Genomic DNA, 57,671 nt, shown 5'->3' on the forward strand with positions numbered 1-57,671 from the left:
GAATGTAGGCACAGCGACGAGCATCAGCTTCAGCAATGGAGTAGCGACAGCTAGCTTGAACTTGTACCAAGTAGAATCAGCGGTATTGGCTGCCACGGATGGTAGCATATCAGCCGCAGGTTCAGATCGATTGACTGTAGCAGTTTCTGCAGGAAGCTTCTCAACTTTTGTAGTTACTATTAGTAGTCCGCAACAAAGTGGAACAGGATTTACTTTCGGTGGTACCAATACCTTGACTGCGAAAGATGCCTATGGAAATACAGTAACGACTTTTGATGCATCGGCGAACAATATCACAGTTACTAGTAGCCTTGTAGGTACTATTACTGGCTTATCAGGTACAAATAAATTGACAGGAGCTGGTGACTTTGTAAATGGTATAGCCAACATCAGTAATTTAACCTATACAGGAGCTGCTGGAGTTGGAACATTTACCTTTACTCCAGCGACAGGTACAGCGGCAACAAGTGCTAATGTAACAATCAGTGCTGGAGCTGTTACCAAGTTCATTGTAACTGGAACAGGTACACAGACAGCCGGTTCAAGCCAGAACATCACGATTATAGCGAAAGATGCAAGTGGCAATACGGCTACTGGATATACCGGAGCTAAGTCGATTACCTTCAGCGGAGCAAATGCATCCTCTAGTCCAGCTACTAACCCAACGGTAGCCGGAACCAACTTTGGTACAGCCACTAGCGTAACCTTCAGTAATGGAGTAGCGACTGTGAGCATGAGCTTATACAAAGTTGAGTCTGCCTCAGTGGTAGCAACCGATGGTTCAGTAACCACGAGTGGATCAGATCGTTTGAGTGTAACTGTGAGCCCAGCAACCTTCAGCAAATTAGCATTAAGCTTGGCAGGACCACAGACCAATGGAATTGCGTTCAGTGGCACGAATAGCTTAACAGCCTTGGATGCTTATGGCAACGTGGTAACAGGCTTTGATGCATCTGGTAATAATGTGACAGTAACGACAAGTTTAACAGGAAGTATTACAGGCTTATCGGGCACGAATAAATTAACTAGTGCAAGTGACTTTGTGAATGGAGTGGCGAACTTGACAAGCTTAGGCTTGAAGTTCACAGGAACAGTAGGTTCAGGAACTTTCACGTTCACTCCAGCAACAGGAACCGCAGTAACTAGTGGAAGTATTACCATAAACCCTGGTTCAGCTAATAGACTTGTAATTACTGGTACAGGCACTCAGACAGCAGGAGCAACACAAACGATTACGATCACAGCGAAAGATGCTAATGGAAATACGATAACATCATATGCTGGTGATAAAGCACTTACCTTCTCAGGTGCACTTAGTTCATTGAGTCCGGTAACTGCACCTAAGGTGACAGATAAAAATTCGAATCAAATTAGCTTAGGCTCAGCGGCAACCATCACATTTACGAATGGTGTGGCAACGACTAATCTGTCCTTGTATTTGGCAGAAACTGTGAATATTGCAGTTAGTGATGGAACCTTAACTGCATCAGGCGCTGATCGTTTGGCAGTTACAGTGGGAGTAGGTGCATTCAGTAAACTAGGATTAACCATGGCTGCGTCCCAATCTAGTGGAACAGCCTTTACGGGAACCAATACCTTAACTGCTTTAGATGCATATGGCAATACGGTTACAGGCTTTGATGCATCTAGCAATAATGTGACAGTAACGACAAGCTTAACAGGTAGCATTAGCGGCTTGTCGGGTACGAATAAATTATCGGCTGCTGGAGATTTTGTTAATGGTGTAGCTAACTTAAGTAGTTTAGGATTAACATTTACTGGAACTGCAGGAACAGGAACCTTTACCTTTAGCCCAGCTTCAGGTTTAGCTGTAACTAGTTCCAACGTAAGTATCAGTTCTGGTGCAGCTACACGTTTAGTAATTACTGGTGCATCATCAACTCAAACAGCGGGTGCAGCACAGTCCATTACCATCACGGCAAAAGATGCAAATGGAAATACGGTAACTTCCTTCACGGGCGATAAAACACTTGTATTCTCAGGAGCAAGCCTTTCACCTAATGGAAACTTTACTGCCAGTGCAAGCAATAAAACAGCAGTGGCTACCAATTTTGGTACAAATACTATTCTTACATTTAGTAATGGTGTCGCAAGCTCTAGTCTAATCGTTTATGCAGCCGAAACGGCTAATATTGCTGCAAGCACTGCTGGAATTACAGCTTCCGCGGGTTCAGATAGATTAACGGTAACAGTAAATGCTGGAGCGTTTAATCAATTAACCTTAAGTTTAGCTGCTTCGCAATCAAATGGTGTTGCTTGGACGGGTACGAATACTTTGACAGCAAAAGATACTTACGGAAATACGGTGACTAACTTTAATGCTAGTTCCAATGTAATCACAGTAAGTTCAAGCTTAACAGGTAGTATCACGGGATTGTCAGGTATCAATAAATTGAATGCTGCAAGTGATTTTGTGAATGGTGTAGCCAATTTAACTAGTCTAGGTATTGTTTACTCCGGTTTGGCTGGATCTGTGAACTTCACATTTACCCCAACTACAGGAACAGCAAGTACAGGCGGACCAGTGACCATTAATCCTGGTGCTTTAAATAAATTGATTATCACGGGAGCAAGTACCCAAGTGGCTGGTACGGCTCAAACCATTACTTTGACTGCCAAAGATTCTGGTGGAAATACCATTACAAGCTATACAGGTACGAAGAGCATAACCTTCTCAGGAGCTTCAGCTTCCACACTTCCAGTAACTAGTCCAACAGTTGCCGGTACCGCCTTTGGAACAGCTACTAGTGTCGTATTTACCAATGGTATCGCTACGGCAAGCATGAATTTGTTTAAAGCAGAAAATGCGATTGTTTCAGCAACCGACGGAAGTATTACTTCTACGGGTACGGATCGTTTGACCGTGAATGTAAGTACTGCTGTCTTTAACAAGTTGCAAGTGGCTTTAGCTAGTACACAAGCTAACGATGTCGCCTTTACAGGTACCAATACCTTGACGGCCATAGATGCCTACGGTAATACGGTAACTAGTTTTGATGCTTCTGCCAATAACATTACAGTGACCTCAAGTTTAACGGGAACGATCACCGGATTATCCGGCACGAATAAACTTGTCAATACGGGAGACTTCATTAATGGAGTGGCTAACTTGACGAATTTAGGATTGAAGTTTACAGGTACTGCCGGCACAGGAACATTCACATTCACTCCTGCAACGGGAACCGCTGTGACCAGTACAAACGTAAGCTTCACCAGCGGAAGTGCTACGAAATTCATAATCACAGGAGCAGCCAATCAAGTAGCAGGTGTGGCTCAAACCATCACCATCACAGCGAAAGATGCTAGTGGAAACACAGTAAGCTCTTACACTGGGGCTAAATTATTGACCTTCTCAGGAGCTAATCCTTCGACCAGTCCTGTGACTCCTGCTACTGTAGCTACTACAGATTTTGAAACAGAAACGTCCATCAACTTTAGTAGTGGTGTGGCAACAGCAAGTATGATTTTATATCAAGCTGAATCCGCTGTCGTGACGGTATCTGATGGAACTATTTCTGCAGAAGGAACAGATCGCTTAAGTGTGACAGTTGTCCCAGGAAGCTTTAGTAAGTTAGTTGTCAGCTTAGCAAGTCCTCAAAACAATGCAGAAACTTTCAAAGGCACGAATACATTAACGGCTAAAGATACTTATGGAAATACCGTAACAGGATTTAATGCTGCTACGAATAACATTACTGTTAGTGCTAGCTTGACTGGAACTATCAGTGGTTTATCGGGTACCAATAAATTAAATGCTGCCGCTGACTTTGTGAATGGTGTGGCTAACTTAACTAGCCTGGGTATGATTTACACAGGAAACCCAGGTACTGGTACATTTACCTTTACTCCAGCCTCGGGAACTGCTGTAACCAGTGGGAATATTCTAATCAATGGTGGTGAAGCGACTAAATTGGTCATTACTTCAGCTGCAACAACTGTAGCAGCGGGAGTAGCTCAAAGTATCACCATTACGGCTAAAGATAGTAATGGCAATACTTCGACGATTTATACAGGAACTAAGTCATTGATATTCTCGGGTGCTAATTCATCAGCTAGTCCGGTTACTTCACCTGTAGCCACCAACATTGCCTTCGGAACAGCCACTCCAGTCACATTTGTGAATGGTGTAGCTACCTTGAATGTTACCTTGTATAAAGCAGAGACAGCTTTACTTGCAGCTACTGATGGAACCATCACTAGTGCAGGTTCAGATCGTTTAAGTTTACCTGTGACAGCTGCTACATTCTCTAAATTGGCGGTGAGCTTAGCTTCCCCTCAAAATAGTGCAATCGCTTTCTCAGGAATTAATACCTTAACAGCATTAGATGCTTATGGAAACACTGTCACAGGGTTTAATGCATCTACCAATAATATTACCGTAACAAGCAGCTTAGCTGGTACCATCACAGGTTTATCTGGTACTAATAAATTAACAAGTGCGGCGGATTTTGTGGCTGGTGTTTCTACCTTAACAGGATTAACTTATTCAGGTGTAACAGGTACAGGAACATTTACCTTTACTCCAGCTACAGGAACAGCCATAAGCAGCAGTTCGATTGTCATTAATGCCAATGTAGCTAGTGCAGCTACGTCTACATTAACTCCAATAAGTGCTAGTTTAGTAGCTGGAGCTACTCCACAGACATTAACTGTAACGGCTAAAGATGCTTTAGGTAACGCCATTACTACAGGTGGAGCCACCGTTATTATCTCCAAATTGTCAGGTGTAGGAACAGTTTCTGCTGTAACAGATAATGCCAATGGAACTTACACAGCTACTGTAAGCTCATTAGTAGCTGGTACAGGAGTATTCGTAGCCACAATCAATGCAAATCCAGTATTGAGCGGTGCGGCTACTCAAACTCAAGCAAGCATTAGTTTTACAGTGGGTGCAGCCAATGCGACGGCTTCTACCTTAACTCCTAGTACGGCTAGTTTATTAGCAGATGGTAGTACACAAACATTGACTGTAACGGCCAAAGACTTAAATGGAAATACCATTACTACTGGTGGTGCTACTGTATTAATTACTAAATCTTCTGGAGTAGGAACAGTTTCTGCAGTAACAGATAATGGTAATGGTACTTATACCGCAACAGTGAGCTCTACCACACCTGGTACAGGCGTATTTGTGGCCAGCTTAAATGGTAACCCTGTATTAAGTGGAACAAGCAGTCAAACCACAGCAACGATCACGTTCAATGCAGGAGCAGCTACGAAATTGGTCATTACAGGTTCTGGAACACAAACTGCTGGTGGACAACAAATCATTACAATTACAGCTAGAGATGCTAGCGGAAATACGGCATTAGGATATACAGGATCTAAATTAGTAACATTCAGTGGTGCAACTAGCTCAGCTAGTCCAGTTACGGCTCCAACCATTGATGGTACCAATTTGGGTACAGCTACCAACTTAAACTTCACGTCTGGTGTAGCTACCGCAGTGATGAGATTGTACAAAGCTGAAACTGCAACAATCGCTGCATCTGAAGGAACCATCACAGCGAGTGGTTCTGACCGATTAACTGTGGCTGTAAGTGCAGCAAGTATGTCTAAGTTTGAGTTGAATTTGACTAGTCCTCAAATTGCCGGAGTGGCCTTTGTAGGAGTCAATACCCTTACAGCACAAGATGCCTTTGGTAATATCATTAGCAACTTCAATGCAAGCTCAAATAATGTGACAGTAACGACCAACTTGGTGGGCACTATCACAGGATTGTCAGGTACCAATAAATTGAACGCTGCGACTGATTTCGTAAATGGAGTAGCTAATTTAACTAGCCTAGGTTTAACCTACACAGGTGAAATCGGTGCAGGTACATTCACATTTACAGCATCTACGGGTGCGACAGTAACCAGTCCTAGTATCACCTTAAGTTCTGGTGAAGCAGCTAAAATTAAGTTAAGTACCATCGCGAATCATTCTGCAGGATTAACTCAAACAGTGACAGCTACCTTGGTAGATGTAACGAACAATCCTGTAAAAGCGACAGCAAATGGTGTGATTACTTTAACGGTTAAAACTGGTACAGGAACAATCTCAGGAACTGTTTCAGCTACCTTGTTGGCCGGTTCAAGCTCTGTGGATATCAGTGGATGGTCATATACGAAGAGTGAAACGGGGGTTGTATTATTAGCAACAGGTAGTGGATTGACTTCAAGCAATGTAACTGGTAAAACAGGTGAAAGCAATGCCTTTAATGTAACGGCTGGTGCTCCTGCGAAATTTATTATCACATCCAGTCAAACGACTGTTGAAGCAGGTTCTACTATTACGGTAACTGTGAAGGCCGTGGATTTATTTGACAACGTTGTGACGGATTTCACAGGGGATCAATTGATGCAGTTCTTGGGAGCTTCGCAGTCACCAAATAATTTATTCAATCCTCAAGTAGGAGCTACCCAGATCTCCACTTCGTCTATTCCAAGTGATGGCAAGACTCAAGCAAGAGTAGAGACTAGTAAGAAAACGACAAGCTCTACCGTGAATATTTTAAGTAACGCAACTGGTGGTGCAAGTTTAGGTTCTGTTAATACTGGAAACGCAAATGCTAGTGCTAACCAAACATTGAATGGTATGACTCCATTCGGTGCAAGTTTCACTGTGAAATTTGTCAACGGGGTGGCTACTTTACAATTGGTGTTATTCACAGCTGAAGTGGCCAACTTAGAAGCAAAAACTCCGACAGGATCGATTGTTACTAAGCCAGAAGATAAATTACCAGTAACGGTATTGCCTTCTACCTTCTCAACTTTGGAAGTGGAATTAGATCCACAACAAGAAGCAGGTAAGCCAATTACAGGTTCGATGACTGCCATTGATGATTACGGTAATACGGTAACTTCATTTAATGCGGCAACTAATCCGGTGAAAATTGTAGTGACCAATGTGTCTGGAACGACGAGTACAACACAAAGTACTTACGTGTTGTCAAAACCTACCGACTTTGTGAATGGGGTGGCAGACTTCTCTGTACTTGGAATTACGTACAAACAAGGAACTTCGGGATCAAGTAAATTTACCATTACACCAACAGAAGGAACTACTGTTCAAACTCCTGAAATCGTAGTAGTATCTGCTGATTCTGATGGCGATAGCGTATCGGATGAGCAAGAAATAACGGATAAGACAGACATGAATGATGGTTGTTCTTATTTGATGAGCTCATTCGTGATGTCGAAAACATCGTCAGCTTGGAAAGCGATGGATTGCGATGGTGACGGTTCTCCAAATGGAACGGATATTGAACCATCCAACGCTTGTTCAGGTGGTGTAGCAGGTTATATTCCTCCAAAAGGAAGTATTGGTTATGCCAAGTATTTTGCGGGAGATTGTGATAGCGACGGTATTTCTAATGAAATGGAATGTAACGGAGGATACCTAGGAACAGGTACATGCCAAGACTTTGATTCAGACGGAATTCCTAACTTCCTTGATCCAGATTCGGATAATGATGGAATTCTAGATATGATCGAGAAGAACGTGGATAGCGATGGGGATGGAGATGCCAACTACTTGGATTTAGATTCAGATAACGATGGTATTTTAGATACTCAAGAAAGATCAGTTGATACCGATGGAGATGGAATCATGAACTTCCTAGATGTGGATTCTGATAATGACGGAATTTTGGATGCTTGGGAAGGAACAGATAACAAACGTGGTACTATTGATGATAACTACGATGGACGTGTGGATAAAAATGGTGCTGCTCCAGATGTTAATGGAAACGGTTTGGCTGACTTCTTAGAAGGTAACCCTGCTCCAGTTCCAGATACAGATAAAGACGGATTGCCAGATTATATCGACTTAGATTCGGATGGTGATGGTATTGCGGATAAAATCGAATTAACCAATGACCCTGATAAAGACGGAAGACCAAACTACCGAGATAAAGATTCAGACGGAGATTGGTTAGGAGATAGCGATGAGCGCGATACCGATAACGATGGAGATCGTATACCAAATTACTTGGATGATGATTCCGACGGTGATGGTATTCCGGATGCTTGGGAAGGAAAAGATAAGTGTAGAGATTGCGATAATTCCAACGATGGAAATGACAATGGATGGGATGATCGTGGAGAATACAAAGCTGTGATGGATTCTGACAAAGACGGATCTCCAGACTTCTTAGACCTAGATTCAGATAATGACTGCATCCGTGATGGTGTTGAGGGTGGAGCTGATTGGGATCTAGACAAATTAGCCAACTTCCGTGATACAGATTCAGACGGAGATGGTATTTTGGATATCGTAGAAGTAGGAGATTGTGCTAAACCTTGGGATACAGACGGCGATGGTTTGAAAAACTTCGAGGATACAGATTCTGATGGTGATGGTATTCCTGATGCCGTTGAAGCAGGTAAAGATTTATCTAAACCAGTGGATACAGATGGTGATGGTATTCCTGATATGTTGGAATTGGATGCTGACAATGATACCATTCCAGATAAAGTGGAAGTAGGTGGCGACGTTTGGAAACCATTGGATTCTGATAAGGATGGTAAATATGACTTCCAAGATACAGATTCAGATAATGATACGGTATTGGATAAAATGGAGGTTGGTCCTAACCCTAACATGCCAAGAGATACAGACAAGGATGGTTTAGCTGACTTCCGTGATGTTGACTCTGATAATGACACCATGCCAGACGGAGTGGAAGTAGGTATCATCAACGATATACCTGTGGATACAGATAAAGATGGTTTAGCGGATATGTTGGATACGGATTCTGATAATGATACAATTCCAGATAGCGTAGAAGCAGGAAATATTCCATTAGTACCATTGGATTCTGATGGCGACTTATTCCCAGATTACCGTGACATTGATTCGGATAATGATGGTATGCTAGACAGTATTGAAGTTGGTGCTGATGTCAATAATCCATGGAATACAGATAGTGACCTTTTAGTGGATGGTACTCCGAAATATGATTACCGCGATACAGATTCCGACAATGACGGTATCCCAGATTTCATTGAGGCAGGTGCTAATCCATCGAAACCTCAGGATTCTGATGGAGATAATGTACCAGATTACCGTGAATTAGATGCGGATAATGATGGTATACCTGATAGTGTTGAGGCAGGTAAAGATCCAATGATTCCAGTAGATTCTGATAAAGATGGAAAAGCCAACTACACCGATGTGGATTCAGATAATGATACCATCTCAGATAAAATTGAAGCCGGTGATAGTCCAAAAGTGCCAGTAGATACAGATAAGGATGGCTTACCAGATTACTTGGATCTAGATACAGATTCGGATACCATTCCAGATATCGTGGAAGTAGGTTCAGATCCTAGTAGACCAGTAGATACCGACAAAGACGGATTGTATGATTTCCGTGATTTAGATTCAGATGCCGACGGTATTCCGGATAAGATGGAAGCAGGTTCTGATCCGAACAAACCTTCGGATACTGATTTAGATGGATTAGCAGATTACCGCGATACGGATTCCGATAATAACGGCATCTCGGATAAAGAGGAGGTTGGTCCAGATCCATTGCGTCCAATTGATACGGATGGTGACGGCGTACCAGATTACAAAGATCCAGATGATGATGGTGATAGCATCCCAGATAAGTTAGAGGATGACTTGAACTATGGCGCATTACCAGATTGCGATAAGGATGGTATTCCAAATAGTAAGGATAAGGATATTTGCGAACCATTTGTGACGCAAGGATTCTCGCCAAATGGAGATGGTATCAACGATAAGTTTGTGATTCCAGGAATCATGAGCATGCCAAGCCACCATTTAAGCATCTTTAACCGTTGGGGTAATATTGTTTACGAAACCGACAATTATAAAAATGATTGGGGTGGCGAGATACCAAAAGGCATAGGTGTCGTTCAAGGAGAAGGTACAATTACAGATGGTGTATATTTCTACGTCATCGACTTCAAAGGAGCGAAACCAAATATTCAATCATTCATTTATGTGAATAGATTGGATAAATAAAGAGATTGATTTGATGCCCTATACATCATTTCAATGAGAGGGAAACCTCTAAAACATTAGAACACGGATTGCAGAAAGTCGGGACTTTTTAAGTTTCGACTTTTTTATTGGTGAAATTTGAACCTTCAAAATGCTAGTAAAAAGAGAACAAATTTCTTGCCATTTCATAAGTATTTTTCCCATCAATATTTTGATATTTGCAGGGCAATGAATAATTGCTCATTTTAACCACTAATAGCCAAATCAAACACCCCAAGGTGCTAGGTTGGCGTATATAAAACATGTGTTCTAAAAAATTATCCGAGAGGGAAAGCGTTCGCTTTTTCTTTTCTAGTCGACAGACGTATCGTCTACTTATTTATTTTTTTCTTATGAGTTGTATGTTTTGGCCCTCAAAGGTCCAAGGCAAATCAATTTCATTTTCAACTTTTTCCTTGGCTAAAGAATGGAGGGAAAAGGATTATGCTTATTCTGAATCGAATCAAAAAAAACAATCAAGACTGGTGGGTGGTGCTACCCGACTGAAAATCACGGGGAATCTTACACAAGTAGCAGGAGAAACACAAACCATCACCATTTCTGCTTTAGATAATCAAGGGCATTTGGATGAAACATTTAATCAAACGTTACCACTAAAATTTTATGGAGCCAATCCTGTTGATTTTATTGATTCAACCAACTTACAATCACCTGGAGGTTCCGTTTTTAGGTATTCCATTGTTCCTAAAATAAATAATAAATCAATAGGACTAGATACTAGTGCCATTACCTTTAATCATGGTATTGCCCAAGTAGATATGCAATTGTTTAAAAATGAAGTGGCAACAATTAGGTTAGAAGATCTTGATAATACCTTAACCTGTCAAGGTTCTGACCAATTGACGGTAGATGTTAGATATGGAACTAAGCGTCAAATTAATATTCAAGGTAGATATAGGCAATATAATCGGATACCATTAGAAGGAAAGTATAAGCTGACCATTGTTGACCAGTATTATAATGTCATCAAGGATTTCGATCCCGTTAGTAATCCGGTAGGATTAAGATTAAGCAATTTGCCTGGAACATTTTATATTCCATCCGAACAAAGAAGCATTTTAAATAGAGCAAGCGATTTTCAGCAAGGGGTGGCTGATTTACAAGCATTAGGTTTTATTTATTCGGGAAAAGTTTCGTCAGGAGGGAACCTTCATGCTTTTTTTGAAAATAATCAATTAGATTCATATTCTATTCCGATTGTATTTTATGGGGGTAAGGGACAGACCTTGCAACTTAAAGTTGGAAGTAGTAATTCGATTACTAGAAATGCAGGATCAATAATAGCTATCTCTCTTAATTTTTTTGATGTAGATGGAAATCTTGCAGCTTATTCCTTGAATGGAACAGCTGAAAATGTGACGAGGGAAGCGGTTTTTCAAGCTAGTCCGCAAGCAGCTTTGACAGGTCAAATCCCAAAAATTGGTAATAAAAGCATAGGAGAAAAAATCGATGTATTATTTTCCCCTGGTGGAAATCAAAGTAGTAACCTAAATGCTCAATTTTATTTCCCAGAAACCCTTATTGTATCGGCCACTATGTGGTTGGCAGATGGTTCTCAAATATCGACTAATACGCCTACTGAAAAACTCCAAATTACCATTAATCCTGGAGTAGTAAATAAATTTCGACTCAACTTAACTAGCCCCCAAATCAGCGGTATTTCCTTTGTCAGTACCAATGAACTCACCGCTTTAGATGCATTTGATAATGTTGTGACCAGCTACAATGCAGCGATTACTAGCAATGCTGTATCCATCACTAGTTCGGGTTTGAATGGAGCCTCATCCTTGACTTTGGGTGGGAATGTATTGAATCGTTCCACGGATTTTGTCAACGGAGTGGCTAATTTAAGCAATTTGGGACTCAAGTTTGTAGGAGATGAAGGAGCAGGAATCTATACTTTCAGAAAACAATCTGGAAATATTTCAGTGAGTGCCCCTATGACTATTTTACCAGGGGATCGAGATAATGATAATTTAAACGATACCTATGAGCGGGGCGGAAACCTTCTAGCTTTGCAAGACATTGACAGCGATGGAGATGGTATACCTGATTATTTGGATGCTGATTCAGATTTGGATGGAATTTCGGATAGAATGGAATTAGGCAATGATACTGACAGCGATGGTATTCCCAATTATTTAGATAGCGATTCAGACAATGATGGCATACCAGATCAAGTAGAAAGTAATCAAGATAATGATGGAGATGGAATAGCCAATTACCAAGACTTAGATTCCGATAATGATGGAATTTTGGATGGGAAAGAAGGACATGGTGATAAGGACCAAGATGGAAAACTCAATTTTTTGGATGCAGATTCGGATAATGATGGTATTCTAGATGTGTGGGAGGCTGTGGATATCAATCGAGGAACCATAGATCAGAATTATGACGGGAAAGTCGATATTGGAGGAGTATTCCAAGATAGCAATGGAAATGGAATCGGGGATATGTTGGAAATAGGTATTGGAGGTAAACCTGCTAATCTACCAGATACTGACAAGGATGGTATTCCTGATTATTGGGATGAGGATTCAGATGGAGATTCATTGTTAGATCGGATTGAGCTTACTTCCGATCCCGATGGTGATGGCATTCCCAATTACCGAGATTTGGATTCAGATGGGGATTGGTTAGGTGATAGCGATGAGCGAGATGGCGATAATGACTTAGATGGGAAGTTCAATTTCTTAGACGATGATTCGGATAATGATGGCATTCCAGATGCATGGGAAGGGAAAACCAAATGTGCAACATGTCAGTCCTTACAAGATGAAAATGGAGATGGCTGGGATGATCGAGGACAATACATGCCGGTTATTGATACAGATAAAGATGGACAAGCCGATTATTTGGATGCAGATTCGGATAACGATACAATTCCCGATCGAGTGGAATTAGGGGCTGATTTTGATGGAGATGAATTGGCCAATTTTAGAGATTTGGATTCAGATAATGATGGTATTTTAGACCAAATGGAAGTTGGAAGTGATGTATATCATCCTCGAGATTCAGATCGGGATGGTTTAGCAGATTTTGAAGATGCTGATTCAGACAATGATGGTTTATTGGATATTATTGAAGTTGGAAAAGATTCAAACCATCCTGTAGACTTTGACCTGGATGGAGTTCCTGATTACATCGATGTGGATGCGGATGGTGATGGTATTTTGGATGTAAATGAAGTGGGAAACAATCCCGTATCTCCTGTGGATTCCGATCAAGATGGAAGCCCAGATTATTTGGATATGGACTCAGATAATGATGGTATTGTAGATGCTGTAGAAAAAGGTGCAAATTCTGGAAAGCCAATGGATAGTGATTTAGATACGATTCCAGACTTTAGAGATTTGGATTCTGACCAGGATGGTATTCCTGATAAATTGGAAGCAGGGAAAAATCCGAGTAATCCTGTTGATACCGATGCCGATGGAATAGCCAATTATTTGGATGTAGATTCTGATAATGATGGACGCTGGGATAATCTAGAAGCGGGCAAGGTTACTACTAATCCATTAGATACCGATGCAGACGGATTCTTTGATTATGAAGAAATAGACGCAGATAATGATTTTATTAAGGACAGTATTGAATATGCAGGCGACCCTATTAATCCAGTTGATACTGATGCCGATGGATCATTTGATTACTTGGATTTGGATTCAGACAATGACGGTATTCCAGATAAAATAGAAGTAGGATCTAAGCCAAGTGAACCTATAGATTCAGATTCTGATGGTAAAATGGATTTCCGAGATGAAGATTCCGATGGAGACCAAATTTCGGATGCCATCGAAGCTGGCTTAGATCCTAGTCGCCCAATTGATACCGATGGAGATGGAATTCTCAATTATTTGGATTTAGATTCTGATAATGATGGATATGTAGATTCACTCGAACGTGGACCACAAGGTATACCCATTGATTTTGACCAAGATGGCTTAGCTGACTACATAGACTTAGATTCAGATAATGATAAAATTTCAGATAAAATCGAGGTTCAACCTTTTAGTTTAGGAAAGGCTACAGATACAGATAAAGACGTTAAACCTGATTACCAGGATCTAGATTCAGACAATGATACCATACTAGATTTTATGGAATTAGGACCTAATTTCAATCTGCCAATGGATTCAGATCAAGATGGAATTCCAGATTTTAGAGATGTAGATTCTGATGGAGATGGAATACCTGATAAAATGGAAGTTGGAAAAAATCCCCTTAAACCATTGGACTCCGATAAAGATGGGATTCCTGATTTTCAAGATATGGATTCAGATAATAATGGAGTCAATGACAGGGAAGAAGTAGGACCTGATCCAAGTAATCCTCTGGACACCGATAAGGATGGAATATTTAATTATTTGGATTCAGATGATGATGGAGATGGCTTATTGGACTATTTAGAAAATGATATCAATTTTGGAGGAATAACTGATTGTGATCATGATGGAATACCTAATCAATTGGATAGTGATATTTGCGATACTTACCTAACAAATGGTTTTTCACCCAATGGTGATGGTACGAATGATACATTTGTTATACCAGGTATCATGAATTTACCCAACCACCACATAAGCATTTTTAATCGCTGGGGGAATTTGGTATATGAAACGGATAATTATAAAAATGATTGGGATGGCGTGTCCAATAATGCAGACGCCCTATTAACGATGGATGGTAAAATAGTGGATGGTATTTATTATTATATCATTGATTTTGGAAATGTTCGGCCCATGATTCAATCCTATTTGTACATAAATCGATTGAAGAATAATTAGTATACAAGTGGTTTTATTAGTTAGGTTATAAAAAAGCGAGCGATGTTTATTGCTCGTTTTTTTTTGTAGTTTAAATTTTACTTTTAAAACGAGAACATATTTTGCTTTTAATTGAATATATTTTCATATTTTTTTTGTAATTAGATATTCAAATTTTATAAATAATTCCCTGTGTTAGAATGGTTCTAGTATTTCTAGTCTGTTCATTTAAATTTATAAACTGATTCCTTGTATTATGTGTTCTAAAACTGTTGATTTTCGGCAGGAGAGATTCTCTGCTGGAATTTTCCACTTTGATCAATTTCAATCATTTTTTGTGATAGTTTTGATTTGCTTTGGGTTACTTATGCTCCCAAATGAAAGTCAAGCCTCAGCTGAAATTGGTGTCGCCGTTAAATTTAAAATTACTGGATCGGCAACTCAAACCGCAGGTGTATCCCAAACCATCACCATTACTGCTGTGGATGGCTTAGGGATTACTGATAACTCCTATGTTGGATTTCATGATTTAATATTTTCGGGAGCCAATAGTTCTATTTTAGGGAATACACCAAAGGTTAATTCTGTTGCGTTTGGAACCAGTTCTAGTATTACATTTACTAATGGAGTTGCCACGGCAACTTTGGATTTGTTTCGTGCCGAAACAGCTCTTATTCAAGTTTCAGACGGAACCTTGTCTTCCTCTGGGGCAGATGGATTAAGCATTGTAGTTGGCTTTGGAGCCTTAGGTAGATTTGATCAGGTTTTATCAAGCCCAGAGCAAATTGTTGATAGAAATTTTACTGGGACCTATACCGTAACGGCTCAAGATAGTTATGCCAATGTCATTACTAATTTTAATTCAGCCATTACACCTTTAACGGTCATAGGGAATAGTAGTTATGCTGCAGGTACATTTACCTTAGGTTATGGAGGGAATGTGTTAAATCGTGCAAGTGATTTTGTCAATGGAGTGGCCAATTTGCAAGCCATTGGAATTAAGTATTCAGGAACTACCAACGCTTCAGGTAACATTTTGATTCGAAATGCTGATTTAACAATTATCTCTCCTATTTCTGCAAACATTCGAGGAGGAAATGCCGTTCGATTAGCAATAACAGGTGGAACCACGAGAGTAGCTGGAACTAGTTCTGCCGTTACCATAACAGCATTAGATACCTATGGTAATACTTCTTATGAATATACAGGTATCAAATCTTTGCTCTTTTCAGGAGCAAATACGTCGACAAGTGGAAATATTCCACGTATATCTACTACCAACTTTGGAACAAATACCAATTTAACGTTCTCTGCTGGTTTTGTAACTAGCACTATGACCTTGTTTAAAGTAGAAAATCCTACTATTTCAGTAAGTGATGGAACACTTTCTTCTTCTGGATCAAGTAATTTGACAGTAACGGTTAATCCAGCCGTTTTAAATAAATTCGAGGTAGTCATTCAAAATCCTCAACAAAGCGAACGAAATTTGGCGGGTGTAAATACCGTAACAGCACAGGATCTGTATAACAATACGGTTACCTCATTTAATGCAGCTACTAATAATGTAACTGTTTCAACGACCTTATCGGGTAGTATTACGGGACTTTCAGGTGGAAATAAACTAAACTCTGCATCCGATTTTGTAAATGGAATAGCTAATTTGACAACCCTAGGGATGATTTACTTAGGTGCAGAAGGTTCGGGTACATTTACTTTTAGAGCCAATACAGGACCTACGGGTACTAGTCAGATTATAGAAACTGCATTTGCAGATGATGATAGTGATGGGATACCAAATTCCATGGAATGTTTCGGAACATCTTCGTTATTAGGCACTTGTGCAGATTTTGATGGGGATGGACGGATGAATTCTCGTGATACTGATTCAGATAATGATGGAATCAATGATTCCTTAGAAAGAAATATGGATTCGGATGGGGATCGACAAGCCAACTATTTAGATTTGGATTCAGATAATGATGGAATACCGGATGCCACAGAAGGGATTCAGGATACGGATGGAGATGGAACCCCCAATTACATTGACCTTGATTCCGATGGCGATGGCTTGATGGATGCTTGGGAGGCTAGTGATAATGCTCGAGGAACTGTAGATCAGAATTATGATGGGAAAATTGATATGAATGGAGTTTTTGCTGATGTTAATGCCAATGGATTAGCTGATGTATTGGAAACCATTTTGAGCGGGAAAGTATTGCCATTACCTGATACAGACCGAGATGGGACAAAGGATTATGTTGATACAGATTCAGATAATGATGGGATTTCAGATAAGCTTGAGGGCAGTTCAGACCCCGACAAAGATGCATTTCCCAATTACCGCGATTTAGATTCGGATGGGGATTGGTTGGGAGATCAAGATGAAAGAAATGTGGATAATGATGGAGATGGAGTTAGTAATTATCTAGATGCAGATTCAGACGGAGATGGAATTCCAGATGCCTGGGAAGGAAAAAATAAATGTGCCACCTGTACAACTTTGAAAGATGATTGGAATGATGGTTGGGACGATCGAGGTCAATATGTGCTTGTCATAGATACAGATAAAGACGGTAGTTCCGATTTTTTGGATTTAGATTCTGATAATGATTGCCTTCCCGATGCTGTGGAATTGGGAGATGATTTGGATGGTGATGAACTTGCCAATTTTCGGGATTTGGATTCAGATAACGATGGAATAGGGGATAGCATAGAAGCTGTTTTTTGTACTAAGCCTGTTGATTCAGACAAAGACGGTAAAGCTGATTTTGAGGATGCTGATTCAGATAATGATTTGATCCCTGATAAAATTGAGGTGGGGTCTAATCCTGCAAAACCCCTGGATTCAGATGGGGATGGATTAGTAGATTATCAAGATGTTGATAGTGATGGAGATGGATTATTGGATTCTGCGGAGGCAGGAAAAGAGGTGAATAATCCTTTGGATTCAGATTCGGATGGTATTTTGGATTTTAGAGATACTGACTCCGACAATGATACCATATTAGATAAAATAGAAGTGGGGGCCAATACGCTAAAACCATTGGATTCTGATAATGATGGAATTTTTGATCATTTAGATATTGATTCAGATAATGACAGTATTGCTGATAAATTGGAAGCAGGTACAGACCCTAGCATTCCTGTTGATACGGATGCAGATGGTCAACGAGATTACGTGGATACTGATTCGGATGCAGATGCTATTCCAGATCAAATTGAAATGGGAGCTGATCTAACAAAACCACAGGATACAGATGGAGATGGCAAATGGGATTTTCGTGATACGGATTCTGACAATGACGGAATTTTAGATTTAATAGAAGCGGGTCAAAATCCCAATAAACCGATTGATTCTGATGGAGATATTATAGCTGACTTCATGGATATAGATTCAGATAATGATAGTATTTTAGATAAAATAGAGGCAGGTTCAGATTCGGCAAAACCAAGGGATACCGACCTTGATGCTAAGCCAGATTATATTGATTCTGACTCCGATAATGATGGATTATTGGATTCATTAGAAGTGGGAACCAATAGTAGCATTCCATTAGATACCGATCAAGATGGCGTGGCTAATTATCGCGATTTGGATTCAGATAATGACGGTTTATTGGACAAATTAGAAGCCGGGAATGACCTTTCCAAGCCCTTGGATACGGATAAGGATGGATTTGCTGATTATATAGACATCGATTCAGATAATGATTCTATGGCGGACCGATTGGAAGCGGGTGCTGATTTTAATCGACCTGTAAATACCGACAGAGATGCATTACCCGATTATCGGGATACGGATTCCGATAATGATTTGATTCCGGATAAGGTAGAAGTAGGTTCTGATCCGACTAAACCTATGGATTCTGACCGAGATGGCATATTTGATTATCAAGATGTGGATTCCGACAATAATGGGATATTAGATGCCACAGAATTAGGACTAGATGGTAATAATCCCATAGATACCGACAAAAATGGAATTCCAGATTACCGTGATTTGGACAATGATGGAGATGGAATCAGTGATCTACTAGAATTGGATGTGAATTATGGAGGTTTGGCAGATTGCGACAATGACGGCATCAGTAATATGCAGGATAAGGATGTTTGTGAGCCCTTTGCCCCTCAGGGGATTTCTCCTAATGGAGATGGTAAAAACGATAAATTGATTATTCCTGGATTATTAAGTTTTCCCAAACATCACATTTCAGTCTTTAATCGAGCTGGTTCGATCATTTTTGAATCGGACAACTATAAAAATGATTGGGGAGGAGAATTGAATTTTGTGAGTGGTCAATCGAACTCATCTCAGCTTGTTCCTGATGGGGTTTATTATTATGTCGTGGACTTTGCAGGAGTGAAGCCCTCCATTCAATCCTTTTTATATGTCAATCGATTAAACCTGAAATAAGGTAAATCAAAAGGGAGCTTCAGCTCCCTTTTGATTTCAAATGGATTATCAATTTCTTGGACAATTTATATAAAATCTCATTCGTTAAACGGCTGATTAAACCTGCTTCCGCAACGCTGGCAAGGTTTTGAACCTTGACAGCGTTAGGAGTTTCACCAATTTCGCGCGGGAATACACGGTTTAATCCTGGCGTTTAGAAAGATAATTCTTCCATTTTTACTTCAGGATTCATCATATAAGTGATTAAAGTGCCATCATTCAATATTTCTCCTACACGGTAACCTTTATAGGGAGTACCCCAATTACCTCCAATGTGGGAATCAAATAAAAATGGCGTATTGTTCATCATTTTTACTCCGTCTTGATCATGCTCATGTCCATGAAAGGCAGCTTTTACATTGGGATAGTTTTTCAACAAATCAAAAAATTCAGGATGATCTATGCCATGTTTGGTCCATTTGGCTTGCGGGATATGCAAAAACAACAAGACTTGCTTGTACTTTTTATGGGCGTCTAATTGCTCTTTCAGCCAAGTTAAATCGGGGCAGAGGTATTTGCCTTGCTCATTGGATGTGTCTCCTAATAATATTCCGACCTTTTTATGTGCCACCTGATGATTCAATGGTGTTCCCCAAATGTCTTTCCAGTATTCAGGACTTACTAAATCATGGTTACCTCGTGTAACATAATAGGGCATTTTTAAACCATCAATTTTGACCTTTGCCTTTGGCATCCAAGTCTTATCATCATGGACGATATCCCCATTCATAACACAAAAATCCAACGGATTTTCTGAGTGAAACTGGTTAATCTGCGCAATGGCCTTGTCCAACATTTCTTCAAATGGCGTATTGGGCTGTCCATAATGAATGTCTGAAGCTACAATAAATCGCAATTTTACTTTCTTGCGAAAGGTCTCAACTTCGCTAGGACTTAAAGCTTTGACTTGTCCAGAAAGTAGAAATATAGAGGCAAAAGAAACTTGCTGAATGAAATTTCTTCTGCTAAGGGATAGCTGTTCTTTTTTTGACATTGAGGTTTAGATTAAGAAACTAATTTATCTTTTTTTGGCTAAAATATAGTCCTTGCTTATGAATATTAATCCTTTCTTAATAAGTAAGCAATTGTATTTTCTTTATCGAATTTCCCTTATTCTTAGTGCTAAATAAGGCTTTTCTGGTAATCTGATTTTTTGATGATCTTTATCAAAAAAACGGTAATCACTTTCTTTACCTGTTTCAAAGATCTCGGGCAATGTTTGAATTGTCATTCCATAAGTATCAATGATATCTACTCGAAAACGAGTTCCAGCAGTCAATTTGCCAAAGACTCCATTATTGATGGGTAAATTAAACATCCAATATTCTTGAATTTGTTTACCAAAATAGATCAAATAATTACCCTTTCCTCCGGAGGAGGTCTGGTTATCGCGAGATACATCCGATAAGCTTAATGGCCCTGGTCCTTCCTCCAGGATTTGTCTCAAAAAGCGGACTCTCTTCCAGCTTTCTCCTCTAAATATTCCTCCTTTAGCCCAAAATATGGTATCTCGGTGGTCTTTGAACATAAAGGATTCTCCATGTGTAACATATGTACCACCCATGACTCCATTCCAAATCAAATGCGTCATGGTTTCTGAACTGTAGCGACCCCAGCGTGATTTGAGATTGCCTTCATAGCCGACTTCATCTAAGACGACAGGTTTATGGTAAACATTGCGCAGCATCGCTGCTGAATTGGGACTTTGTACAGGCGATTCATCCTGTACACTGATGTGGGTAAATTCCGGTTTCCAATACTCATAATACGTAGCTGTAGCACCATGGATGGAACATAAATGACGGTAAGGGTCAGATTTGACCACTGTTTTAGTTAATTCATCCCAATCCGCAATCGTTTTTGATTTTACATAATCCCACTCATTTGCCATCGACCACCACACATTTCTAAAAGAAGAGATTCGGGCCAAGAGATACTGAATATAACGAATGTTGACTTCTCTAGGCATGGCATCAAATCCCCATCTTCCTTTGTCGTATGGATGAAAAAGTATCAAATCAGCTTCTATGCCCAAGCTTTGTAAAGCATCGATTTGTTTTTCCAATTGCTGGAAAAAGGCTGGATTAAATTGATTGTAATCCCATATTTTTACTTCATTTCCTTGAGCATTTATTTTGGATTCTTTTAGGACAAAAGGATAAAGTCGAGGTTCTTCTTTAACCAAATCATAATTTTTGGGAAACACACACATTCTGATTTTATTAAAACCTGATTTTTTAAGGGAATTCAAGGTCAATTGTTGCAATTCAGCACCCATGTGATTCCAGGCATAGGCTGTTGTTCCAAATGGATAATAGGTTTTACCATCTGCATAAGTAAAATGAACCGAACCATTTGTACGCACCATACCATGATTTTCAGAAGAAGGGGCAATGCATTCCACAGTGCCAGTTTTTTTGGCTAGTCCAGCTATATTACTCTGAGTTGTATATTTCCATATTCCCAATCGAGTAGGCATGAATCTAAGCTTGAAGGTTTGATTTCCATCATAAAAACCTGAAATAGTGATTGTGGTATCGGCATGAACAAATATGGCTTTAAATTCTACATCTTGATATCCGTTTCCATTAAATGCAGATTGATAGGATAATTCCACGCGGTTCCAACGTTCCACTGACTCTTGTGCCATAAGGCCAAATGAAAGAAATAAAAGAAAGCTTATTCCTAAAAGAAATGATTTTTTCATCCAGAGATTTTTTTATTGTGTTGGGTTTTTGGAGTAGTAAAGTACGAATTATTGTTTCAAGATAAATAGGTTTCCAATCAAATATTATCAAGATTTTTGTTCTAAATTGATTAATTTGCAAGCCTATTTGGCGCCATAGTTCAACGGATAGAATAGACGTTTCCTAAACGTTAGATGTGGGTTCGATTCCCGCTGGGGCCACAATGAAATGATAAATTATAGGTTATAATTTATCAATGGGGTTTGAGTCCAATTCCTCATTTTAATCAATTTTCTTTCCTAAACGTTAGATGTGCCGGGGTCGCGTTCGACTCGATTCCCGCTGGGGCCACAATGAAATGATAAATTATAGGTTATAATTTATCAATGGGGTTTGAGTCCAATTCCTCATTTTAATCAATTCTCTTTCCTAAACGTTTGATGTGCCGGGGTCGCGTTCGACTCGATTCCCGCTGGGGCCACACAGAAATGATAAATTATAGGTTATAATTTATAAATGGGGTATTAGTACCATACTTCCATCTAATCAGGTTTATTTTCTAAACGTTTGATGTGCCGGGGTCGCGTTCGACTCGATTCCCGCTGGGGCCACACAGAAATGATAAATTATAGGTTATAATTTATAAATGGGGTATTAGTACCATACTTCCATCTAATCAGGTTTATTTTCTAAACGTTTGATGTGCCGGGGTCGCGTTCGACTCGATTCCCGCTGGGGCCACAATGAAATGATAAATTATAGGTTATAATTTATAAATGGGGGTAATTCAATACTACATTCTACATTTTCCATTCTACAATTAACGGTTAATCCTACGAAAGATGGGAACGTAGCATGAGCGAAGCGGAAGGCGGATATTTGACCCAGTGCGTGGGCCTGAGTGTAAACGTCAAAGATTAAAGCCGTATGCGGAGTGAACATCGGTTCCGCAAAGCGGAATTCGTATTGGATTAACCGAAACCATCCTGTTTTTTTGTTTCTTTTTTTTTTAAAAGAAATACCAAAGTAATGATCTTAAAGTAGTGAGTGATTAAAGCTGTAGAAGATTAACTTGATTAAGCATAGATTATTGCGGATTATCTTTTTTTGAAAAAAAAGAAACAAAAAAACTTGTTTTTTGTCGTTCCGCCAAGGCGAATTCTGCTACGCAGAATCGTGATTCTCTCCGCTATCGCCTATACTTTTGACGCGGACGCGCATCGCTTATGCGCAAGGTCAAAACCTCGTCTACCGCTGCGTTCATCACATTTCGCAGGGCTGAACGACGGGATTAAATATGCAAAATTCTACATACTATCTACATTTTACATTGAAAGGTTAATCCTACGAAAGATGGGAACGGAGCTTTTTTTGATTTATCATTTTACCGCAAAATTCTTGCTTATATTTGAATGCTTAGTACCTGAATTTTGTTTTAGTATTTTATGATTATTTCTACATTCTTCATTCTACATTCTTCATTTAAATGAAACATACCTACCCCATATCCGGAATGAGTTGCCAAGGTTGCCGGAGCCACGTTGAAAAAGCACTGAATTCAGTTGAAGGTGCCATCGCTACTGTCGATCTAGAAAAAGCAGAAGCGACCATCCAAATGGAACACCATATTCCGACCGAGGTCTTTGAAAAAGCCCTGCAAGCTAGTGGGGGCAATTATCATATCGGGCAAAGTCCTCAGCCTATGTTGTCCAAACCTAAACCTGTCGCCATTCAAGGGGCATTGTATTATTGCCCCATGCATTGTGAAGGAGATAAAACCTACGATAAACCTGGTTCTTGCCCGGTTTGTGGCATGGACCTGGTGGCTCAAGCAGGAAGCTCAGAGAATGAAAATAGTACTTATAACAAGCTGCTCTTCAAACTGAAAATTGCCATAGCATTTACTTTGCCTATTTTCATCATTTCCATGACAGACATGATTCCTGGGAATCCATTATTTCAATGGGCTACCATGACCACCTGGAATTGGGTTGAATTGGTTTTATCCATTCCAGTCGTATTTTATGCCACTTGGATGTTCTTTGAACGCGCATGGCAATCCTTAATAAGTCGGCATTTTAACATGTTCACACTCATTGGTATCGGAGCTGGAGCGGCTTGGCTTTTTTCAGTGATTGCCCTCTTTTTTCCATCCATTTTTCCTCATCAATTCCATTCACACCACGGAACAGTCTATGTGTATTTTGAAGCTGCTACCGTGATTTTAACCTTGGTGCTGTTGGGACAAGTCCTCGAAGCTCGAGCCCATGGAAAGACCAATGCCGCCATTCGGGAATTATTGAAATTAGTGCCAAACGAGGCGACTCTATTACGTGATGGCAAGGAAATGATCGTGCCAATTGACCAAATACAAAAACAGGATTTGATTCGAGTAAAACCAGGGGAGAAGATTCCGGTCGACGGGCACATTCAGGAAGGTCATGCCTCCATCGATGAGTCCATGATTTCGGGAGAGCCAATACCGGTCGACAAGCAAGTGGGAGATGTTGTGCGGGCGGGTTCGATCAATGGGAATACCAGTTTTATCATGCAAACTGATAAAGTGGGAGCGGAGACCTTATTGGCACAAATCATTGATTTAGTACATCAAGCAAGTAGTTCCAAAGCGCCCATCCAAAAAATGGCGGATACGATTTCTTCCTATTTTGTGCCTGCGGTGGTACTTTCTTCGCTACTTACTTTTATTGCTTGGGCCATGTTGGCCAACGAAAATGCCTACACATTTGCATTCGTGAATGCCATTGCTGTGTTGATTATCGCTTGTCCTTGTGCGCTGGGTCTAGCCACACCGATGTCGGTGATGGTCGGAGTGGGGAAAGGGGCTCAGAACGGTATTTTGATTAAGAATGCTGAGGCTTTGGAGAAATTGGCAGAGGTGAATGTGGTGATTATCGACAAGACAGGTACTGTGACGGAAGGTAAACCTTCTTTGGAGAAAATGTTGGTCAGTTCGGAGGAGATTATCGAGAAGGATGTTTGGCAAAAAATCCTTTCTTTGAATAGCTTGAGTGAGCATCCTTTGGCTAAAGCCAGTGTGGTTTTTGCCAAGAGTTTAGGTATTAATTCTGTCAAAGTAAATCAATTTGAAACTATATTAGGCAAAGGTGTTTTGGGGCAAATAGAGGGTAAAACGTTTGCCATTGGAAACCAAAAACTGATGGAAGAGCGAGCTATCAATATTCCCGTGGATTTATTTAAACAAGTGATAGCGGAGCAAAAACAAGGCAAAACGATTTCCTATTTTGCGGATGAAAAAGAGGCTCAAGTAGCCTTGGTAATTAGTGATAAGATCAAAGAATCGAGTCAGCAAGCTATCCAAGAATTGCAGGCAGAAGGATTACAAGTGATTATGCTAACGGGCGACAACCAAGAAACGGCGGATTTAGTCGGTAAGAAATTAGGTCTAGATGCTTGGAAAGCGCAGATGCTGCCACAGTCTAAATTGGATGAAATAGTACGTTTACAGGCAGAAGGCAAAAAGGTAGCGATGGCAGGTGATGGCATCAACGATGCACCAGCTTTATCTCAAGCGGATATTGGCATTGCCATGGGTACAGGCACCGACGTAGCCATAGAAAGTGCCGAAATAACGTTAATTAAGGGAGATTTACGGGATATAGCCAAAGCTAGAAAGCTTAGCCAGATGGTCATTCGAAACATCAAAGAAAACTTATTCTTTGCTCTGGGTTACAATGTACTGGGTATTCCCATTGCCGCAGGAGTCCTTTACCCATTCTTTGGTACTTTATTATCTCCGATGCTCGCCGCCCTTGCCATGAGCTTCAGCTCGGTATCAGTGATTTCGAATTCCTTGAGGTTGAGGGGGAAGGTGTTGTAATGAAGAATGAAGAATGTAGAATTAAGAATGAAGTGTGAAAAATGTAGATAATTTAAGACTAAAAATTTTTGTCTGTTTAATTTTTTACTGTTCCAATCAATTCACAAATTAGAATTACTTATAAATTCTACATTCTACATTCTTCATTCCCACAGCCTACTCTGGTACATACTCATCACTATGTCCCATCAAGTGATTGCCGCTTAGCCAGTTCGGGAAGATTTGGTAGTGCTTATCTTTGATTAGGTTCATGACGGTTTCACGCAATTCGTTCAAATTACTCTTTTGCTCAGCCGAAATAAAGACAGTTTTAGGTTGATTGGTTTGCCAGTGGGTCTGTTTCAAGAATTGGGTTACTCGATCCATTTTGCTCAATTCTGGTTCTCCATCCTCATTCAAGGCTGCCCCTTCAAAGAACACGTCTTCCACTGGGAATAAGTCAATTTTATTAAATACTAGGATGGTTGGCTTATCACCCGCACCCATTTCATTCAAAATTCCTTGAACGATTTCTATTTGTTCCTCAAAATTTGGATGGGAAATGTCAACGACGTGTAAGAGTATATCCGCTTCTCTTACCTCATCCAAAGTAGATTTAAAGGATTCAATCAGCAGGGTAGGGAGTTTACGAATAAAACCTACGGTGTCGGTCAAAAGAAATGGAATGCCTTCCCAGCTTACCTTACGTACCGTTGAGTCTACCGTTGCAAATAACTTATTTTCAGCAAAGACTTCAGCCTTAGCCAATTTTTGCATCAAAGTAGATTTCCCCACGTTGGTATAACCCACCAATGACACACGCACCATGCGATCGCGGTTCTTCCGCTGGGTGAATGTTTGTCGATCTATGGCTTCTAACTTCTCTTTCAAAAAGGCAATGCGGTCATTGGCAATACGACGGTCAGTTTCCAATTCCTTTTCACCTGGACCACGCATACCCACACCACCACGTTGCTTGGAAAGGTGAGACCACATGCGGGTCAAACGAGGTAGCATGTATTGGTACTGAGCCAATTCCACTTGGGTTTTGGCTTGTACTGTTTTAGCTCTTTGTGCAAATATGTTCAAAATCAACAAACTGCGGTCTAAGACTTTCATCTCCTTACCACATAATGAGATCTCATATTCAATGTTTCTTACTTGAGAGGGCGACAAATCATCGTCAAAGATGATCATATCCACATCTTTGTCAATCACATAGCGAATTACATCATCCAATTTTCCTTTACCCACATAAGTACGGTTATCAGGCTTGGCTAGTTTTTGAGTAAAACTTTGCAAGGTCAATACCCCTGAGGTAGAGGCCAAAAAAGCTAGCTCGGCCAAGTACTCGGCCGTTTGCTGTGCATTTTGTTTTTGAGTAGTCACAGCCACCAAGACGGCGGTTTCTTGCTCTTTATCAGTACTATATCCCTTTTCTTCTCCCATATATAAGCTAAAAAAAGCCTTCCCGTAAAGAAAGGCTTTTTCAAATTAAGCAATTCTATTTTATAAGCCCTTAATTAATTTCTCATTAAGTGCTACATAATCATCATTTTTTGCAGCTTTCGCCAATTCAATGGATTTCAAAGCCGTTGCTTTGGCACCCGCTTTATCTCCCAATTTAGCTTGAATCTTCGCTTTTAAATGGAATACCCAAAAAGCAGTTGGATTCGAAGAGGTAGCTTTCGTTGCCCATTCTAAAGCCTTGTTTAAATCACGTCCTGTTTCAAAATAATAGGAAGCAGATTCAAAATAAGGTTTAGTATCAGCACTCATCACTTGCTCAATGGAAGCAGCAATCTTAGCATCAATCTCTGTTTCTACCGGAATAGAGACAAAGGTCTTTTCCCAAGATATCTGTATGAACATCTTATTGGCTGCAACTAGTTCAAATTGATATGCCAAAGATTCCACAGGGTACTGTAAGGTAGCTGTAGGAACAGTAGCAGTCAATACATTTTCCTCTGGGTGATAATTGAAAACGCCGTCTGTTCCTTTGTTGAAGATTATCTCCCAAGATTTCTCAGAAGGATTAATCATCAATTGATAAGAACCAGCCTTCAGGCTTTTGCCCATAATTTTTACATCTTCACCAAAAGTGACTTTGGTAGGAGCATTGGCACCCGCTCTCCATAATTTTCCGAAAGGAACGATATCACCAAAAATCTTACGGCCACGAAGGGCAGGACGAGAATAGGTGATCTCTACGGATGATAAAGAAAACTCTTGTTTGATGGTTTGTGCAGGACTAGGAGTAGGGACTTTGAACGATTGCGCATTCGCATTCATTCCTAATGTAGTCAATACCAAAAACAATAGTAACTTTTTCATAAATCTAAGCAGATAAAGCCTCTGCACCACCTACGATCTCTAGGATCTCGTTGGTAATAGCGGCTTGGCGTGAACGGTTATACTCTAATTTCAAAGCTTTAATCAATTCACCGGCATTGTCCGTAGCCTTATCCATGGCCGTCATACGAGCTCCATGCTCAGAAGCATTGGACTCTAATAAAGCACGGAAGATGGACAATTTGATGGATTTTGGAATCAACTCGTTGATGATTTCCGCTTCTGATGGTTCGAAAATGTAATCCACAGCAGAAGGTTTTACATCACCTGTATTGCTTTCTTGCAAAGGCAATAATTGTTCGGTACGAATGATTTGAGTGGCTACGTTTTTGAATTCGTTGAAAACGATTTCTACCACGTCATATTGTTTCTCCGCAAATCCATTCAATACTTCTTCTCCAATCAAACGCGCATTGCCAAAATTCAATTTGGTGTAAATATCTTGGTGCTCAGCGTTTAGCTTATAGCCTCTACGACCTAAATATTCACCACCTTTTTTACCCAATGGCATTACAGTTACTTGACCTGCTTGGTGCAAAGTCGCATATTTTTGCTGAATTAAAGCGATGGTTGCTTTACCAATGTTCGCATTAAAAGCACCACATAGACCACGGTCAGAAGTTACCACCAAGATCAATACGTTTTTAATATCACGTACTTCTGTGAATGGATTCTCTTTTCCTGCATCCGTACGTCCTGATACTGTCGCAATCATTTCTGATAACTTCTTAGAATAAGGGCGCATTTGGACAATGGCATCAGTGGCACGACGCAACTTCGCTGCCGAAACCATTTTCATGGCTTTGGTGATTTGTTGCGTCGAATTAACTGAAACGATTCTATTTCTTACTTCTTTTAAGGAAGCCATACGATTCTAATTTTTTAAACTGCGTATTTAGCTGCTACTTCATTTCCTACACGCTTCAGTGTAGCTGTCAAGGTATCATCAAATTTACCTGCTCCTAAAGCATCTAATGTTGCTTTTTCAGTGGCACGTAATACTTGGATGAAATCTTTTTCAAATTCACGTACTTTCTCTACTGGTACTTTATCCAAGTTACCTGTAGTAGCCAAGTAAATCATAGCTACTTGATCTTCTACACGTTGTGGAGAGAATTGAGGTTGTTTCAACATCTCTAAGTTACGACGACCACGGTCAATCGTTAATTTAGTAGAAGCATCCAAATCAGAACCAAACTTAGCGAATGCTTCCAATTCACGGAATTGAGCTTGATCTAATTTTAAGGTACCAGCAACTTTCTTCATTGACTTAATCTGTGCATTACCACCTACACGTGATACCGAGATACCTACGTTGATCGCTGGACGAATACCTGCGTTGAACAAGTTAGACTCCAAGAAGATCTGACCATCTGTAATCGAAATTACGTTGGTAGGGATATAAGCAGAAACGTCACCTGCTTGTGTTTCAATGATTGGAAGAGCTGTTAAGCTACCACCACCTTTTACCAAGTGCTTGATAGAATCTGGTAAGTCATTCATTGACTGAGCAATGGCATCCGAAGCATTCACTTTAGCTGCACGCTCCAATAAACGAGAGTGAAGGTAGAATACGTCACCTGGATATGCTTCACGTCCTGGTGGGCGACGAAGTAATAGGGACACTTCACGATAAGCTACGGCTTGCTTAGAAAGGTCATCATAAACAACCAAAGCAGCACGACCTGTATCACGGAAGAATTCACCAATTGCTGCACCAGTAAATGGAGCGTAGAATTGCATTGGAGCTGGATCAGCAGCACTCGCCGAAACGATTACCGTATACTCCATAGCACCTGCTTTACGCAATGTTTGCTCTACTTGTTTGATGGTAGAAGCTTTCTGACCGATGGCTACATAGATACAGAAAACTGGCTCACCTTTATCGTAAAATTCTTTTTGATTAATAATCGTATCGATACAAACAGCTGTTTTACCTGTTTGACGGTCACCAATAACTAACTCACGTTGACCACGTCCTACTGGGATCATGGCATCAATCGCTTTGATACCTGTTTGAAGAGGTTCTGTTACAGGTTGACGGAAAATTACCCCTGGGGCTTTACGCTCCAATGGCATTTCGTATAAATCTCCAGTGATAGGACCATTACCGTCGATAGGCTCACCTAATGTGTTTACTACACGACCTAAAATACCATCACCCACTTTAACCGAAGCAATTAACTTGGTTCTCTTTACGGTATCACCCTCTTTTACCAAAGTGGATTCGCCTAATAATACGGCTCCCACATTGTCTTCTTCTAGGTTCAATGCCAATGCTTTAAGTCCGTTTTCAAAAACGATCAACTCACCTGCTTGTACATTGGATAACCCGTAAATACGAGCCACACCATCACCCACTTGGAGTACGGTACCTACTTCTTCTAATTCTGCTTGGGTCTTAGCCTGAGATAATTGCTCCCTAAGGATGGCTGAAACTTCGTCTGGTCTTACTGATGCCATGTTAAAATGGAGTTTTCTGGGATGTTAAATACTTATTTTGAACTAAATTTTCGGGTGCAAAATTAGTTATGAAATTTCAATATTCCCATAACTATTGCAAAAAATGTATGAATTCATAAGACTTTTTTTAGATACTTACCGTTAGGTCATTATCCGTTCCGTTAAATGGCGTTAAAATAATTGAGATAGAGCCATTTTTCTGTATCTTAGAGCCTTTGTTTGACTATATTAATAAATTCTATGAAATTTCCATTGACACGATTAACAACAATTCTTACGCTAACAGTTCTATCATTTTCCACTTTTGCTCAGACAAAACCTGCTACCAAAGCGAAAGTAGCTGCTAAACCTGCTGCTGCAGCTCCTAAAGTGAAATCAGCTAACCATTCTGGCGCTCATTTTGCTAGTACCTTGGATTCTGTTTCCTATGCTGTAGGAGTTTTAGTTGCTCAAAATTTCAAATCACAAAATGTGGTCTTAAATCCTGAAACCGTAGCCAAAGGTTTTGCCGCAGCTACACAAGGTAGCACTTTAAGCCTCAGCGAACAAGAATGCCAAAAAGTAGTCAATAATTTCATGATGCGTAATCAAGAAAGACAAATGGCAGAAGGAGCCAAACAATATTTGCCTAATAAAGAAGCTGGGGAAAAGTTTTTAGCTGAAAACAAAAAGAAAGCAGGAGTGTTAGTAACCCCAAGTGGTTTACAATACGAAATCATTAAGGCTGGAGATGGTCCTAAACCTACTTCCGCCGACAAAGTAAAAACCCATTATCATGGAACTCTGATTGATGGCACCGTGTTTGATTCTTCTGTGGATCGTGGTGAGCCAATTTCTTTTCCAGTTACGGGTGTAATACCAGGTTGGGTAGAAGCTTTGCAAATGATGACTGTAGGTTCTAAATGGAAACTTTACATTCCTCAAGAACTTGCTTATGGAATCCGCGGTGGTGGAGCAGCCATTAAACCCTATTCTGCTTTAATTTTTGAAGTAGAATTGATTGCTATCGAAAAATAACATAACGCATCTCGGTATATGAAAAAGATACTGCCTATTTTAATCCCTCTATCACTTTTGGTGGTATTGTTTTTGCACGGCAAAAACCAGACTAGCTTCCCATCCACCAAATCTTTGGTGTATCAGGAAGGTGATTTACAACCTACCGATACCCAGCGTAAGGTGGAGCGATTGGTTTTTGGCATCTTAAGTAACTACCATTACCGCAAGATTCCAGTGAACGACTCATTATCTTCTAAAATCTATGATGCTTATTTAAAAGAGCTTGATCCTAATAAGGTGTTCTTTTTAGCTTCTGATATGGAAGAATTAGAGAAATACCGCTTGACCATAGATGATCAATTGAATGATGGAGATTTGACTTCAGCATTTGCGATTTACAACCGCTATCAGCAACGCATGAAGGAGCGCTATGCCTACATTGATCAAATCTTGCAAAAGATACCCGATTTTACAGTAGATGAGAATTACCAGCCTGGTCGCGAGAAAGCAAAATATGCTGCCTCAAAGGAAGAGCTAAATGATTTTTGGCGTAAAGATGTCAAAAGACAATTGTTGGACTGGAGGATATCCGGAAAAGCAGATACCACTGCTTTACGTGAATTGAAAGAGCGTTACAAGCGCTCCGAAAAATACATGGCGCGTACTCGCTCGGAAGATGTTTTCCAAGTATTCATGAATGCTTACACAGAAAGTATTGACCCACATACTTCTTACATGATTCCTCGCACAGCGCAGGCTTTCAATACCGACATGGCACAAAGCTTTGAAGGAATTGGTGCTACGCTTCGTTTGGAAGGAGATTATGTGACCATACAAGATTTAATTCCAGGTGGTCCGGCATTCAGAAGTAAGCAAATCAATCCTAAAGACCGCATTATTGGAGTAGCGCAAGGTGACGATGGTAGTTTTGTGGATGTAATTGGCTGGTTTACGGATGATGCAGTCAAGCTAATTCGTGGGCCGAAAAACACCGTAGTTCGTTTGAAGTTATTGCCAGCAGGAGCTGGTGCAGGTTCTCCAGGAAATGAAGTGCGACTGGTACGTGAGAAAATTAAATTGGAAGAGCAAACGGCTAAAAAAGAAATTTTGACTTATAACCAAGGGGATAAGAAAATCAAATTAGGTTTAATCACCATCCCAATGTTCTACCGGGATTTTGAAGGAGCTCGCAAAAGAGAGTCTGATTTTAAATCTACTTCGGCTGATGTGAAGAAATTCTTAACAGAGTTTAAGTCGGAAGGGGTAGATGGTTTGATCATTGACTTACGTAATAATGGTGGAGGTTCATTGATTGAAGCTGTCGATTTAACAGGCTTATTCATACCCAAAGGCCCGGTGGTGCAAAGAAAACAATCCGATGGAAAGATTACGCAAGAAGTAGATAAAGACCCAGAGCAATTCTACGATGGTCCTATGGCGGTGTTAATTAACCGTTTCTCTGCTTCGGCATCAGAAATTTTTGCCGCTGCTATTCAAGACTATAAGCGTGGAATTATTGTAGGAGAACAATCCTATGGTAAAGGTACGGTGCAGTCGGTGGTGGATTTAGATAATTACATGAATAACGAGAAAGAGCCTGTAGGTCAATTGAAAATTACCTTGGAGAAATTCTATCGTATAAATGGTAGTTCCACCCAACATAAAGGTGTAAGTCCTGACTTTGCATTGCCTTCGGCATTTTCCGCAGAAGAGTTTGGCGAGAGTTCCCAACCGAGTGCATTGCCTTGGGATATGATTTCCCCGACCAATTATCAAATTACATCCAACATAAATCCCGGATTAATCAATAAGATGCAGGCTAGCTTCCAGGCTCGTTTGAAAACGAAACCTGATTTGATCAAATTGAAGGATGATTTTGAGCGTTGGAAGAAAATCAAAGAATTGAATTCTATTTCTTTACAATTCGATAAGCGGAAGAAAGAATTGGATGATCAAAAGAAAAAGCCTGATGAGTCGCAAGCAGTAATGGATAATATTGCAGGTTCCGCAGCAGATACTCCTGAAGGTGAAAAAGATAAAAAATCATCTACAGCAGATAAGCATGCCAAAGATGTCTATTTAAAAGAAACACAACAATTATTGGCAGACTGGGTCTTAGGACCATTACCTACCAAAGTAGCAGCTAAACCTGCAGCAAAGAAATAATGGATGATTTAGCAAAAATTTTAGAGCAATCATTACCTGTGGTTCGTGAAACAGGCCAATGGATACAATCCATGGTCAATCAGATAGCCATTGAACATATTCAGTACAAAGGCAAAAACGATTTAGTCTCTTTTGTAGATCAAACAGCAGAGGCAAGATTGAAAGAAAGCTTGTCAAACATTTTTCCAGAAGCAGGATTCATAGCTGAAGAGTCGGCTTCTGATTTCTCAGAAGTTGGGGATGGTTATTATTGGGTAATTGATCCTTTGGATGGAACGACCAATTTCTTGCATCAATTGCCTATTTATGCGGTTTCTGTTGGTTTGATTTATCAAAAGCAACCAGTATTAGGTATGATTTATGAGCCTAATCGGGATGAACTGTTTTACGCTGTCAAAGGAGCAGGGGCACATTTGAATGGTTTGCCTATTCAGGTTTCATCACAGCCAACTTTGGAAAAGAGTTTATTAGCAACGGGTTTCCCTTACCATGATTTTTCCTATCAAGATAAATATTTAACCCTCTTGAAGGAACTCATGCAAAAAAGTCATGGTTTGAGACGTATGGGCGCTGCCGCCATTGATCTAGCTTATACTGCCTGCGGTCGATTTGAAGGCTTTTTTGAAGCTAATTTGAAACCTTGGGATGTAGCAGCAGGTAAAATCATCATTGAAGAAGCAGGAGGGAGGGTGACCAACTTTTCAGGTGGTTCCGATGTGATTTTTACGGGTCAAATTATTGGCGCAGGGGCTATATTTGAAGAATTTTTAGGAACTTTGCAGATGCATTGGAAAAACTAATCCGCTCATGGAAAAAATCGTCATCGGTCTCGTATTTGTAGGAGCTCTTGTTTACCTAGGGAGAATGGTCTATCGGATGTTTTTTTCCAAACAAGTGGGTTGTGCCAAAGGTTGCGGAACTTGTTCAGCAATGCCCACGGAAACCAACAATCCCGTTTAAGCTTTGAAAGAGACGTCCAGCGGTAAAATAGTCGACTTACACATCATTCGCAGAATATATGGGTTTATCCAACCCTATAAATTCCGTTTTTGGTTACTAGTATTTTTGATTCTTTGCATGGCAGGTGTTTCTCCTGTAGTCCCACTACTTATTCGTTATACGCTTGATCATTATGTCGATGTGACTCATATTCAAGATCTCTTGCGTATGTTTTTCATTATGCTTGCTGTATTGTTTTTACAAACAGGTTTACAATTTTCTACCAGTTATTTAGCGGGTTATTTAGGTCAAACGGTGATTCGGGACATTCGGGTAACCTTGTATCAAAAAATCATCAACCTTCGATTAGCTTTCTTCGATGCTACACCCATTGGTCGCTTAGTGACCAGAACTGTTTCTGATATTGAAACCTTGAACGATGTTTTTTCTGAAGGTCTAGCTTCCATTGCAGGGGATTTATTGCAATTGTTTTTGATTGTTGGCGTCATGTTTTATACCGATTGGCGTTTGACCTTGATCATTTTGGCCACAGTACCCTTCATGGTTTTGTCGACCTACATTTTCAAAGAACATATCAAAAAGTCCTTCAATGAAGTACGTTTAGCCGTAGCAAACTTAAATTCCTTTGTACAGGAACATATTTCAGGAATGATGATTGTGCAATTATTTCATGCGGAAAAAAGAGAATTAGTCAAATTTCAAGAAATCAACAAGGAACATCGGGATGCCAATATCAAGAGTATTTGGGCCTATTCTGTTTATTTTCCTGTGGCGGATGTGATTGCAGCCGTGGGTACCGGTTTAGTAGTGTGGATGGCTTCTACTTATATTTTAAAAGAACAACAAAGCGTGGGGACTTTGACGGCCTTCATCATGTTTATTAACTTGTTTTTTAGACCCATCCGTATGTTGGCCGACAGATTCAATACCTTACAAATGGGAATTGTCTCTACAGAAAGGATTTTAACACTTTTGGATTCAAAGGATTATATCCAAAATAATGGCACACATTTGGCAGATAAATTGGAAGGAAATGTGGAGTTTAAAGACGTGACATTTGCTTATAATGAACCAGAATGGGTGGTTCGAAATGTGAGTTTCGAGGTTGAGGCCGGTAAAACTTTGGCCATTGTAGGTGCGACTGGGGCAGGTAAATCTTCCATCATAGGATTATTAAGTAGGATGTATGATTGTCAATCTGGTCAAATAATGATTGATGGCATTGCATTGACGGAGTATGAAATCGGAAGTTTACGAAAAAACATAGCCGTGGTATTGCAAGACGTATTTTTGTTCAGTTCAACCATTGCTTATAATATCAATTTAGGAGATGAATCCATCAGTCAAAATAAGATGGAGGAGGCGGCAAAAGCAGTAGGAGTGCATGATTTTATCATGTCATTACCAGGTGGATACCAGTATCAAGTGATGGAAAGAGGGGCAACCTTGAGTGTTGGTCAGCGACAATTGATATCATTTGTTCGGGCCTTGGTGCACGACCCCAAGATTATTATTTTAGATGAGGCTACATCTTCGGTAGATACAGAAACAGAATTGATGATTCAGGAGGCTATAGCTACTTTAATGAAAGGACGTACTGCGGTAGTGATTGCTCATCGATTATCGACAATACGACATGCTCACCAGATTTTAGTGATGGACAAAGGGGAAATTAAAGAACGAGGAAATCACGATAATTTGATTAAAAAAGACGGTTTATACGCTCAATTATATCATTTGCAATTTAGTAAAGCAGTTTAATTCGGACGTACGCACAATTATGATTATCTTTGCGCTCTTATGAAGTTGAAAAATTTAGTATTGATTCTTTCGGTAGCCATAATTGGCTTAAGTTCTTGTGGAAAATTTGAGAAATTCCGTAAGAGTGCCAGTGTACCTACCAAATACAAAGCTGCGGTAGATTATTATAAAAAGAAGGATTTTGCCAAAGCGGGCATACTTTTTGATGAAATTTTACCTTTGTTGAAGGGTGATTCTACACAAGAATTAGCTACTTTTTATCAGGCTTATTGTGATTTCAACACAGGGAACTACACGCTAGCCAATTCTCATTTCAAGAAATTTGCAGAAGTATTTTCACGTAGTGAGTATGCGGAAGAAGCTATATACATGTCGGCATTTGCTTTGTATAAGGATTCTCCCAACTTCAATTTGGACCAAACTGGGACCTTATCGGCCATCAACGAAATTCAGAGTTATTTAAATAATTATCCAGATACAAAGTTTAAAGAAGAGTGTAGTAATATCATTCGTGAGTTGCGTAAGAAATTAGAGCGTAAAGCCTACGAAAAAGCGCGTTTGTATTATAAAACATCACCTTTCAATATTGCTACATTGAAGTCTTCAGTAATTGAAATCACCAATTTTCAACGAGATTTCCCTGATTCGGATTACAATGAAGAAATGGCTTATTTGAAAGTTTTATCTCAATTTGAGTTAGCGAATAGCACCATTGAGATGAAGCAAAAAGAACGTTACACAGATGCTTCGAAGTTTTATTTGGAGCTAGTGGATAAATATCCGAACAGCAATTATTTAAAATTGGCTGAGAAGATGTACACGAAAAGTATAGAAGAGGTAGCTCGAATCACCAAATTGGAAGATGAGTATAAGGCTGCCGTGGAAAAAGAGAAGGCAAAAACATCCAAATTGGCCACCAGTCCTCAATAGTTTTTACCAAAAATTTAGTCTAAATTTGCAATCTTAAATTTATAGAGATGTCTAAGATCCAAACAAACCCATCGATCATCACCCGTGATGTTGATAAAATTGCCGAAAAGACGGGAAATGTGTATGAATCAATTTCCATTATTTCGCAAAGAGCGCGTCAAATCTCTAGTAAGATGAAGGAAGAATTATCAGGTAAACTTTCTGAGTTTGCTTCCTCTGTAGATAATTTAGAGGAGATATTTGAGAACCGCGAGCAAATTGAAATTTCCAAATATTACGAGCGTATGCCTAAGCCATCGGCTTTAGCTATCGACGACTTTATGGCTGATAAAGTTGATTTTCGTATCCGTGAGGAAGGTACAGACGAAAAATAATTTTATTTCGTTTGATTTCTAACCATGAAATCTACTCCCTTTTTTCTGAGCTTAATCTTGTTGCTAACTTCCTGGGGACTTCGTGCCCAGGAGTTACAAGCAACAGTGACCATCAATACAGAGCAATTACAGCTCGATCAGCAGCGCGGAAGCAATCAAATTTACCCAGAATTACAAAGGACCATGCAAGAATTCTTGAATGGAAGACGTTGGTCCAATGATAATTTTGCTCCTGAAGAAAAAATCAAAGTAAACATCAATTTATTATTGACCAAAGCCACCTCTCAGGGCGACTTTGAAGCGAATGCTCGTGTACAAGTATTGCGTCCAGTCTTTGGAACATCGTATGAGACGATTGTGTTGAACATCATCGATAAGAACTTTAATTTCAAGTATTTATTGGGTATGCCATTGACATACAATGACAATTCCTACATTGAGAATTTAAGTGCGATGTTGGCCTATTATGCTTATTTAGCTTGTGCCTATCAATATGATTCTTTTGGGAAAATGGGTGGCGATGTATTTACTCAGAAGTTGTTTAATTTAACCAATTTGGCTCAAACTTCCGGTACTGGTTGGGGTGTTGTGAGTGATGTACGCAGTCGGGTAGCAATTTCCGAGAGTTTAATGAACCAACAACTACAAGGTATACGAGAGGTAAATTACACGTACCACAGATTATTATTGGATACCTACAAAGTTCAGCCAGATGAAACCCGAAAAGGCATTTTGGAATTGTTAAATCAAATTCGACAAATCAATCAAATTCGTCCGGGAGCTGCTAGTATCCGTATTTTCTTTGATGCCAAGGCCGATGAAATCTTCTCCATCATGGATGAAGCTAGTCCTAGCGAACGCCAGCAGGCCTTTGCCTACCTGAGTTTATTAGACCCTATCCGGACAGAGACTTATAGGAAGTTGATTAGGTAAGGATTTATCTTTGAAGTTTTATCGTTGAAGTATCTCTTTAAGTCTTACCCTTGTGTTTTGTAGTTGAGATTTATCCTTGAGATTTATCGTTGTGGTTTGTCCTTGAGATTTATTGTTGAGGTTTGACGTTGTGGTTTGTCGGTGAGGTTTATCGTTTAGGTTTGACGTTAAGGTTTGTCGTAGAGATTTGTCAAATCTTGAAGATTTGACAAATCTAAGCGGGATACACATCATTTACAAATTATAGAATCCTTACAGTATTTATTATCAAATAGCTTATTTAATGTAGAACATTTACACGTTTAAGTTGTTAAAACGTAAACTGTGTTTTGTGATTCAATAATAGACATTAATGGAATTACTCCCAATTCAAAATATTCAAATTAATTGGCGAAAAATAGCTGAAATAGACAGTGTGGTGAAGTCTATTTATCGCTTAATTATTTATAGTAGGTATCATTTGGACGATGATTTGTTGGATATTTATGTTTCGGGAGTCAATGATTTAAAAGAACAATTGAGTATAAAAAATGCTCAAATGGAAGCCCAAAATGAAGAAGAAGCGGAAGAATATGTGAAGAATTTAAAAGTTTCACTTGATTTTGTTATTGCAGAAATCGTGCTTCATCAAAACTTAAGTAAGGAAATTCAATTGTTCCAATTGCTTCGGTTAGTCTCTCCTGAGACAAATGCTCTTCATCCTAATCGCTACCGTCATACCATGGTACAAATAGGTGCACATATTTGTCCAGAACCGTTGATGGTACCAAGTTTGGTAGCTGAACTTTTTTATAGAATACAGCACATTTCTAATCCTATCATACGGGCCATATATTTTCATCACGAGTTAATTCGAATACATCCTTTTGCTGATGGTAATGGCAGAGTTACCCGTATTGCCAAAAATTGGATGCTGATGTATGAATTATATCCACCCATATTCATTAATGATGCTCCTCAAAAAAAAGAGTACATTTCTACCTTAGCCAATAGTTTTAGAGAACTAGAAAAAGCACCGAATCAGTGGAATAAGTATACGGAATTGTTTTTTGAACAAGAACTTGACCGTCTGTTGATTAATGCTAATTGGCTGTATGAAAGTATTAATTTAAAAGGCTTATCTAGGGAAAGTCAGATTGAAAAATAAATGTGACTTCGAGAACCTCAGCCACATTTGCTCCAACACTAATGATTTGTTTTTCTGTAATTAATTATGACTTCAATGTCAAAGTTGTTTATTTATACTAAGGTGCGCGAGACACTTTCAAAGGAGTTTATTCCTATCAAGGTGCCTGATGTTCTCGAAGACACCTTGCCTCTCAAGTGAATTTCTTAAGTTTTAAGTTAATTTTTGCGATTTTCAGGTGCCTGAGGTTCTCGAAGGTACCTTTTCTTTATTTTCAGGCTGAGGTCCCCGAAGCCACCTGCTTATTTTCCAAAGTTAAAATACACAGGCCCTCCGTTTTATCCGTTACCTTATTCCGGTTATCTATTCGATAGCCCATTACCCAAACCACAGAACCCTTACTCAAGACCAATTGCACGTTTTTCTTTAAATTCAAAGGCACTTTTTTGTCCGTCAGAAAATCAGAAATCAGTTTCTTTTGATTCATTCCAAGTGGACAAAACCAATCACCTTCCTGATATTTTCTAATTTCTAATGGAAAATGCAAAGTCTCTGCATCCAAACAAGCTACGTTTGACCCTGTCGGAGGAGTAAATCCTTTTTCATTTTCTCCAAAATCAATGTGTAAAATTTGATTTCCTAAATCCACATCATCCGCTTCTTCATCTACTAGGATAGGTTTAAATTCTGATTGATCTTTCGGACTAAGCACCCATTGTTGTCGATCTATATTCAAGATATGACTAGGAGATTCAAATATTTTACCAACTTGTTGATCTCCAGCATCTAAAATATGTCCCATAGCATCCGCTGTAAATCGATAGGCCAATAAAAGTTGTTGGCGCATAACCGTTTCTTTTTCAGCTAAACTTGGGTCACTTAATTGTACAAATATGTTTCCTTGCACATCCACATGGCAGCGTTCCTGTTTCCAAATTTCAAATTCTGCTTGCAGCCATTTCTCTATCGAGGCTATATTGGCACTACTTTGTGCTACGCTCTGCTCAAATTGAGGATTTAATTCAATGAACTTCGGAATTATTTCATGTCGAATAAAATTTCTTTGGTATTTCGTGGATGCATTAGACGAATCTTCTCTCCAAGCCAATTTATGACTAACCACAAAATCAAATATTTGCTCTTGATTGGCAAATGCCATAGGGCGAATGATATGCCCATTTTTAACGGGAATGCCATGAAATCCTGCTAGCCCAGACCCGCGACTCAAATTCATTAAGACCGTTTCTGCACTATCCATCTGGTGGTGCGCCGTGGCAATAAAATCATAACCTTCCTTTTGTCGAATCTCCTCAAACCAATCATAACGCAATATTCTGGCAGCCATTTGAGAAGATAGTTTTTCTTTCTCCGCGAAAGCTTTAGTATCAAAGCAAATGCTATGATAGGGTACTTTTAAAGTCTTGGCCATTTTTTTGACAAACACCTCATCTGCCAGAGATTCTTCTCCACGTAAACTGAAGTTTACATGTGCTATCCCGAAATTGAATTTGGCAAGCGAAAACAATTTAGACATGATGACCGAGTCAATTCCGCCACTGACAGCCAGTAAAATTTTTTGATCCGCCTGGAATAAATTCTCTTTTCGGACAAATTGGATGAAATCTTCCAGCATAAAAATGGTAAATTGCGTGATAAAGCCACGAAATTAACGATTCGCTTTCAAGATGCGTTATAAATCGCCCATTTTCCTGTTTATTCTATTGCTTTTTCCTGTCTTGGCATATTGCCAAAGCCAAGTTCAAGTGGTTTACGCGGATAGCCTTAACGGTATTCAAGTAGAATCCTCCATAATTAAGAAATTGATTGGGAAAGTAGTTCTTCGACAAGGTACAACGACCCTAACTTGTGATCAAGCTATTCTTAATAGCACAACTAACAATGTAGAAGCTTACGGTCGTGTAAAGATTATTCAAGCAGATACTGTGACCATCACGGGAGATTCTGCTTTGTACAATGGAGATCTCCGCCAAGCTTATATGTTGGGAAGGGTAAAATTAGATGATCATACCATTGTTTTGAATACCAATAAGTTGGATTATGATATGAATACCAAAATGGCTGTATATCATACTGGAGCCAAGATTTTGGATAAGAAAACCACCTTGACAAGTAAGCAAGGCTTTTATAATACAGTCACAAAAAACTTTTTGTTTAAAGAAAAAGTCCGAGTGGTTGATAAAGAAGGAGGCGCACTTAAGGCAGATTCTTTGCGATATAATACAGCCACCAAAGAAGCCTTTTTCATTTGTCCGACAGAAATTATCAATAATAAAGATACCGTTTATACTAAATCTGGATTTTATAATACCCAAACCAAAGTCTCCAATTTTACTGGTAGGTCAACTGCCAAAATGGAAGATTATACCTTAACCGCAGATTCCTTATTTTATGATAGTCCTACCAAGATTGGGGTGGCTAAAGGAAATGTTGAGTTTTTAAGTCAAAAAGATAAAGTGGTATTGACAGGGAAAAATGGTCGCTATAACGGTAAAACTGGGATTACCCGAGTATATGGTCATGCATTGATGCGTAATATCATGGAAAAAGATACCTTGTATCTGACCGCTGATACTTTGGTTTCATTTGATAATAAGAAAGATTCCGTACGTAAATTATATGCCTACAAGCATGTGCAGATATATAAGTCGGACTTATCCGCCCGATGCGACTCTTTGGGATATGATATGCGCGATTCTGTCATACATTTTTATCAAAAACCCATTATTTGGACCAATGATTCTCAGTCGACGGCTGATTCAATTTCTTTATTCATGGTCAAACAAAAGTTAAAAGAAATGCGTCTAAGGGGTCACTCTTTTGTGATTTCAGCTGATTCGGCTTCTCATTTTAATCAGATAAAAGGTCGAAAGGTTTGGGTATTCTTTAATGATGATTCGAAACTCAGGCGAGTGAATGTAGAGGGAAATGGAGAAAGTATCTATTATGTAATGGACGATAAAAAAGTGACCACTGGATTAAATCGTGTAGAGTGCAGTCGGATGAATCTTTTTTTTGAAGAAAATAAAGTCAAGAGAATTACGTTTATCACCAAACCTGAAGCGAGATTTGTTCCTCCCAAAGAATGGAACGAAGATTTACAAGTTTTAGATGGCTATCGTTGGCGAATCAATGAAAAGGTTACTTACAAAAAGTTAATGGAGACGGTTAATGCACCGGAAATATCCATTCCAATTGTTAAAAATCCTTAAAATTGGGCCTTTGGTCATTCAAATTGTACCATTTGACCTATTTGCATTTTTCTAACACAATATCTGTCTTACTTTTGTTTCACCATTCTTTGGATAGATGAACCGATTTTTACCTATATTGATTTCTTGTGTGCTCGTTTTACTCTTAATTGAGAGTTCATGGAATGTCAATGCGCAAGGTGAAAGCAAATCTCGCTCGCGTTTAGAAATGAAAGCGAAACCAAACCCAGTTCGATTACCCATTTTATTGGCTAAGAGAAGTTTTAAAATTAATCCTCAGTTACAAACTAATTTAAATATTCACGAGAATACCTACATCAGTCAGTTTTTGAAGAATACTTATGCACAAGCTAGCACAACGAAATCAACAGAACCGATTAGTATGGACCGTAAAGTTTCTGAAGAGACTGGAGCCAATGACAATTATTTGTTTCAGTCGGACCGCCTAGTAGTTTCTAATTTATACCCCAATCCGGCAAGTGATTATGCCGATATTGATTTCCAAATGGCCACATCCAACCAGGAGGTGAAAATTGTGGTATACAATATTTTAGGTCAAGAAATCAAGGAGTTGATTTTAGATAAAGATCAGCGCAATGCACGTATTTCTTTGCGTGATATCAATAGTGGAATGTATATGTATCAACTAATGATTGATGGTCGATCAATCGTTACCAAGAAGTTGATTGTCAGAAAGCAATAAATTCAATTTGAAATTCGTTCGTTTAAAACAACGTCGTCAAGGTTCCAAACCTTGCCGACGTTGTTCAAAGCATCATTAAAATCCACTTACGGTTCTCTTAATAAATGCTGTTAAATCTGCTCCAGTAAGAAGGTTCTGAGATAATAAAGCCAAATCAGCAATTTGCTTAGCTAAATTTTTCTTTTCCTCTTCAGAAGGTAAATCAATTAATTTATTGATCAATGGGTGATTGGCATTGATAGTAATTTGGTAGGTCATTGGCATATTGCCAAACATTCCCATTCCTCCACCACCTGTTTTCGACATATCACTCATACGTCGCATGAATTCGTTCTGAGTCACGATTGCAGGTAATTCATCCGGAGACATGGCTTCTACACTCACTTGCTTTTGCTTATCATTTAGAGTTTCTTCAAAGATTGATTTCACGGCATTCTTTTGATCATCTGTCAAAATAGCCTCTAATTGTATGCCAGTATCAATCAATTTATCAATGGAATCAGCATCTACACGTTTCCACTGTGTTTTTTCAATTTTAGATTCCATTTGGTTGATAAAGTGAGCATCAATCATGGAATCCATTTTTAATACGGAATAACCTTTTTGAATGGCGGACTGAATAAAGGCATCTTGTTGCTGTACATCTGTCGTGTATAAATACACTTTTTGTCCATCTTTATCCGTTTGCAAGGCTTGAACTTCTTCAGCATATTCGTCCAAGGTAAAGAGCTTGTTGGCAGTAGTTTCTACCAAACAAAAATCTTTCGCTTTTTCGAAGAATTTTTCATCGGAAATCATGCCATACTTAATGAATAAGCCGATGTTGGCAAATTTCTCCTCGAAACCTGGTCTGTCTGATTTAAATAATTCTTGTAATTTATCCGCTACCTTTTTGGTAATGTAACTATTGATTTTCTTGACATTGGAATCTGCTTGTAAGAAACTGCGCGAAACATTTAAAGGGATATCTGGAGAATCAATAACTCCGTGCAATAGCATTAAAAACTCAGGTACAATGTCTTTAACTTCATCAGTAATAAATACCTGTCGACTGTACAACTGGATTTTTTCACGTTGTAATTGGAACTCGTTTTTCACTTTTGGGAAATACAATATTCCAGTCAAATTGAATGGATAATCTACATTCAAGTGAATCCAAAACAATGGTTTCTCTTGGAATGGATACAATTCCTCGTAAAATTTCAAATAATCCTCATCAGTTAATTCCGAAGGAGATTTAGTCCAAAGTGGAGAAGGATTGTTGATGATTTTCTCTTGGAATTCAATAGGGATTGGTAGGAATTTACCATATTTTTCCAAAATGGATTTTAAACGAAACTCTTCTAAAAATTCTTCTGAATCTTCAGCAATATGTAAAATGATATCGGTTCCTCTTTCCGCTTTTTCAGCAGAATTGATGGTGTATTCCGTCGAACCATCACAAATCCACTGAGCAGCTTCTGAACCCTCTTGGAATGATTTGGAGATGATTTCTACTTCTGAGGCAACCATAAATGCCGAATAGAATCCTAATCCAAAATGTCCTATAATACCCTTGTCATCTCCTTTATCTTTGTATTTCTCTACAAATTCTGTGGCTCCCGAAAAGGCAATTTGATTGATGTATTTTTTAATTTCTTCAGCTGTCATACCAATACCATTGTCTGAAATGGTAATGGTTTTAGCTTCTTTGTCAAAACTTACTTTGACTTTCAATTCTCCTAATTCGCCATTGAATTCTCCGATGGAACTTAATCTTTTGATTTTCTGACTAGCATCTACCGCATTGGAGACTAATTCACGAAGGAAAATTTCGTGATCCGAATAAAGGAATTTCTTAATGATCGGAAAAATGTTCTCGGTGTGAATGGAGATATTACCTGATTCTTTCATATTGTTCATGAGGAGTGATTAAAAATCTTTAATTTGATGCAGAAATAACAATTTCAAGTCCAAATTCAGTTGAGGTGTCATATTGTCAGGAATTATGTCGAAAATTAACTTACGAAGTGAAACAGATTGTCTCAATTGCGGTCATCAAGTGACGGAACGTTACTGTTCTCATTGTGGCCAAGAAAATCGTGAACCCTATGAATCTTTTTGGTCATTAGTGATTCATTTTGTGGAAGATATCACTCATTTTGATGGTGCATTATTTAGAACTTGTAAGTCATTATTTTTTGCTCCAGGAAAATTAACCCAGGCTTATTTGGATGGGAAAAGGAATAGTTTCCTGCACCCTATACGCTTCTACTTATTTACTTCTGCCTTTTTCTTTTTGACTTTGTTTTATGTATTTCAACCTTTGCAGTCCAAACTGAATAAAAATTCAAAGGCAATAGAAGTTGCTTCATTTCAAGTGAAGTTAGATAAACGAGATGCTTTTTTGAATTCTAGTGAGATTCAAGCCTATAAAATAAATCAATTAGCTAAACCTGAATCCGAGCGAGATTCCCCTTTGTTTCAAAATATCATTTTTCATTTTTTTGAGCTTCAGAAAAAGTATCCTGAAAGCAAAGAATTTTACCTGGCATTATATGATGGAGTTACCCATAAAATGTCTCAAGTGTTGTTTTTGACAATACCCCTTTTAGCATTGATTTTACAGCTAGTATTCATTCGGAGAAAGTATTATTACTTCATGCACCATGGGATATTCGTTTTGCATATAGCAACTAGTTTATTCATTACATTATTTATTAGGAATGTATTAAATATTGCGCAGTTGACCTTATCCTGGGAATTCATTGATGTTATTAAAAATATCTTGATGCTTGCTTGGTTTTATTTTTATTATCGAAGTTTTAAAAACTTTTACCAATTAAAAGCAGTTAAGTCTGTTGGATTATTTTTGACATCATTCATTGCGCAATTGACTTTAGTATTGATTGTTTTTGTGTCTTTGGTTTTATTCTCATTTTTTAGCCTATAAATGATTCTCACACGCAGCATTTTACTTGGAGTATTGAGTTTTTGTACCTGGTCACTTTTTGCCCAACAAGAATCATTACGCATGGTATATCCTTTCATTCCCTTGTCTATCAATCCAGCCGAGGCGGGAAGTAAAGGAGTGGCCTCAGTGACGGGTATATTCAGAAGAAAGCCTTTGTTTCAGCAGGGTGGTGCTACAGTTTCCTCCCAACAGTATTTTAGTTTTGATATGCCAATCCGGCAAGAGCAATGGGGCATTGGTTTTTTGGCCTATAACACAGATCAATCCTATGGTCCATTGGGTGGAGGAATTGCAGCCAATTTGGGTTTAGCTGGATTAGTAGCTAAACGATTTGTTATCGGAAAAGGGCAGGGGCTTCAGTTGGGATTAAATCTTGGTTTGAATCAGTATCCCGTGCTAGGTCGAAATGGAACTTCTGAGTTTGGAGGAAGTATTGGCTTTGGAATTGCCTATCAATATGAGAAATTAGAATTGGGGATAAGTCGGCCGACTCAAAGTTTACGTAGTTTGGAATGGACGAATCCCAATCCTATCTATGCTAAAATAGGTTATCATCTTTCTCCTGGTCAAGGGAATTTATTGAAGTTGGGAGCCTTGATGCGCCAACAATATTCGGAAACTCGCTTTGATTTGAATGCTGTTTTCTGGTGGCAAGAAAAATTTGGATTGGGTATTTGGTGGCAAAATACAGGCTCAGAATTCTCTAATGAGGCACTTTTGGGCAGCATTGAGGTTCCTTTTGGTCGTAATTTTCGGGTAGGTTATGCCTATGATTTTTTGGGTAAAAACTCTGTGTATCTAAGTCCAGGTACTACGAATACCGGTACAAGCAGCACCCAAACTGCGGTATCAGCTTTTCATCAGATTTTTATGCGGTATGAAATTGATTTAGGTAATGGAAAAATTGCCAATTTCAGACCTTAAGCATGTGGCTAAATAATTTGATTATCTGTAGATATAATGATAAATTTTAAAGATTTTTTTTGGGTTAGACTAAACAGTCGGAAATCCTTGGAAATTTGTGCTCCAAACGGGAAAAAACCCCAATTTTTTTGGGGATAATTATAATCCCCTTCGTAAATTGCGAAGATTTTTTTAGACAAGATTAAATAAAATTAACCAATCAATAACGTTTGAAACTTTTCTGGATTTAGGCCAGATTTTACATTATGGATTCATTTTCCTACGTTGCCAATGCTGATACCCAAGTTATTTCTGACTTGTTTGATGCATATCGAGTTGACCCCAATTCAGTAGACAGTTCTTGGAGAGATTTTTTCAAGGGATTTGAGTTTGCTCAAACTTGGCAAGGAGAAGGCGCTTCGCCTTCAGGTGCTGCCTTAGAACCTTCACATGTTCAGAAAGAAATGTCGGTAATCAGTTTGATTAAGGCATTCCGTTCAAGAGGTCACTTACTTTCCAAAACCAATCCTGTACGTGATCGTAAGGATCGTCAACCTCGTTTAGAAATCAAGGATTATTCCTTAACTGAGGCAGATTTAGATACGGTTTTCCAAGCGGGAAGTTTCTTAGGAATAGGGCCAGCGACCTTGCGTAAAATTTGTGAAGTATTAGAAAAAGTTTACGCCGGATCCATTGGATTTGAGTATTCATACATTCGTGAGGTTCGCGTAAAAGAATGGTTAAGAAATAAAATAGAAAAGGAGGCATTATCTTTTACGCCTTCCATTGAAGAGAAAAAGCAGATTTTACAAAAGCTCAATGAAGCAGTTGTATTTGAGAATTTCTTAGGTACAAAATATTTAGGTCAAAAGCGTTTTGGTTTAGAGGGAGGAGAAAGTACCATTGCAGGTTTGGATGCCATCATCAACAAGGCTGCTGATTTTGGTGTGAAGCAAGCGATGATAGGGATGGCTCACCGGGGTCGTTTGAATGTACTTGCTAACATCATGCACAAATCTTATGAAGCCATTTTCGATGGTTTTGAGGGAAATGTACCTGATCAAATTCATGGGGATGGCGACGTAAAATATCACTTAGGTTATTCTAGCCAGCATACAAGTCCTAATGGAAATGAGATTTCATTGAAATTAGCGCCTAATCCTTCTCATCTTGAGGCTGTAAATCCATTAGTAGAAGGTTTTTGTCGTGCCAGTGCAGATGCACATTACGACGGAGATTATTCTAAAGTACTACCCATATTAATTCACGGAGATGCTGCATTAGCAGGTCAAGGAATTGTATATGAAGTAACCCAAATGGCTAAATTGAAGGGTTATTCTACTGGAGGAACCATTCACTTTGTGATCAATAATCAGGTTGGTTTTACTACCGACTTTGAAGATGCACGTTCAGCTATTTATTGTACAGATGTTGCTAAAATCATTGATGCTCCCGTATTTCACGTGAATGGAGATGATCCAGAAGCGGTTGTATTTGTATCTCGCATGGCTGCTGAATTCCGTCAGGAGTTTGGTCGTGATGTATTTGTTGATATGGTTTGTTACCGTAGAAATGGTCATAACGAGTCGGATGAGCCACGTTTTACTCAGCCTACTTTATATGCTAACATTACTAACCACCCTAATCCCAGAGAAATTTACACGCAAACGTTAATTAAACGTGGAGATATTGATGCCAAATTGGCTAGTCAAATGGATTCTGAATTTAAAGCGGAATTACAGGCTCGTTTGGATATGGTGAAACAAAAAGTGAAACCTCCTTATGTGCCATTGAAATTGGATAACAAGTGGTCTACTTTGCGTTTTTCTAAAGCGGAGGATTTTGCGGCTTCACCGAATACAGCTATAAAAAAGGCGACTATTGACTTGGTTGCTAAAGCCATCACTTCATTGCCTGCAGGTTTTGTGGCATTGAAGCAAATAGAGAAAGTTATTTCAGACCGTAAAGGTTATTTTGAAAAAGGAGAATTAAATTGGGCCACTGCTGAGTTATTGGCATATGGTTCTATTTTGGCAGAAGGTAAAACAGTACGCTTGTCGGGCCAAGATGTTCAAAGAGGTACATTCTCTCACCGTCATGCAGTATTGCATGATGCCAATACTAACAATAATTATTGTAATCTAGATCATATCAAAGATGGTCAAGAGAAGATGCAAATCTTCAACTCCTTACTTTCTGAATATGGTGTATTGGGTTTTGAGTTTGGATATGCCTTAGCTAATCCAGATGCATTAGTTATTTGGGAAGCGCAGTTTGGTGATTTTGCCAATGGAGCTCAAACCATGATTGATCAATTTGTTAGTTCTCATGAATCAAAATGGGGTACACAAAATGGATTAGTTATGCTTTTGCCTCATGGATATGAAGGTCAAGGTCCAGAGCACTCGAATGCACGTCCAGAGCGTTTCTTGCAGTTAGCTTCGGAAAATAACATGGTAGTAGCTAATTTAACTACTCCTGCTAATATTTTCCATGCATTGCGCCGCCAATTGACTTGGGAATTCCGTAAGCCATTGGTAGTGATGTCGCCAAAATCTATTTTCCGTCATCCAAAAGTGGTTTCTCCGATTGAAGCATTTACAAAAGGTAAATTTCAGGAGGTTATTGGAGATACTTACGCCGAAAAAGCGAAAGTTAAAAAAGTGTTATTGTGTAGCGGTAAAGTGTATTTTGACTTGTTAGAAAAGCAAGAAAAAGACGCTCGTAAAGATGTAGCAATCATTCGTATCGAGCAATTACATCCACTACCTACAGCTCAAATTGAAAAGGAATTAGCTCAATACAAAAATGCAGATGTATATTTTGTCCAAGAAGAACCAGAAAATATGGGGTATTGGTCATACATCATTCGTGAATTTGGTTGGTCTAAATTCAAAGGATTGGTTGCACGTAAGAAAAGTGCATCTCCTGCAACAGGATTCTTAAAGGTTCATGCTGAAGAGCAGGCTGCCTTGGTTAATAAAGCATTTGAATAATTAAAATAAAAGCCGAACAACAATGGCCATAGAAATGAAAGTGCCCGCTGTGGGCGAATCGATTACGGAAGTTACCGTTGCTACTTGGAACAAGAAAGAGGGTGATGTGGTGAAGTTGGACGAAGTTCTTTGTGAATTGGAGTCAGATAAGGCAACTTTTGAATTGCCTGCAGAAGCAGAAGGAATTTTACACATTGTAGCAAAAGAAGGGGATGTATTGCCCATTGGTGCTGTAATTTGTACCATAGAGGTTGTTGGTGCTCAAGCCGCAGCTCCTTCTCCTGCCCCAGCAGTTGTAGTAGCAGACAGTCCTGCTCCTGCGCCAGTAGCTGCTTCACCAGCGGCTCCAGCAGCAGAAAGTAAGGTATTGGAAGTAAAGGTTCCTCCTGTAGGAGAATCTATCACAGAAGTGACCGTTTCTGTTTGGAATAAAAAATCGGGCGATACTGTTGCCCTAGATGAAGTTTTATGTGAATTAGAATCTGATAAAGCCACCTTTGAATTACCCGCTGAATCAGCTGGTGTATTACAAATTGTAGCTGAATCAGGTGCTGTGGTACCTATTGGAGGTATTTTGGCAACCATCACAGTTGGTGCATCTGCTAGCACAGTCGTTTCAAGTGCATCGCCTCAAGCAGTTGCCTCAGTGGTTGCACCTGCAGCAGCTCCTGTTTCTGCAGAATCCTATGCAGCCGGTCACCCTTCTCCAGCAGCAGCTAAAATTTTAGATGAAAAAGGAATTGCTGCCTCACAAGTAGCAGGAACGGGTGTTGGAGGAAGAATTACTAAGGACGATGCTCAAAATGCACAGCCACCTGTAGCCGCACCAGTTGCGTCTGCACCAGCAGCAGCATCAGCTTCTGATGTACGAGGTTCTCGTCGTGAAAAAATGAGCTCATTGCGTAAAACAGTGGCTCGTCGATTAGTAGCTGTGAAAAACGAAACGGCCATGTTAACCACATTTAATGAGGTTGATATGAAGCCAGTAATGGATTTGAGATCCAAATACAAGGATAAGTTTAAAGAAAAGCACGGTGTAGGATTAGGCTTTATGTCATTCTTTACCAAAGCAGTTTGTGTTGCCTTGAAGGAGTTTCCTTCAGTAAACGCTAAGATTGATGGAGATGAAATGGTATTCCATGATTTCTGTGATATTTCTATTGCCGTATCTGCTCCAAAAGGTTTAGTGGTACCGGTTATTCGCAATGCAGAGAATTTAAGTCTTGCTGGTATAGAATCAGAAGTGGTTCGATTGGCGGTAAAGGCACGCGATAATAAATTGAGTTTAGAAGAAATGACAGGAGGAACATTTACGATCACGAATGGTGGCGTATTTGGTTCCATGATGTCAACTCCTATCATCAATGCCCCTCAAGTAGCTATTTTGGGTATGCACAATATAGTTGAGCGTCCAGTAGTAGTGGATGGTCAAATTGTAATCAGACCCATGATGTATTTAGCTTTATCTTATGATCACCGTATTATCGACGGTCGTGAGTCAGTAAGCTTCTTAGTACGCGTGAAGCAGTTGTTGGAAGATCCTGCTCGTTTTTTATTAGATATTTAACAACGTGAATAGGCCTTAAGGGGCCTATTCCTTTTTTCCATTGCCTTATGTTAGAATTTGATGTTGTTGTAATTGGTTCAGGTCCTGGTGGTTATGTCGCAGCTATTCGTGCGTCACAGTTAGGATTTAAAACTGCCATTATTGAGAAATATGCTGTTATGGGAGGTACCTGCTTAAACGTGGGTTGTATTCCTTCTAAAGCTCTTTTAGATTCTTCGGAACACTTTTATAATGCCATTCACCATTTTGAAGAACACGGTATTGTGGGAGGAAAACCTAAGGTTGATTTGGAAAAAATGATTGCCCGTAAAGCAGGTGTGGTGGAGAAAATGAATGGCGGAATATCCTTTTTAATGAAGAAAAATAAGGTAACAGTATTTCATGGTTTAGGCTCATTTGAAAGTGCCAAAGTAGTGAAAGTTACCCAAGCTGACGGAAAAGAAGAATTGTTGTCGGCTAAAAATGTTATTGTAGCTACGGGTTCAAAGCCAACGAATTTGCCTTTTATTCCTGTCGATAAAACACGTATTATTACATCTACGGAGGCATTGAAATTGAAAGAAATCCCTAAGCATTTAATCGTTATTGGTGCAGGGGTGATTGGTGCTGAGTTAGGATCTGTATATGCACGTTTAGGTTCAAAAGTTAGTTTTGTAGAATATGCAGATGGTATGATTCCCACCATGGATAGAACCATGGGTAAGGAATTGCAGAAGTCTATTGCCAAATTAGGGGCTGATTTTTATTTCTCTCACCAAGTTACTGGGGCAGAAAATAAAGGTAAGGAAGTAGTGGTTAAAGCGAAAAATGCCGCAGGAGAAGAAGTGGAAATTAAAGGAGATTACTGTTTGGTATGTATCGGTCGTAAACCATATACGGAAGGTTTAAATCTATCTGCAGCTGGATTGCAAGCGGATGAGCGTGGAAGAATTGCCGTAGATGAGCATACTTTGCAAACATCCGTTCCAGGTATTTATGCCATTGGCGACTTGATTCGTGGAGCAATGTTAGCCCATAAAGCAGAAGAGGAAGGTGTTTTTGTTGCGGAAGTAATTGCGGGTCAAAAGCCGCATATTAATTATAATTTGATTCCAGGTGTTGTTTATACTTGGCCTGAAGTTGCCTCTGTTGGTAAGACAGAACAAGAGCTTAAGGCTGCAGGTATTGCTTATAAAGATGGTTCTTTTCCATTTAAAGCACTTGGACGCGCCGTTGCTTCCATGGATGTAGACGGTTTGGTGAAAGTGTTAGCAGATGCTAAAACGGATGAAATTTTAGGAGTTCATATCATTGGTGCGCGTGCAGCTGATATGATAGCAGAAGCTGTTGTTGCGATGGAATTCAGAGCCAGTGCAGAAGATGTGGCACGTATGTCACATGCCCATCCTACATACACAGAAGCAATGAAAGAAGCTTGTTTAGCTGCAACCAGCAAACGCGCAATTCACGCCTAATTTATTCACCTGCTTTTTCTTCTGAAGATTTAAAGCGGTTGGTCATTTTGATTAGTAAAAACATCACAAAAGCGACTAATATAAAGTCGATGAAAATGGTGATGAAATTACCGTATTGAATGGCATTTTCAGGAGAAAGGATTTTGCCGCTGGCATCATATTGAGCTTCGCTCAAAACATATTTCATGGCTTTGAAATCGACTCCAGTGGTTAATTCACCCACAATCGGCATGATAACTCCATCAATCAATGCTGTGGTGACCTTACCAAATGCAGCTCCCATAATAAAGGCAACTGAAATTTCAATAAGGCTGCCTTTCATGGCAAATTCTTTGAATTCTTTGATAATACTCATGGTGAAATTATTTTTAAGGGATTAAGGAATGGTATACAAAAAGGTCTGATAATTTCGTTTGTTTACTGATAATCTAAATGTAAGGCTTCTCAAATATCAGGTTTCTAGAAACTTGAGTTCAAATACTTGATTTTTTTTTAATTTTCAATCCTAAGTTTGAAATTGTTTCAAAACAAATTTCTAAGCAATTAATGAGTAAATTTGATTTTACCGTTCTTCGTCATGAAAACAGCACTCATTTTTTCGACTTTTTGTTTATTTTCTTGGGGACTTTTTGCGCAAAAGTCTGACCGAGTAAACGTTTTTCAATCTGGACAGGATTCCTATGCCAGTTTCCGTATTCCTGCTATCATTAAACTTCCTCATGGTGAATTATTAGCTTTTGCTGAAGGGAGAAAAGGAAGTGCAGCCGATTTTGGGAATATTGATATCGTTTCGAAAACGAGTAAGGATGGAGGGAGAACTTGGTCCCCAATTCAAAAGGTGGTGGATGTAGATTCTTTACAAGCTGGTAATCCTGCTCCCGTGGTTGATTATTGGGATCCAGAATATCCACAAGGACGAATCTTTTTATTTTATAATACAGGCAATAACCATGAAAATTTAGTACGACAAGGCAAGGGACTAAGAGAGGTTTGGTACATTACCTCCACTGATGAAGGTAAAACATGGTCAGCACCAGTGAATATTACTAAATCCGTACATCGCCCTGCTCAAGAGCCATATAAATTTGCCGAAGATTGGCGGTCTTATGCCAACACGCCGGGCCATGCTATGCAAATTAGTTCCGGGAGGTATCGTGGAAGGATATATGTAGCAGCGAATCATTCTAGTGGGGCGCCCAAATCTGATTTTTCCGATTATGTTTCTCATGGTTTTTATACCGATAATCATGGTCAAAGTTTTCAATTAAGTCAATCTTTAGGATTACTAGGCAGTAATGAAGCAACAGCGGCAGAATTATCGGATAATCGCTTATTATTGAATGCTAGAAATCAAAAAGGGGATGTTCGCACGCGAATTGCAGCTATCAGTTCAGATGGGGGTAATACCTGGGAAAAAACATACTATGAAACTTCTTTACCCGATCCAGTTTGTGAAGGATCTTTACTATCCATAGGTTATAGACAGGGCAAAAGTGTATTGGCATTTTCCAATGCAGCAGACCAAGAAAAACGTAATCATTTGACCTTACGCATCAGCTTTGATGAAGGATTAACCTGGCCCATTAGCCATGAAATTGATTCTACAAATGATCCCACAAAAAATCCTGATTTTACAGCATATTCTGATATTGTCAAAATTGATGAAAATCGAATAGGTGTTTTATACGAACGAAATGATTATGCCGAAATCGTTTTTGTCAGCGTTAAATGGGAGTAAAAATGTGTTTTTTGGCTAAGGCTAGCCAAACGCTGTCAAGGTTTGGAACCTTGCCAGCGTTAGCGATTTAGCTCATTCAATTTGAAGGATAGCTTCCTTAGCCAAACGATTGAAAATTCAAAAAAAGTATATGAAGTATTAAACTATCAAGTACTTGATTAATCTTCTACTTGAAGCGAATTGAAATCAATCACTTGTGTGCGGGCATAGAAACGCCAAGATAATAATGCTGCTGAACAGATTAGGCTGCAAGTTAATCCAATCCAGATTCCTACAGCACCTAGATCGCCATAAATGCCTAAGTAATAGCTCAATGGAATTCCTACGCCCCAGTAGGAAACAACGGTAATAGCTGTCGGAATTTTGACATCTTGAAGTCCACGAAGTAAGCCCAATGATACGGCTTGGATTCCATCAAAAAGTTGGAATATCGCGCCCCAAGTCACCAAACTAACAGCAATGGCTATGACATCCGCTTCTTGGGTATATCCACGTACTAACCAAGGTTTACAGGTAAACATAATGATGGCGCAAATCCCCATGAAGATGATGGATAGGAGTAAGGCTGCGTTTCCCGAAATAAATATTCCTGCCCGATTTTTCTCTCCGATATCTGTACCTACGTGGATTCCACCCGCAGCAGCAATACCCGTAGCCATCATATAGGTCAAGGAAGCCATATTAATGGCCACAATATGAGCTGCTTGTGCAGTAGAAGAAATCCATCCCATCATAACTACTGCCATGCCGAAGGTCGCGATTTCAAAAAAACCTTGAAATCCGGCTGGAATTCCCACTTTTAAAATTGTTTTTTCTAATACCCAAGTATGGTGTTCCGAACCCATGTGAGCAAAATACTTGGTAAATGATGGCGATTTGAAAATGTATAAACCAAGAGAAATGGCCATAAAAATACGACAAAGCAAAGTCGAAATACCTGCTCCAAACAAGCCCATCGCTGGAATTGGTCCTAAACCATTGATACAAATATGATTTCCAATCACATTTAACACCAAAGCTAAGATGGTGATATTCATTGCGATACTGGTTCTTTTCAATCCATCCGAAAAACTCTTAAATGCCGCAAACAAGAAAGTAGGGATAACGGAAATGGCTATTAATACCAAGTAGGGAAGGGTTAACTCTTTATTGATGGAGCTTTGTTGGAAAAGGTCATAATTCCATCCAATAATGGCAATGATCAAAATTGTTAGTAATGAAAGAATTAAGGCTACTCGAATTCCCGCCCTCATTAAATTTCCGCACTCAGCGTCATTGTTTTCAGCCACTGATTTAGAAATCATAGGAGAAATGATTTGCAAACAAATCAAGCCAATGATGGCAATCGTGAAAAAGATGGACCCAGCCATACCTGATGCCCCTAGGCTCTCAGCTGCTTGGCTTTTCATCTGACCTACTTGGATCGTATCAGCCAAACCCATCAACATGACACCTAATTGTCCAATAACAATCGGTAAAGCTAGTTTAATGGTGCTTTTAATTTTACCTACAAGGCTGACTTTTTGCATCATTTAAATTCGAACTATTTCAGCTCCCAATGCATTTAATCGAGTATCTATGTTCTGATATCCACGGTCAATTTGCTCAATATTATCAATTATTGAAGTACCTGTGGCCGACATAGCTGCAATTAATAAAGAAACACCAGCACGAATATCTGGTGACGACATGCGTATTCCTTTCAGGTTTTGCTTTCTATCGAAACCAACTACAGTAGCTCTATGTGGATCGCAAAGGATAATTTGAGCTCCCATTTCAATTAATCGGTCAACAAAGAATAGTCGACTTTCAAACATTTTTTGGTGAATCAATACAGTTCCTTTGGCCTGAATGGCAGTAACTAAGATAATGGAAAGTAAATCTGGAGTGAAACCTGGCCATGGATGGTCAGAAATGGTTAACATAGAACCATCAATGAAATTTTCTAATTCATAATGTTCTTGTGCTGGTACAAATATGTCATCTCCACGAAACTCTAATTTGATTCCGAGTTTACGAAAAACATCAGGAATAATGCCTAATTCAGGGATTTTACAGTTTTTGATGGTGATTTCAGACTGTGTCATTGCGGCCATCCCAATGAATGAGCCGATTTCAATCATATCTGGTAACATAGTATGCTCCGTTCCACCTAAAATCTCTACTCCCTCAATGGTCAATAAATTGGAACCGATGCCCGTAATTTTCGCCCCCATACGATTCAACATTTTGCATAATTGCTGAATGTAAGGTTCGCAGGCAGCATGGTAGATGGTGGTG

32 protein-coding genes and 1 tRNA gene (1 of these 33 only partly in view) are annotated in these 57,671 nt (G+C 39.3%); 22 read left to right on the top strand and 11 right to left on the bottom strand.

All coding sequences use genetic code 11. From position 1 onward, the window contains the following. Positions 1-61: 61 nt before the first annotated feature. The 3 genes from G9H60_RS11815 (at position 62) to G9H60_RS11825 (ending at position 19,219) form a co-directional block, all read left to right on the top strand. On the top strand, positions 62-10,000 hold the full coding sequence (locus tag G9H60_RS11815; protein ID WP_223144265.1) for an invasin domain 3-containing protein: 9,939 nt from the start codon (positions 62-64) through the stop codon (positions 9,998-10,000). Positions 10,001-10,380: 380 nt separating this feature from the next. Beyond that, positions 10,381-14,826 (top strand): T9SS type B sorting domain-containing protein, encoded by a 4,446-nt coding sequence (locus G9H60_RS11820; protein WP_223144266.1) that lies wholly within the window; start codon positions 10,381-10,383, stop codon positions 14,824-14,826. Between the two features lie 346 nt (positions 14,827-15,172). Continuing rightward, positions 15,173-19,219, top strand: coding sequence for a T9SS type B sorting domain-containing protein (locus G9H60_RS11825; protein WP_223144267.1), 4,047 nt, complete (start codon positions 15,173-15,175; stop codon positions 19,217-19,219). A gap of 193 nt (positions 19,220-19,412) precedes the next feature. Here the strand turns inward: G9H60_RS11825 and G9H60_RS11830 are convergent, their stop codons facing one another. Together G9H60_RS11830 and G9H60_RS11835 are read right to left on the bottom strand one after the other, a co-directional pair. Next, positions 19,413-20,252, bottom strand: a complete 840-nt coding sequence (locus tag G9H60_RS11830; RefSeq protein WP_223144268.1) for a metallophosphoesterase family protein — start codon at positions 20,250-20,252, stop codon at positions 19,413-19,415. A 102-nt stretch (positions 20,253-20,354) separates the two neighbouring features. Next, on the bottom strand, positions 20,355-21,965 hold the full coding sequence (locus tag G9H60_RS11835) for a DUF5060 domain-containing protein (RefSeq protein ID WP_223144269.1): 1,611 nt from the start codon (positions 21,963-21,965) through the stop codon (positions 20,355-20,357). A gap of 129 nt (positions 21,966-22,094) precedes the next feature. On the opposite strand from G9H60_RS11835, the gene G9H60_RS11840 reads away from it, so the two are divergent. Continuing rightward, positions 22,095-22,166: transfer RNA gene (locus tag G9H60_RS11840), tRNA-Arg, on the top strand. 1,265 nt (positions 22,167-23,431) lie between these two features. After that, positions 23,432-25,804: a heavy metal translocating P-type ATPase gene (locus G9H60_RS11845; protein ID WP_223144270.1), complete on the top strand. Its 2,373-nt coding sequence runs from the start codon at positions 23,432-23,434 to the stop codon at positions 25,802-25,804. A 156-nt stretch (positions 25,805-25,960) separates the two neighbouring features. Here the strand turns inward: G9H60_RS11845 and hflX are convergent, their stop codons facing one another. From hflX to atpA, 4 genes are read right to left on the bottom strand one after another with little or no spacing between them, the layout of a single operon-like run. Continuing rightward, a complete protein-coding gene (hflX, locus tag G9H60_RS11850) occupies positions 25,961-27,232 on the bottom strand; it encodes a GTPase HflX (RefSeq protein ID WP_130925596.1) in 1,272 nt (423 codons plus the stop codon). Positions 27,233-27,292: 60 nt separating this feature from the next. Next, positions 27,293-28,117 (bottom strand): DUF2911 domain-containing protein, encoded by an 825-nt coding sequence (locus G9H60_RS11855; protein ID WP_223144271.1) that lies wholly within the window; start codon positions 28,115-28,117, stop codon positions 27,293-27,295. A 4-nt stretch (positions 28,118-28,121) separates the two neighbouring features. Further along, positions 28,122-29,003, bottom strand: coding sequence for an ATP synthase F1 subunit gamma (gene atpG, locus G9H60_RS11860; protein ID WP_223144272.1), 882 nt, complete (start codon positions 29,001-29,003; stop codon positions 28,122-28,124). A 14-nt stretch (positions 29,004-29,017) separates the two neighbouring features. Beyond that, positions 29,018-30,598, bottom strand: a complete 1,581-nt coding sequence (gene atpA, locus G9H60_RS11865) for a F0F1 ATP synthase subunit alpha (protein ID WP_109323374.1) — start codon at positions 30,596-30,598, stop codon at positions 29,018-29,020. Positions 30,599-30,838: 240 nt separating this feature from the next. On the opposite strand from atpA, the gene G9H60_RS11870 reads away from it, so the two are divergent. The 9 genes from G9H60_RS11870 to G9H60_RS11910 all read left to right on the top strand — a co-directional run bounded on the left by G9H60_RS11870 (position 30,839) and on the right by G9H60_RS11910 (position 39,868). Then, the gene (locus G9H60_RS11870) at positions 30,839-31,615 is read left to right on the top strand and encodes an FKBP-type peptidyl-prolyl cis-trans isomerase (protein WP_223144273.1); all 777 of its coding nucleotides are present in this window, start codon (positions 30,839-30,841) and stop codon (positions 31,613-31,615) included. An 18-nt stretch (positions 31,616-31,633) separates the two neighbouring features. Continuing rightward, positions 31,634-33,763 (top strand): carboxy terminal-processing peptidase, encoded by a 2,130-nt coding sequence (locus G9H60_RS11875; protein WP_223144274.1) that lies wholly within the window; start codon positions 31,634-31,636, stop codon positions 33,761-33,763. Next, the gene (locus G9H60_RS11880) at positions 33,763-34,563 is read left to right on the top strand and encodes an inositol monophosphatase family protein (protein WP_223144275.1); all 801 of its coding nucleotides are present in this window, start codon (positions 33,763-33,765) and stop codon (positions 34,561-34,563) included. The genes G9H60_RS11875 and G9H60_RS11880 overlap by 1 nt, the downstream gene beginning before the upstream one ends. Positions 34,564-34,570: 7 nt before the next feature. Beyond that, positions 34,571-34,723: a FeoB-associated Cys-rich membrane protein gene (locus tag G9H60_RS11885; RefSeq protein WP_223144276.1), complete on the top strand. Its 153-nt coding sequence runs from the start codon at positions 34,571-34,573 to the stop codon at positions 34,721-34,723. A gap of 3 nt (positions 34,724-34,726) precedes the next feature. Beyond that, positions 34,727-36,484: an ABC transporter ATP-binding protein gene (locus G9H60_RS11890; RefSeq protein WP_223144277.1), complete on the top strand. Its 1,758-nt coding sequence runs from the start codon at positions 34,727-34,729 to the stop codon at positions 36,482-36,484. Between the two features lie 39 nt (positions 36,485-36,523). After that, positions 36,524-37,414, top strand: a complete 891-nt coding sequence (locus G9H60_RS11895) for an outer membrane protein assembly factor BamD (RefSeq protein WP_223144278.1) — start codon at positions 36,524-36,526, stop codon at positions 37,412-37,414. 56 nt (positions 37,415-37,470) lie between these two features. Then, positions 37,471-37,788 (top strand): DNA-directed RNA polymerase subunit omega, encoded by a 318-nt coding sequence (locus G9H60_RS11900; protein ID WP_109325079.1) that lies wholly within the window; start codon positions 37,471-37,473, stop codon positions 37,786-37,788. Positions 37,789-37,812: 24 nt separating this feature from the next. After that, positions 37,813-38,721: a type IX secretion system protein PorD gene (gene porD, locus G9H60_RS11905; RefSeq protein WP_223144279.1), complete on the top strand. Its 909-nt coding sequence runs from the start codon at positions 37,813-37,815 to the stop codon at positions 38,719-38,721. A 352-nt stretch (positions 38,722-39,073) separates the two neighbouring features. Beyond that, positions 39,074-39,868: a Fic family protein gene (locus tag G9H60_RS11910; RefSeq protein ID WP_223144280.1), complete on the top strand. Its 795-nt coding sequence runs from the start codon at positions 39,074-39,076 to the stop codon at positions 39,866-39,868. 253 nt (positions 39,869-40,121) lie between these two features. Here G9H60_RS11910 and tilS read toward each other — a convergent pair whose 3' ends face one another. Further along, entirely contained in the window at positions 40,122-41,480 is a 1,359-nt protein-coding gene (tilS, locus tag G9H60_RS11915) for a tRNA lysidine(34) synthetase TilS (RefSeq protein ID WP_223144281.1), read from the bottom strand. A 52-nt stretch (positions 41,481-41,532) separates the two neighbouring features. On the opposite strand from tilS, the gene G9H60_RS11920 reads away from it, so the two are divergent. Both G9H60_RS11920 and G9H60_RS11925 read left to right on the top strand, forming a co-directional pair. Next, positions 41,533-43,077, top strand: a complete 1,545-nt coding sequence (locus G9H60_RS11920; RefSeq protein WP_223144282.1) for an OstA-like protein — start codon at positions 41,533-41,535, stop codon at positions 43,075-43,077. 97 nt (positions 43,078-43,174) lie between these two features. Beyond that, positions 43,175-43,780 carry a T9SS type A sorting domain-containing protein gene (locus tag G9H60_RS11925; protein ID WP_223144283.1) on the top strand — a complete coding sequence of 202 codons (606 nt, stop codon included), beginning with the start codon at positions 43,175-43,177 and terminating at the stop codon, positions 43,778-43,780. Between the two features lie 75 nt (positions 43,781-43,855). Here G9H60_RS11925 and htpG read toward each other — a convergent pair whose 3' ends face one another. Continuing rightward, on the bottom strand, positions 43,856-45,673 hold the full coding sequence (gene htpG, locus G9H60_RS11930; RefSeq protein ID WP_223144299.1) for a molecular chaperone HtpG: 1,818 nt from the start codon (positions 45,671-45,673) through the stop codon (positions 43,856-43,858). Positions 45,674-45,767: 94 nt separating this feature from the next. Between htpG and G9H60_RS11935 the strand changes: the two genes are divergently transcribed. From G9H60_RS11935 to lpdA, 5 genes are all read left to right on the top strand, one after another. After that, on the top strand, positions 45,768-46,712 hold the full coding sequence (locus G9H60_RS11935) for a DUF3667 domain-containing protein (RefSeq protein WP_223144284.1): 945 nt from the start codon (positions 45,768-45,770) through the stop codon (positions 46,710-46,712). Beyond that, positions 46,713-47,657: a type IX secretion system membrane protein PorP/SprF gene (locus G9H60_RS11940; RefSeq protein WP_223144285.1), complete on the top strand. Its 945-nt coding sequence runs from the start codon at positions 46,713-46,715 to the stop codon at positions 47,655-47,657. It abuts the gene before it with no gap. A 245-nt stretch (positions 47,658-47,902) separates the two neighbouring features. After that, complete coding sequence (locus G9H60_RS11945) at positions 47,903-50,632, top strand: 2-oxoglutarate dehydrogenase E1 component (RefSeq protein ID WP_223144286.1); 2,730 nt, start codon at positions 47,903-47,905, stop codon at positions 50,630-50,632. Between the two features lie 22 nt (positions 50,633-50,654). After that, positions 50,655-52,199 carry a 2-oxoglutarate dehydrogenase complex dihydrolipoyllysine-residue succinyltransferase gene (gene odhB, locus G9H60_RS11950; protein WP_223144287.1) on the top strand — a complete coding sequence of 515 codons (1,545 nt, stop codon included), beginning with the start codon at positions 50,655-50,657 and terminating at the stop codon, positions 52,197-52,199. Positions 52,200-52,246: 47 nt separating this feature from the next. Then, positions 52,247-53,653, top strand: a complete 1,407-nt coding sequence (lpdA, locus tag G9H60_RS11955) for a dihydrolipoyl dehydrogenase (RefSeq protein ID WP_223144288.1) — start codon at positions 52,247-52,249, stop codon at positions 53,651-53,653. Between the two features lies 1 nt (position 53,654). Here the strand turns inward: lpdA and mscL are convergent, their stop codons facing one another. Further along, complete coding sequence (mscL, locus tag G9H60_RS11960) at positions 53,655-54,008, bottom strand: large conductance mechanosensitive channel protein MscL (protein ID WP_223144289.1); 354 nt, start codon at positions 54,006-54,008, stop codon at positions 53,655-53,657. 222 nt (positions 54,009-54,230) lie between these two features. Between mscL and G9H60_RS11965 the strand changes: the two genes are divergently transcribed. After that, positions 54,231-55,391 (top strand): sialidase family protein, encoded by a 1,161-nt coding sequence (locus G9H60_RS11965; RefSeq protein WP_223144290.1) that lies wholly within the window; start codon positions 54,231-54,233, stop codon positions 55,389-55,391. A 158-nt stretch (positions 55,392-55,549) separates the two neighbouring features. On the opposite strand, the gene G9H60_RS11970 is transcribed toward G9H60_RS11965, so the two are convergent. Beyond that, a complete protein-coding gene (locus G9H60_RS11970; RefSeq protein WP_223144291.1) occupies positions 55,550-56,923 on the bottom strand; it encodes an MATE family efflux transporter in 1,374 nt (457 codons plus the stop codon). After that, positions 56,924-57,671: the 3' portion of a UDP-N-acetylglucosamine 1-carboxyvinyltransferase gene (murA, locus tag G9H60_RS11975; protein WP_223144292.1), read on the bottom strand. It continues 560 nt past the right edge of the window; 748 of the gene's 1,308 nt are visible here — the last part of the coding sequence; the start codon falls outside the window, past its right edge — the gene reads right to left on this strand; it ends in the stop codon at positions 56,924-56,926.

The organism is Aquirufa aurantiipilula (genome assembly GCF_019923745.1).
In the GTDB taxonomy this organism is placed as follows: domain Bacteria; phylum Bacteroidota; class Bacteroidia; order Cytophagales; family Spirosomataceae; genus Aquirufa; species Aquirufa aurantiipilula.

Coding starts and splice junctions, on each gene's coding strand:
- G9H60_RS11855 (WP_223144271.1), bottom strand. CDS start 28,117: ATGAAAAAGTTACTATTGTTTTTGGTATTGACTACATTAGGAATGAAT.
- G9H60_RS11920 (WP_223144282.1), top strand. CDS start 41,533: ATGCGTTATAAATCGCCCATTTTCCTGTTTATTCTATTGCTTTTTCCT.
- G9H60_RS11940 (WP_223144285.1), top strand. CDS start 46,713: ATGATTCTCACACGCAGCATTTTACTTGGAGTATTGAGTTTTTGTACC.
- G9H60_RS11835 (WP_223144269.1), bottom strand. CDS start 21,965: ATGAAAAAATCATTTCTTTTAGGAATAAGCTTTCTTTTATTTCTTTCA.
- G9H60_RS11935 (WP_223144284.1), top strand. CDS start 45,768: ATGTCGAAAATTAACTTACGAAGTGAAACAGATTGTCTCAATTGCGGT.
- tilS (WP_223144281.1), bottom strand. CDS start 41,480: ATGCTGGAAGATTTCATCCAATTTGTCCGAAAAGAGAATTTATTCCAG.
- G9H60_RS11830 (WP_223144268.1), bottom strand. CDS start 20,252: ATGTCAAAAAAAGAACAGCTATCCCTTAGCAGAAGAAATTTCATTCAG.
- G9H60_RS11820 (WP_223144266.1), top strand. CDS start 10,381: ATGTTTTGGCCCTCAAAGGTCCAAGGCAAATCAATTTCATTTTCAACT.
- htpG (WP_223144299.1), bottom strand. CDS start 45,673: ATGAAAGAATCAGGTAATATCTCCATTCACACCGAGAACATTTTTCCG.
- hflX (WP_130925596.1), bottom strand. CDS start 27,232: ATGGGAGAAGAAAAGGGATATAGTACTGATAAAGAGCAAGAAACCGCC.
- odhB (WP_223144287.1), top strand. CDS start 50,655: ATGGCCATAGAAATGAAAGTGCCCGCTGTGGGCGAATCGATTACGGAA.
- G9H60_RS11885 (WP_223144276.1), top strand. CDS start 34,571: ATGGAAAAAATCGTCATCGGTCTCGTATTTGTAGGAGCTCTTGTTTAC.
- G9H60_RS11925 (WP_223144283.1), top strand. CDS start 43,175: ATGAACCGATTTTTACCTATATTGATTTCTTGTGTGCTCGTTTTACTC.
- porD (WP_223144279.1), top strand. CDS start 37,813: ATGAAATCTACTCCCTTTTTTCTGAGCTTAATCTTGTTGCTAACTTCC.
- G9H60_RS11895 (WP_223144278.1), top strand. CDS start 36,524: ATGAAGTTGAAAAATTTAGTATTGATTCTTTCGGTAGCCATAATTGGC.
- lpdA (WP_223144288.1), top strand. CDS start 52,247: ATGTTAGAATTTGATGTTGTTGTAATTGGTTCAGGTCCTGGTGGTTAT.
- mscL (WP_223144289.1), bottom strand. CDS start 54,008: ATGAGTATTATCAAAGAATTCAAAGAATTTGCCATGAAAGGCAGCCTT.
- G9H60_RS11825 (WP_223144267.1), top strand. CDS start 15,173: ATGCTCCCAAATGAAAGTCAAGCCTCAGCTGAAATTGGTGTCGCCGTT.
- G9H60_RS11880 (WP_223144275.1), top strand. CDS start 33,763: ATGGATGATTTAGCAAAAATTTTAGAGCAATCATTACCTGTGGTTCGT.
- G9H60_RS11875 (WP_223144274.1), top strand. CDS start 31,634: ATGAAAAAGATACTGCCTATTTTAATCCCTCTATCACTTTTGGTGGTA.
- G9H60_RS11970 (WP_223144291.1), bottom strand. CDS start 56,923: ATGATGCAAAAAGTCAGCCTTGTAGGTAAAATTAAAAGCACCATTAAA.
- atpG (WP_223144272.1), bottom strand. CDS start 29,003: ATGGCTTCCTTAAAAGAAGTAAGAAATAGAATCGTTTCAGTTAATTCG.
- G9H60_RS11870 (WP_223144273.1), top strand. CDS start 30,839: ATGAAATTTCCATTGACACGATTAACAACAATTCTTACGCTAACAGTT.
- G9H60_RS11965 (WP_223144290.1), top strand. CDS start 54,231: ATGAAAACAGCACTCATTTTTTCGACTTTTTGTTTATTTTCTTGGGGA.
- G9H60_RS11845 (WP_223144270.1), top strand. CDS start 23,432: ATGAAACATACCTACCCCATATCCGGAATGAGTTGCCAAGGTTGCCGG.
- G9H60_RS11945 (WP_223144286.1), top strand. CDS start 47,903: ATGGATTCATTTTCCTACGTTGCCAATGCTGATACCCAAGTTATTTCT.
- G9H60_RS11910 (WP_223144280.1), top strand. CDS start 39,074: ATGGAATTACTCCCAATTCAAAATATTCAAATTAATTGGCGAAAAATA.
- atpA (WP_109323374.1), bottom strand. CDS start 30,598: ATGGCATCAGTAAGACCAGACGAAGTTTCAGCCATCCTTAGGGAGCAA.